Annotated in this window: 59 protein-coding genes (1 of these 59 cut by a window edge); 30 read left to right on the top strand and 29 right to left on the bottom strand. The window is 67.6% G+C overall.

The genetic code is table 11. The features are described from left to right. The 5 genes from era to MFF22_RS06350 all read right to left on the bottom strand — a co-directional run. Nucleotides 1-117, bottom strand: the beginning of a protein-coding gene (gene era / locus MFF22_RS06330) for a GTPase Era (protein ID WP_238248132.1). It extends 864 nt beyond the left edge of the window; the window shows 117 of its 981 coding nt (coding positions 1-117); it begins with the start codon at nt 115-117; its stop codon lies off the left edge, out of view. Beyond that, the gene (gene rnc / locus MFF22_RS06335; protein ID WP_238248133.1) at nt 114-881 is read right to left on the bottom strand and encodes a ribonuclease III; all 768 of its coding nucleotides are present in this window, start codon (nt 879-881) and stop codon (nt 114-116) included. Before rnc ends, era begins: the two co-directional genes overlap by 4 nt. Further along, nucleotides 878-1,663 (bottom strand): signal peptidase I, encoded by a 786-nt coding sequence (gene lepB / locus MFF22_RS06340; protein ID WP_238248134.1) that lies wholly within the window; start codon nt 1,661-1,663, stop codon nt 878-880. Before lepB ends, rnc begins: the two co-directional genes overlap by 4 nt. Before the next feature lie 166 nt (nt 1,664-1,829). Further along, nucleotides 1,830-2,228, bottom strand: coding sequence for a holo-ACP synthase (acpS, locus tag MFF22_RS06345; protein ID WP_238248135.1), 399 nt, complete (start codon nt 2,226-2,228; stop codon nt 1,830-1,832). After that, nucleotides 2,225-2,974, bottom strand: coding sequence for a pyridoxine 5'-phosphate synthase (locus tag MFF22_RS06350; protein WP_238248136.1), 750 nt, complete (start codon nt 2,972-2,974; stop codon nt 2,225-2,227). The genes acpS and MFF22_RS06350 overlap by 4 nt, the downstream gene beginning before the upstream one ends. A gap of 378 nt (nt 2,975-3,352) precedes the next feature. Here MFF22_RS06350 and rpsF point away from each other — a divergent pair, with 378 nt between their 5' ends. From rpsF to MFF22_RS06400, 10 genes are all read left to right on the top strand, one after another. Continuing rightward, complete coding sequence (gene rpsF / locus MFF22_RS06355; protein ID WP_238248137.1) at nt 3,353-3,757, top strand: 30S ribosomal protein S6; 405 nt, start codon at nt 3,353-3,355, stop codon at nt 3,755-3,757. A 2-nt stretch (nt 3,758-3,759) separates the two neighbouring features. Continuing rightward, complete coding sequence (gene rpsR / locus MFF22_RS06360; RefSeq protein ID WP_066921788.1) at nt 3,760-4,011, top strand: 30S ribosomal protein S18; 252 nt, start codon at nt 3,760-3,762, stop codon at nt 4,009-4,011. A gap of 129 nt (nt 4,012-4,140) precedes the next feature. Then, nucleotides 4,141-5,130 (top strand): DUF2232 domain-containing protein, encoded by a 990-nt coding sequence (locus MFF22_RS06365; RefSeq protein ID WP_238248138.1) that lies wholly within the window; start codon nt 4,141-4,143, stop codon nt 5,128-5,130. Between the two features lie 47 nt (nt 5,131-5,177). Beyond that, entirely contained in the window at nt 5,178-5,750 is a 573-nt protein-coding gene (rplI, locus tag MFF22_RS06370) for a 50S ribosomal protein L9 (protein ID WP_238248139.1), read from the top strand. 249 nt (nt 5,751-5,999) lie between these two features. Then, on the top strand, nt 6,000-7,487 hold the full coding sequence (locus tag MFF22_RS06375) for a replicative DNA helicase (protein WP_238248140.1): 1,488 nt from the start codon (nt 6,000-6,002) through the stop codon (nt 7,485-7,487). 283 nt (nt 7,488-7,770) lie between these two features. Beyond that, a complete protein-coding gene (locus MFF22_RS06380) occupies nt 7,771-8,220 on the top strand; it encodes a cupin domain-containing protein (protein ID WP_238248141.1) in 450 nt (149 codons plus the stop codon). 10 nt (nt 8,221-8,230) lie between these two features. Further along, nucleotides 8,231-9,133: an SMP-30/gluconolactonase/LRE family protein gene (locus MFF22_RS06385; RefSeq protein ID WP_238248142.1), complete on the top strand. Its 903-nt coding sequence runs from the start codon at nt 8,231-8,233 to the stop codon at nt 9,131-9,133. Then, a complete protein-coding gene (locus MFF22_RS06390; protein WP_238248143.1) occupies nt 9,130-10,032 on the top strand; it encodes a VOC family protein in 903 nt (300 codons plus the stop codon). The genes MFF22_RS06385 and MFF22_RS06390 overlap by 4 nt, the downstream gene beginning before the upstream one ends. Before the next feature lie 104 nt (nt 10,033-10,136). Then, nucleotides 10,137-11,042, top strand: coding sequence for a prolipoprotein diacylglyceryl transferase (gene lgt, locus MFF22_RS06395; protein ID WP_370877536.1), 906 nt, complete (start codon nt 10,137-10,139; stop codon nt 11,040-11,042). After that, on the top strand, nt 11,039-12,115 hold the full coding sequence (locus tag MFF22_RS06400; RefSeq protein WP_238248144.1) for a class I SAM-dependent methyltransferase: 1,077 nt from the start codon (nt 11,039-11,041) through the stop codon (nt 12,113-12,115). The genes lgt and MFF22_RS06400 overlap by 4 nt, the downstream gene beginning before the upstream one ends. A gap of 48 nt (nt 12,116-12,163) precedes the next feature. Here MFF22_RS06400 and MFF22_RS06405 read toward each other — a convergent pair whose 3' ends face one another. Further along, nucleotides 12,164-12,352, bottom strand: a complete 189-nt coding sequence (locus MFF22_RS06405; protein WP_238248145.1) for a hypothetical protein — start codon at nt 12,350-12,352, stop codon at nt 12,164-12,166. A 135-nt stretch (nt 12,353-12,487) separates the two neighbouring features. Between MFF22_RS06405 and pgeF the strand changes: the two genes are divergently transcribed. The 3 genes from pgeF to MFF22_RS06420 all read left to right on the top strand — a co-directional run bounded on the left by pgeF (nt 12,488) and on the right by MFF22_RS06420 (nt 15,405). Further along, the gene (gene pgeF / locus MFF22_RS06410; RefSeq protein ID WP_238248146.1) at nt 12,488-13,270 is read left to right on the top strand and encodes a peptidoglycan editing factor PgeF; all 783 of its coding nucleotides are present in this window, start codon (nt 12,488-12,490) and stop codon (nt 13,268-13,270) included. Nucleotides 13,271-13,517: 247 nt separating this feature from the next. Further along, the gene (locus tag MFF22_RS06415; protein WP_238248147.1) at nt 13,518-14,420 is read left to right on the top strand and encodes an outer membrane protein; all 903 of its coding nucleotides are present in this window, start codon (nt 13,518-13,520) and stop codon (nt 14,418-14,420) included. Nucleotides 14,421-14,619: 199 nt separating this feature from the next. Further along, a complete protein-coding gene (locus tag MFF22_RS06420; RefSeq protein WP_238248148.1) occupies nt 14,620-15,405 on the top strand; it encodes a DUF2076 domain-containing protein in 786 nt (261 codons plus the stop codon). 92 nt (nt 15,406-15,497) lie between these two features. Here the strand turns inward: MFF22_RS06420 and MFF22_RS06425 are convergent, their stop codons facing one another. Further along, the gene (locus tag MFF22_RS06425; protein WP_238248149.1) at nt 15,498-16,283 is read right to left on the bottom strand and encodes a L,D-transpeptidase; all 786 of its coding nucleotides are present in this window, start codon (nt 16,281-16,283) and stop codon (nt 15,498-15,500) included. 295 nt (nt 16,284-16,578) lie between these two features. Between MFF22_RS06425 and MFF22_RS06430 the strand changes: the two genes are divergently transcribed. The 5 genes from MFF22_RS06430 (at nt 16,579) to MFF22_RS06450 (ending at nt 21,338) form a co-directional block, all read left to right on the top strand. Then, nucleotides 16,579-17,283: a protein phosphatase CheZ gene (locus MFF22_RS06430; protein ID WP_238248150.1), complete on the top strand. Its 705-nt coding sequence runs from the start codon at nt 16,579-16,581 to the stop codon at nt 17,281-17,283. A 48-nt stretch (nt 17,284-17,331) separates the two neighbouring features. Further along, the gene (uvrC, locus tag MFF22_RS06435; protein ID WP_238248151.1) at nt 17,332-19,389 is read left to right on the top strand and encodes an excinuclease ABC subunit UvrC; all 2,058 of its coding nucleotides are present in this window, start codon (nt 17,332-17,334) and stop codon (nt 19,387-19,389) included. Nucleotides 19,390-19,453: 64 nt separating this feature from the next. Then, on the top strand, nt 19,454-20,053 hold the full coding sequence (gene pgsA, locus MFF22_RS06440) for a CDP-diacylglycerol--glycerol-3-phosphate 3-phosphatidyltransferase (protein ID WP_238248152.1): 600 nt from the start codon (nt 19,454-19,456) through the stop codon (nt 20,051-20,053). Between the two features lie 63 nt (nt 20,054-20,116). Continuing rightward, entirely contained in the window at nt 20,117-20,368 is a 252-nt protein-coding gene (locus MFF22_RS06445) for a MoaD/ThiS family protein (RefSeq protein ID WP_238248153.1), read from the top strand. A gap of 259 nt (nt 20,369-20,627) precedes the next feature. Continuing rightward, nucleotides 20,628-21,338: a ribonuclease activity regulator RraA gene (locus tag MFF22_RS06450; RefSeq protein WP_238248154.1), complete on the top strand. Its 711-nt coding sequence runs from the start codon at nt 20,628-20,630 to the stop codon at nt 21,336-21,338. Between the two features lie 84 nt (nt 21,339-21,422). Here MFF22_RS06450 and senB read toward each other — a convergent pair whose 3' ends face one another. Next, nucleotides 21,423-22,373 (bottom strand): selenoneine biosynthesis selenosugar synthase SenB, encoded by a 951-nt coding sequence (senB, locus tag MFF22_RS06455; RefSeq protein ID WP_238248155.1) that lies wholly within the window; start codon nt 22,371-22,373, stop codon nt 21,423-21,425. A gap of 82 nt (nt 22,374-22,455) precedes the next feature. Between senB and senA the strand changes: the two genes are divergently transcribed. After that, the gene (gene senA, locus MFF22_RS06460; protein ID WP_238248156.1) at nt 22,456-23,772 is read left to right on the top strand and encodes a selenoneine synthase SenA; all 1,317 of its coding nucleotides are present in this window, start codon (nt 22,456-22,458) and stop codon (nt 23,770-23,772) included. 33 nt (nt 23,773-23,805) lie between these two features. Here the strand turns inward: senA and MFF22_RS06465 are convergent, their stop codons facing one another. The 3 genes from MFF22_RS06465 to MFF22_RS06475 all read right to left on the bottom strand — a co-directional run bounded on the left by MFF22_RS06465 (nt 23,806) and on the right by MFF22_RS06475 (nt 27,839). Continuing rightward, entirely contained in the window at nt 23,806-25,005 is a 1,200-nt protein-coding gene (locus MFF22_RS06465; protein ID WP_238248157.1) for a flagellin N-terminal helical domain-containing protein, read from the bottom strand. Nucleotides 25,006-25,226: 221 nt separating this feature from the next. Beyond that, nucleotides 25,227-26,423: a flagellin N-terminal helical domain-containing protein gene (locus tag MFF22_RS06470; RefSeq protein ID WP_238248158.1), complete on the bottom strand. Its 1,197-nt coding sequence runs from the start codon at nt 26,421-26,423 to the stop codon at nt 25,227-25,229. A 219-nt stretch (nt 26,424-26,642) separates the two neighbouring features. Then, a complete protein-coding gene (locus MFF22_RS06475) occupies nt 26,643-27,839 on the bottom strand; it encodes a flagellin N-terminal helical domain-containing protein (protein WP_238248159.1) in 1,197 nt (398 codons plus the stop codon). Nucleotides 27,840-28,107: 268 nt separating this feature from the next. On the opposite strand from MFF22_RS06475, the gene MFF22_RS06480 reads away from it, so the two are divergent. After that, nucleotides 28,108-28,521 (top strand): flagellar biosynthesis repressor FlbT, encoded by a 414-nt coding sequence (locus tag MFF22_RS06480; protein WP_238248160.1) that lies wholly within the window; start codon nt 28,108-28,110, stop codon nt 28,519-28,521. Between the two features lie 561 nt (nt 28,522-29,082). On the opposite strand, the gene flaF is transcribed toward MFF22_RS06480, so the two are convergent. The 4 genes from flaF to MFF22_RS06495 all read right to left on the bottom strand — a co-directional run bounded on the left by flaF (nt 29,083) and on the right by MFF22_RS06495 (nt 31,292). Continuing rightward, nucleotides 29,083-29,445 (bottom strand): flagellar biosynthesis regulator FlaF, encoded by a 363-nt coding sequence (flaF, locus tag MFF22_RS06485; RefSeq protein WP_283206156.1) that lies wholly within the window; start codon nt 29,443-29,445, stop codon nt 29,083-29,085. A gap of 647 nt (nt 29,446-30,092) precedes the next feature. Next, entirely contained in the window at nt 30,093-30,221 is a 129-nt protein-coding gene (locus MFF22_RS24660) for a hypothetical protein (protein ID WP_283206157.1), read from the bottom strand. Nucleotides 30,222-30,330: 109 nt separating this feature from the next. Continuing rightward, a complete protein-coding gene (locus MFF22_RS06490; RefSeq protein WP_238248162.1) occupies nt 30,331-30,612 on the bottom strand; it encodes a hypothetical protein in 282 nt (93 codons plus the stop codon). Between the two features lie 167 nt (nt 30,613-30,779). Further along, nucleotides 30,780-31,292, bottom strand: coding sequence for a metallophosphoesterase family protein (locus tag MFF22_RS06495; RefSeq protein ID WP_238248163.1), 513 nt, complete (start codon nt 31,290-31,292; stop codon nt 30,780-30,782). 116 nt (nt 31,293-31,408) lie between these two features. Here MFF22_RS06495 and selD point away from each other — a divergent pair, with 116 nt between their 5' ends. The 4 genes from selD to MFF22_RS06515 all read left to right on the top strand — a co-directional run bounded on the left by selD (nt 31,409) and on the right by MFF22_RS06515 (nt 37,372). Continuing rightward, entirely contained in the window at nt 31,409-32,455 is a 1,047-nt protein-coding gene (gene selD / locus MFF22_RS06500) for a selenide, water dikinase SelD (protein WP_238248164.1), read from the top strand. Nucleotides 32,456-32,811: 356 nt separating this feature from the next. Next, nucleotides 32,812-34,593, top strand: a complete 1,782-nt coding sequence (locus MFF22_RS06505; protein ID WP_238248165.1) for a glycosyltransferase — start codon at nt 32,812-32,814, stop codon at nt 34,591-34,593. Next, the gene (locus MFF22_RS06510; RefSeq protein WP_238248166.1) at nt 34,593-35,678 is read left to right on the top strand and encodes a glycosyltransferase; all 1,086 of its coding nucleotides are present in this window, start codon (nt 34,593-34,595) and stop codon (nt 35,676-35,678) included. The genes MFF22_RS06505 and MFF22_RS06510 overlap by 1 nt, the downstream gene beginning before the upstream one ends. A 215-nt stretch (nt 35,679-35,893) precedes the next feature. Continuing rightward, the gene (locus MFF22_RS06515) at nt 35,894-37,372 is read left to right on the top strand and encodes a GumC family protein (RefSeq protein ID WP_238248167.1); all 1,479 of its coding nucleotides are present in this window, start codon (nt 35,894-35,896) and stop codon (nt 37,370-37,372) included. A 281-nt stretch (nt 37,373-37,653) separates the two neighbouring features. On the opposite strand, the gene MFF22_RS06520 is transcribed toward MFF22_RS06515, so the two are convergent. The 5 genes from MFF22_RS06520 to MFF22_RS06540 all read right to left on the bottom strand — a co-directional run bounded on the left by MFF22_RS06520 (nt 37,654) and on the right by MFF22_RS06540 (nt 41,515). After that, nucleotides 37,654-38,223: an NUDIX domain-containing protein gene (locus tag MFF22_RS06520; protein WP_238248168.1), complete on the bottom strand. Its 570-nt coding sequence runs from the start codon at nt 38,221-38,223 to the stop codon at nt 37,654-37,656. Between the two features lie 42 nt (nt 38,224-38,265). Then, nucleotides 38,266-38,517 (bottom strand): sulfurtransferase TusA family protein, encoded by a 252-nt coding sequence (locus MFF22_RS06525; protein ID WP_238248169.1) that lies wholly within the window; start codon nt 38,515-38,517, stop codon nt 38,266-38,268. Nucleotides 38,518-38,598: 81 nt separating this feature from the next. Continuing rightward, the gene (locus MFF22_RS06530) at nt 38,599-39,009 is read right to left on the bottom strand and encodes a hypothetical protein (protein ID WP_238248170.1); all 411 of its coding nucleotides are present in this window, start codon (nt 39,007-39,009) and stop codon (nt 38,599-38,601) included. 104 nt (nt 39,010-39,113) lie between these two features. Next, the gene (locus MFF22_RS06535; RefSeq protein WP_238248171.1) at nt 39,114-40,481 is read right to left on the bottom strand and encodes a glutamate--cysteine ligase; all 1,368 of its coding nucleotides are present in this window, start codon (nt 40,479-40,481) and stop codon (nt 39,114-39,116) included. A 281-nt stretch (nt 40,482-40,762) separates the two neighbouring features. Beyond that, nucleotides 40,763-41,515, bottom strand: a complete 753-nt coding sequence (locus MFF22_RS06540) for a 16S rRNA (uracil(1498)-N(3))-methyltransferase (protein ID WP_238248172.1) — start codon at nt 41,513-41,515, stop codon at nt 40,763-40,765. Between the two features lie 219 nt (nt 41,516-41,734). Here MFF22_RS06540 and MFF22_RS06545 point away from each other — a divergent pair, with 219 nt between their 5' ends. Next, nucleotides 41,735-42,265, top strand: coding sequence for a hypothetical protein (locus tag MFF22_RS06545; RefSeq protein WP_238248173.1), 531 nt, complete (start codon nt 41,735-41,737; stop codon nt 42,263-42,265). Nucleotides 42,266-42,294: 29 nt separating this feature from the next. Then, nucleotides 42,295-43,227 (top strand): 4-hydroxybenzoate octaprenyltransferase, encoded by a 933-nt coding sequence (gene ubiA, locus MFF22_RS06550; RefSeq protein ID WP_238248174.1) that lies wholly within the window; start codon nt 42,295-42,297, stop codon nt 43,225-43,227. A 16-nt stretch (nt 43,228-43,243) separates the two neighbouring features. On the opposite strand, the gene MFF22_RS06555 is transcribed toward ubiA, so the two are convergent. Next, nucleotides 43,244-43,720 carry a DUF6101 family protein gene (locus MFF22_RS06555; protein WP_238248175.1) on the bottom strand — a complete coding sequence of 159 codons (477 nt, stop codon included), beginning with the start codon at nt 43,718-43,720 and terminating at the stop codon, nt 43,244-43,246. A gap of 418 nt (nt 43,721-44,138) precedes the next feature. Here MFF22_RS06555 and MFF22_RS06560 point away from each other — a divergent pair, with 418 nt between their 5' ends. After that, nucleotides 44,139-44,954: a 3'(2'),5'-bisphosphate nucleotidase CysQ gene (locus tag MFF22_RS06560; protein ID WP_238248176.1), complete on the top strand. Its 816-nt coding sequence runs from the start codon at nt 44,139-44,141 to the stop codon at nt 44,952-44,954. A gap of 112 nt (nt 44,955-45,066) precedes the next feature. Here MFF22_RS06560 and MFF22_RS06565 read toward each other — a convergent pair whose 3' ends face one another. Both MFF22_RS06565 and MFF22_RS06570 read right to left on the bottom strand, forming a co-directional pair. After that, complete coding sequence (locus MFF22_RS06565) at nt 45,067-45,297, bottom strand: AsnC family transcriptional regulator (protein WP_238248177.1); 231 nt, start codon at nt 45,295-45,297, stop codon at nt 45,067-45,069. 151 nt (nt 45,298-45,448) lie between these two features. Then, nucleotides 45,449-45,658: a cold-shock protein gene (locus MFF22_RS06570; RefSeq protein WP_238248178.1), complete on the bottom strand. Its 210-nt coding sequence runs from the start codon at nt 45,656-45,658 to the stop codon at nt 45,449-45,451. A 360-nt stretch (nt 45,659-46,018) separates the two neighbouring features. Here MFF22_RS06570 and MFF22_RS06575 point away from each other — a divergent pair, with 360 nt between their 5' ends. Beyond that, on the top strand, nt 46,019-46,405 hold the full coding sequence (locus MFF22_RS06575; RefSeq protein WP_306424666.1) for a hypothetical protein: 387 nt from the start codon (nt 46,019-46,021) through the stop codon (nt 46,403-46,405). A gap of 15 nt (nt 46,406-46,420) precedes the next feature. Here MFF22_RS06575 and MFF22_RS06580 read toward each other — a convergent pair whose 3' ends face one another. Continuing rightward, complete coding sequence (locus MFF22_RS06580) at nt 46,421-46,624, bottom strand: hypothetical protein (protein ID WP_238248179.1); 204 nt, start codon at nt 46,622-46,624, stop codon at nt 46,421-46,423. A 161-nt stretch (nt 46,625-46,785) separates the two neighbouring features. Between MFF22_RS06580 and MFF22_RS06585 the strand changes: the two genes are divergently transcribed. Continuing rightward, on the top strand, nt 46,786-47,364 hold the full coding sequence (locus MFF22_RS06585) for a type 1 glutamine amidotransferase domain-containing protein (RefSeq protein ID WP_238248180.1): 579 nt from the start codon (nt 46,786-46,788) through the stop codon (nt 47,362-47,364). 9 nt (nt 47,365-47,373) lie between these two features. On the opposite strand, the gene MFF22_RS06590 is transcribed toward MFF22_RS06585, so the two are convergent. Both MFF22_RS06590 and MFF22_RS06595 read right to left on the bottom strand, forming a co-directional pair. Then, the gene (locus MFF22_RS06590; RefSeq protein WP_238248181.1) at nt 47,374-48,993 is read right to left on the bottom strand and encodes a calcineurin-like phosphoesterase C-terminal domain-containing protein; all 1,620 of its coding nucleotides are present in this window, start codon (nt 48,991-48,993) and stop codon (nt 47,374-47,376) included. 126 nt (nt 48,994-49,119) lie between these two features. Beyond that, nucleotides 49,120-50,445, bottom strand: a complete 1,326-nt coding sequence (locus MFF22_RS06595) for a L,D-transpeptidase family protein (RefSeq protein WP_370877535.1) — start codon at nt 50,443-50,445, stop codon at nt 49,120-49,122. Nucleotides 50,446-50,882: 437 nt separating this feature from the next. On the opposite strand from MFF22_RS06595, the gene rcdA reads away from it, so the two are divergent. Then, nucleotides 50,883-51,416 (top strand): protease adaptor protein RcdA, encoded by a 534-nt coding sequence (gene rcdA / locus MFF22_RS06600; RefSeq protein ID WP_238248182.1) that lies wholly within the window; start codon nt 50,883-50,885, stop codon nt 51,414-51,416. A 10-nt stretch (nt 51,417-51,426) separates the two neighbouring features. On the opposite strand, the gene MFF22_RS06605 is transcribed toward rcdA, so the two are convergent. The 3 genes from MFF22_RS06605 to MFF22_RS06615 are packed head-to-tail and all read right to left on the bottom strand — an operon-like array spanning nt 51,427 to nt 54,186. Continuing rightward, nucleotides 51,427-52,680: a cytochrome P450 gene (locus MFF22_RS06605; protein WP_238248183.1), complete on the bottom strand. Its 1,254-nt coding sequence runs from the start codon at nt 52,678-52,680 to the stop codon at nt 51,427-51,429. A 26-nt stretch (nt 52,681-52,706) separates the two neighbouring features. Then, entirely contained in the window at nt 52,707-53,987 is a 1,281-nt protein-coding gene (locus MFF22_RS06610; RefSeq protein WP_238248184.1) for an NAD(P)/FAD-dependent oxidoreductase, read from the bottom strand. Between the two features lies 1 nt (nt 53,988). Then, nucleotides 53,989-54,186 (bottom strand): ferredoxin, encoded by a 198-nt coding sequence (locus MFF22_RS06615; RefSeq protein WP_238248185.1) that lies wholly within the window; start codon nt 54,184-54,186, stop codon nt 53,989-53,991. Nucleotides 54,187-54,262 lie beyond the last annotated feature (76 nt).

Genomic DNA, 54,262 nt, shown 5'->3' on the forward strand with positions numbered 1-54,262 from the left:
GATCAGGGCGACGAAGCCCGCGCGGGCATCGGTCGGGGTCCCCGGAAGCGGGGATGGTGCCGGGGCGGGGGAGGCCAGCGCGGGGGCGTCGTCCTCGGGGAGGTCCTGTTCGGTCATGGGGTCTCCGCGGCGGCCTGCCCCGCCGCCGTAATGCCTTCCCGGGCGATGAGCGCGCCGGCGGCGGCCTGCTCGGCCACCCGCTTCGAGGTGCCCTCACCATAGCCCGGTTCGAGACCCTCCACCTGCACCGCCATGCGGAAATGGGGGGCGTGATCGGGGCCGGTGCGTTCCACGACGGCGTAGATCGGGATCGGCAGGCTGCGGCTCATGGCCCATTCCTGCAGCGTCGATTTCGCGTCGCGTCCGCGGGGTGCCGTCCCAGGTTCGGCCGGGCGGAAATGCGCCTCGACGATGGCCTGGGCGGCGGCGAATCCGGCGTCGAGGTAGACCGCCCCGAGAATCGCCTCGCACACGTCGGCGAGGATGGTCTGGTTGCGTCGTCCTCCGCCGATCACCTCGCCCTGTCCGAGGATGAGGTGCGAGCCGACACCCCAGGTGCCGGCCACGGCCGCGCAGGTCTCCCGCCGGACCAGACCGGCCAATTGGCGGGACAGGTCGCCTTCGTCCGCATCGGGAAGGGCGGCGTAGAGGCCATCCGCCACCGCCAACCCCAGCACCCGGTCCCCGAGGAACTCGAGGCGCTGATAGCTGCCGTTACGGCCGGTGGCTTTGCTGGTGTGGGTCAAAGCCCGGGTCAGGAGGTCCTTGTTCGCAAAGACATGCCCGATGCTGTCCTCAAGCTCCGCAAGGGGCGGGCGCGGCTTGTGCGCCCGCCTCGCCCGGGCGGAAATGCGCGCTGGCGATGTGGCGTCCGTGCTCAATGGATCGTCGAGAACAGGCGGGTCCAGCGCACATGGGCGGGCCAGTTCCAGACCTGCCACGCGGGCGTACCCTCGTCGATGGAGAAGAAGATCATTTCGGCGCGCCCGACGAAGTTCGCGAACGGCACGTAGCCGACATTGGCGAGATCCCGCGAATCGGTGGAGTTGTCGCGGTTATCGCCCATCATGAAGAAGTGGCCTGCCGGCACGGTATAAAGCTCCGTCCGGTCCCAGAAGCCGTTATCCCCGTCCCGCTCGATGACGTTGTGCACGACGCCGTTGGGCAGCGTCTCCAGATATTGCGGCACCTTCGTCGGCTGCCCGTAGGCATCGGTGGTCTCGTAGTCGGCGATGCGCTCGCGCTTCACCGGCTGACCGTTGATATTCAGCACGCCGTCGATCATCTGGATCTTGTCGCCGGGCAGGCCGATCACGCGCTTGATGTAATCGGTTGAGTTGTCCTTCGGCAGCTTAAAGACCGCGATATCGCCACGCTTCGGTTGGGCCGCCCAAACCCGGCCATTGGCCTCGATCGGGATGTACTCCGAGAGGGGCAGCGAGAACTTGGAGTAGCCGTAGGAGTATTTCGAGACGAACAGGTAATCGCCGATCAAAAGGGTCGGCACCAACGAGCCCGAGGGGATGTTGAACGGCTGGAACAGCAGCGTCCGCACCACCAGGGCGATGAGGAGCGCCTGGATGCCGACCTTCAGGGTCTCGCGGATGCTCGCCCAGGCGCCGGTTTCCGCCGGCTTGGCGAGCGATTTGCCCTCGTGATTCACGCGCACGTTCCTAATGATCGACCGTTTCGGCCGCACGCCGCCATGCGGCGCATGACCCGTACGGCCCCGTGCGCAACCCTTTCGCGTGGATTGCGCCGCCTTCGTGTCCGCCGGGTGCGGCGATCTAAACCATGCCGCAGCCCCCCGCAACGCGCGAAGACCCTTCCTAATCCCTAATGGCCTCGATGACTACGAAGGCTTGTGCCAGGGGTGGGTCGTCCGTCAGCGAGACGTGGACCCGGGCCGTATGCCCCGCGGGGAGAAGCGCCGCGAGCCGCCGCGCCGCGCCCCCCGTGAGCCGGAGCGTCGGCTGCCCGGAAGGAAGGTTTACCACTTCCATGTCCCGCCAGAACACCCCGTCGCTCAGGCCGGTACCCAACGCCTTGGCACAGGCCTCCTTGGCGGCGAAGCGGCGAGCATAGCCTTCAGCCCGCGCCGCCCGTCGCTCGCAGCGGGCGCGCTCGCCGTCGGTGTAGACCCGATGGGTGAACCGCTCCCCGTGGCGGGACAGCGTCTTCTCGATCCGGCGGATATCGCAGAGGTCGGAGCCGATCCCCAGGATCATCGCGCCCGCCCCCGCTCCATGGCCGCGCGCATGTCACGGACAGCCTGGGGGAGGCCGACGAAGATCGCATCGGCGATGAGGGCATGGCCGATATTGAGCTCCCGGATCTGCGGGATTGCAGCCACCGGCCCCACGCTCTCCGTGGTGAGCCCGTGGCCGGCATGGATCTCGAGGCCGAGCCCCGCGCCGTGGTCGGCGGCCCGGCGGATGCGGGCGAGCTCACGCTCGATCTCGGCTGGGTCGCCGGCGACGGCGGCCTCGCAGTAGCTGCCGGTATGGAGTTCGACGACCGGCGCTCCGAGGGCCTTGGCCGCCTCCATCACCGCCGGCTCCGGCTCCACGAAAAGGGAGACACGGATTCCGGCTTCCGCCAGGGCACGGATCCGCGGGGCGAGGTGCGCGCGGCCCCCGATGATGTCGAGGCCGCCCTCGGTGGTGCGCTCCTCGCGCTTCTCAGGCACGAGGCAGGCCGCATGCGGCCGGGTCGCGATGGCGATCGCCACCATCTCGTCGGTCGCCGCCATCTCAAAATTGAGAGGCACCGTGAGGGCCGCCTCGAGCGCCGCCATGTCGGCGTCGCGGATGTGCCGGCGGTCCTCCCGGAGGTGGGCGGTGATTCCGTCGGCCCCGGCCTCGACGGCGAGGAGGGCCGCACGGACCGGATCGGGATAGGTGCCGCCGCGGGCGTTGCGGACGGTGGCCACGTGATCGACGTTGACGCCGAGGCGTAGCTGCGGAGCGGTCATGGCATGCGCTTCTCTGGCAGGCGCCCGGTCGGTGGACCGGAACGCCCTCGCCCCTACCTGTCGGCTCGGAGCCAGGACGGCAAGTCCCGGTGGCCGAGTTGCGCCGACTTCATCGCGAAGGGTTGCGGCGCGGGCCGAAACGGATTATGCGCGCCCTTCGCGTTCGCTCCGGCCGGGGGCTGAACGGACGGTGCCGCTCGCGGCATAGGGGCAAGTCATCGCTGACTTCTGCCTCGTCGTCCCGTGTCTCCGCCTTCGATCAACCGCTCGGGCCTGACATACGGCTCGAAGGGCTTGGCGCCGAGCCGACCGCGAGATGAACCGGCCCGACATATCCGCGCGAGCGGACGGGCCTCCTTTGACGACGAAAGGCCCGGAATGCCTCTCTATGAGCACGTGCTCCTGGCACGCCAGGACGTGACGTCCCAGCAGGTCGAGACGATGATCGACACCTACAAGGGCGTCATCGAGCAGAACGGTGGGCGTCTCGAGAAGATCGAGATGTGGGGCGTGAAGTCCCTCGCCTACCGCATCAAGAAGAACCGGAAGGCGCATTTCGCGCTCCTCAACATCGACGCGCCGCCCGCGGCGATCGCCGAGATGGAGCGTCAGATGCAGATCTCGGAAGACATCCTGCGTTTCATGACGGTGCGGGTCGAGGAACTCGACTCCGAGCCGTCCGCGATGATGCAGAAGCGTGACCGCGACGACCGCAAGGATCGTGAGCGCGGCCGGCGTCGGGATGACGACGGCTTCGGCGGCGGCTTCGGCGGGGAGAACTGATTATGGCTTTCGGTGCTGGTGGCGGCGGTGGCCGCCGTCCCTTCTTCCGCCGTCGGAAGACCTGCCCCTTCTCCGGCGCCAATGCGCCGAAGATCGACTACAAGGACGTGAAGCTGCTCTCCCGCTACGTGTCGGAGCGCGGCAAGATCGTCCCGTCCCGCATCACCGCGGTGTCGGCCAAGAAGCAGCGCGAGCTCGCCCAGGCGATCAAGCGTTCCCGCTTCCTCGGCCTGCTCCCCTACGTGATCAAGTAGTCAGACGAACACCGCCGGCCCAGCAGCGATGCCGGGCCGGTTCCCTGAGAGCGGCGACCCCGCTCGATCGTTGGGGCAGACGAACGCGCCCCTAACCCCTCCCTCGCGGGCGGGGGGACAGCGGAACCCATGACCCACAACCTCCTCATCGGCGTTGGCGCCGGCCTTGTATCGGCCCTGCTCTTCGGCGTGCTGCTGAAGGGTTCCGCCCTCGCCATCACCCTGTATTTGCTCGCCCCGCTGCCGATCCTGATCGTCGGCCTGGGCTGGAGCCACCGGGCGGCCCTGGCTGCCGCCGCGACCGGCTGCCTCGTGCTGATGGCGGTGATCCAACCCTTCATGGGCCTCGCCTTCGCCGCCTACATCGCCCTGCCCGCATGGTGGCTCGCCTACCTAACGGTGCTTGGCCGGGAGACCGCTTCGGGCCTGGAATGGTACCCGACCGGCAGGCTCCTCGGCTGGATCGCGGCGACCGCCGCCCTAGCCTTCATCGCCATCGCCGTCCTGGCCAACCCCAACTACACGGCCTACGAGGTGCAGCTGCAGAAGCTGTCGCACGGCCTCGTTGATTCCCGCAGCCCGGCACCTGGGCCCTCGCCGGACGCCGGCCCCGCAGGGGCTGACAAGTCCACACCGGACAAGGACCAGTCCGACGGCGACGTCTCCCGCGACGAACTCGCCACCGCCTTCGCGGCGATCGTCCCGGCGCTCGCCGCCCACGGCCTGGCCATGCTCCTGACCTTCTACCTCTGGGCCGCCGCCCGGATCGTGGGGATCTCCGGCCGCCTCTTGCGGCCCTGGCCGGATCTACCCTCCACCAAAATGCCCAAGGCCTGCCTCGGCGTCCTCGCAGCCGCCGCGATCCTCAGCTTTGCCCCGGGCTTTGCCGGCGTCCTCGGCGTCGCCCTCGTCGGTGCGTTCACCGCCGTCTTCGCGCTCCAGGGCCTCGCCGCGTTCCACGACCGCTCGCGGGGCCGCCCCGGCCGGGGGCTGATGCTGTTCGCGATGTACGTCGTCCTGTTCGTGACCCAGGGCGTCGCCCTGATCGCCCTCACCATTTTCGGCCTCGCCGACACCGCCCTCGACCGCCGCCGGCCCAAAGGCCCCGCGGCGCCGTGACCCCAAGGGGCCGTATGGCCCCGCCCTTTGACTAAAGGAGATTGACCATGGAAGTGATCCTGCTCGAACGCGTCGCCAAGCTCGGCCAGATGGGCGAGACTGTGAACGTGCGCCCCGGCTTCGCTCGCAACTTCCTCCTCGCCCGCGGCAAGGCCCTGCGCGCGACCGAGTCCAACAAGAAGCACTTCGAGGCCCAGCGCGCCCAGCTCGAGACCCGCAACCTCGAGCGCAAGAAGGACGCCGAGGCCGTCGCCGAGAAGCTGAACGGCCAGAGCTTCATGCTCATCCGCCAGTCCGGCGAGACCGGCGTGCTCTACGGTTCCGTCTCGACCCGCGACCTTGCCGAGATCGTGACGAAGGAAGGCTTCTCCGTCGACCGCGGCCAGATCGTTCTGAACCAGCCGATTAAGACCCTTGGCCTGTTCACCGTGCCGGTGACACTGCACCCCGAGGTTGAGGTTCAGATCACCGTCAACGTCGCCCGCAGCCCGGAAGAGGCCGAGCGTCAGGCCCGTGGCGAGGCCGTCATTGAGCGCGACGCGTTCAATCTCGACGACCTGGGCCTGGAGGTCGGCGCGGCCCTGGCCGATGCCGGCGAGGGTGCCGACGACCGCGGCTGATCGCCTCTCCCTTCGCCGGAGCGGTCAGTTGGTGAAAGCGGTGATAACGGGGATACCCGGCCAGACCGCTTGACTTGTTCCGCGTTTGTTCCAGCATGGATGCCCGCCTGCTTTCGAGTCGGCGGGCATTCGCGCATTTCGAGGAATGCCCGGTTGCGCAGCCTCCGGCTAAGCTTCGGTCAACCAAACGGGGCGATGGTTGGGATGTGAGATGCGCCGCTCGGGCGCTGGACGGGAGTCGCTCCGCCGATGGCATTGCCCAACGCGATCACGGCCAAGCTCGAAGCGGTGAAGGCGGAGTACCGCGTCGCACCGCACAACATCGATGCGGAGCAGGCGTTGCTGGGCGCCATCCTGGTCAACAACGACGCCTATTACCGCGTGTCGGACTTCCTCCTTTCCGAGCACTTCATGGAGGATGCCCACCAGCAGATCTTCACCGTCGCCTCTTCGCTGATCAAATCGGGCAAGCTGGCGACGCCGATCACCATGAAGACCTACCTGGGCGATGCCGATTTCGGCGGCCAGACGGTGATCCAGTACCTCGCCCGATTGGCGGCGGACGCGACTACGGTCATCAACGCGGCCGAGTACGGTCGGACTATCTATGACCTCGCCATCCGCCGCCGGTTGATCGCCATCGGCGAGGAACTGGTGAACGGCGCCTACGAGGCGCCCGTCGAGCAGGCCCCCCGGGACCAGATCGAGGAGACGGAGCGGCGCCTCTACGAATTGGCCGAGGCCGGCAAGTACGACGGCGGCTTCCAGAAGTTCTCCGACGCGCTCACCGCCGCGGTCGACATGGCCGCCAAGGCCTACCAGCGGGACGGTAAGCTCTCCGGCATCGCCACAGGGCTCAGCGACCTCGACGCGAAGATGGGCGGCCTGCAATCGTCCGATCTGATCATCCTCGCCGGCCGCCCGGCCATGGGCAAGACGTCGCTCGTCACCAACATCGCCTTCAACATCGCCAAGGCGTACCGGGGCGAGAAGCATCAGGACGGCACGATCCGCACGGTGAACGGCGGCATCGTCGGGTTCTTCTCCCTGGAAATGTCGGCCGAGCAGCTCGCCACCCGCATTATCGCCGAGCAATCGGGCGTGGCGTCCTACAAGATCCGCCGCGGCGATATCCGCCCCGAGGATTTCTACAAGATCACCGATGCGGCCCGGGAGATGCAGACCATTCCATTCTACATCGACCAGACCGGCGGCATTTCCATCGCCCAGCTCTCGGCCCGCGCCCGGCGGCTGAAGCGGCAGAAGGGCCTCGACGTCCTGATCATCGACTATTTGCAGCTGCTCTCGGGCTCGGGAAAGCGCAGCGACAACCGCGTGCAGGAGATGACCGAGATCACCACCGGCCTGAAGGCGCTCGCCAAGGAGCTGGCCGTGCCGGTGATCGCCCTGTCACAGCTCTCCCGTCAGGTGGAGAACCGCGACGACAAGCGGCCTCAGCTCTCGGATCTGCGTGAATCGGGCTCGATCGAGCAGGACGCCGACGTGGTGATGTTCGTGTTCCGCGAGGAATATTACGTCGGCAACAAGAAGCCCCGGGAGGGTACGGAAGAGTTCTTTGCGTGGGAAGCCGAGATGCAGCGGGTCCACGGCAAGGCGGAGGTCATCATCGGCAAGCAGCGCCACGGTCCGACCGGCACCGTGGAACTGCAGTTCGACGCCAACATCACCCGGTTCTCGAACCTCGCCCAGGACGACCGCCTGCCCGACAGGATGTGAACATTCGTCCCGTCCGTCATTGCGAGCGGAGCGAAGCAATCGAGAGCATCGCCACGTCCGGAACTATCCCGCTTCCGTGGATTGCTTCGCTGCGCTCGCAATGACGGTGTCCCCCATGACTGAGCGCATGAGCCGCCGCCAAGCCCTCGCTCTTGCGGCAGGGCTTGCGTCAGGGGGTGTGGCCCTTCCCCTCACGCATTCCTCGGCAGCGACGGCAGGCGGCAACCCGCAGCCGCGAACCACGTTGCCCGGGGGTCCCCACGAGGCGCCCCAAGGAACGACGATGAGCAAGCCGACCCCTCCGACGATGTCCTACTGGCACGTCTACACCGACAAGGAAGGGGTGAGCCGGCAAGTGAAGTGCGCGTTGTCCGCGTTCAAGTTCGAGGGCGTCGACCCTCACACCGCGCCGCAGTGGAACGACAAGCAGGAGAAGTCGCAGGCCGGCGTCACCTTCACGGTCCTGCCCGTCGGGTGGGTTGGGGAGTGGCACGAGAATCCCCGTCCGCAATGGATCGCCATCCTGTCCGGCCGCTGGTTCGTCGAGACGATGGACGGCACCCGCGTCGAGATGGGCCCCGGTGAACTGATGATGGGCGAGGACCAGAGCACCAAGGAGCGCGACGGCAAGAAGGGCCATCTCTCCGGCACCGTCGGCGACGAGCCCTGTACGATGATCGTCACCGGGCTCGATGTGACGCCTACGATCGACCAGCCCGGCCGCTTCAAGTGAGTGCGTCGTCATGGAGCGGTATGAACTGACGCAGGATCGCTTCAAGCGGTACGTCCTGCCGAACGCCGAGTTGGAGAAGCTCGCCGAGGGTTTCCGCTGGACCGAGGGTCCGGTTTGGTTCGGGGACCGCGACGAGCTCCTGTTCTCCGACCTGCCCAACAACCGGGTGATGCGCTGGAGCGAAAGCGGCGGCCTCAGCGTGTTCCGCCGCGACAGCGATTTCGAGAACGGCCACACGCGGGATCGCGAAGGTCGGCTCTTGTCGTGCTCGCACAGGGGCCGGCGCATCCATCGCACGGAACTCGACGGAAGCATCACGTCGCTGGTCGAGCGCTATCAGGGCCGGCGCCTGAATTCCCCCAACGACATCGTCGTGAAGTCCGACGGCACGATCTGGTTCAGCGATCCACATTACGGCATCCAGACCGACTACGAAGGTGGCAAGCAGGAGCCAGAACTCCCCGCTAGCGTGTACCGGTTCGATCCCCGCAGTGGCGTGCTGACCGTCGTCGCCGATGACTTCCAGGGCCCCAACGGCCTTTGCTTCTCCCCGGACGAGCGTCTCCTCTACATCGTGGAAACCGGCCTTCAGTTCGCGAAAGACCCGGTGCAGCACATCCGGGTCTTCGACGTGCAGGATGACGGGCGGCTGACCGGCGGGCGGGTGTTCTGCACCATCTCCCCCGGCAATGCCGACGGCATACGCTGCGACGAGGATGGTAATCTCTGGTCGAGCGCAGGCGATGGCGTGCACTGCATCGATCCTGGCGGGGAGCTGATGGGAAAGATCCTGGTGCCCTCGACGGTGGCGAACTTCACCTTCGGCGGGCGGAACCGCAGCCGGCTCTTCCTGTGTGCCTCGCACTCGGTCTACGCCATCTTCACGAACACCCGCGGAGCGAGCCGGCCGTGACCGGCGTCCTGGCGATCCTCCGCTTCGACCGCACGGTCGCCGACCTCGTACGGACCGAGGCCTTCTACCGGGATGCCCTTGGCTTCGTGCGACAGGCGCCGCCGGAGCCCCTGCCCCCGGCGGAGGCGCAGGCGCTCGGCCTGTCCGGGTTTGACGGCCGGCGCCTTCGGATGGCGCTCGGTCATCAGCAGGTGTCATTCCTGGCGCTAGACCCTCCGGGCGCCCCCTACCCCACCGATTCGGATGCCACCGATCCCGTGTTCCAGCACCTCGCCATTCCCGTGCGCGACATGGCGAAGGCCTTTGCCCAGCTTTCGGCGCATCATCACGCGCCGATCAGCCAGGGCGGCCCGCAGGTTCTGCCGCTGTCGTCGGGGGGTGTGGCGGCCTACAAGTTCCGCGACCCGGACGGGCATCCCCTCGAGCTGATCCATTTCCCCGGCGGCGAGCCCGCTGAGCGCTGGGCCGGGGCGCCGGGCCTGTTCCTCGGCATCGACCATTCGGCCATCACCGTGACGGATCTCGACGCGGCCATCGGCTTCCTCGGCGGCGCGCTCGGTCTCACCGTCTCGGAGCGGGGCCTGAACCGGGGCCCGGAGCAGGCGCGGCTCGATGGGCTGGCGGATCCCGTGGTCGACGTCATTGCCATGACGCCGCCCGATCCGGCTCCGCACGTGGAGTTGCTCCATTACCGGGAGCCGCAGCGGACGCAGAGCACGCGAGCGTTCGGCCCGGCCGATTGCGCGAGTACGCGCTTCGTCTTTGCGGTGGAGGATCCGGCGGCCCTCGCGGAAACGATTGCGCTGAGCGGATTCTCGGTGCGGATCACAGCCGATGAGACGGCCTGCTACGCCAGCGGCCCGGACGGTCACGGCTTCGTTTTCCTGCGGCAGGGCTGACTGCTCCCCCCTCCCCTTCGTCGCCGCGTTAGCGACGACGTGTGGAAGGCTCGGGCTTGACGCCGGGGGCCGGTGGCGCCACTCCCCCCGCGGAGACCCTGCCGATGCCGATCCTCGCCCTGCCCTTCCCGGCGATCGATCCCGTCGCCATCGCGATCGGGCCGATCACCATCAAGTGGTACGCCTTGGCGTACATCGCCGGCTTGATCGGCGGGTGGTATTACGCCCGCCGGCTCGTCATGGCCGACCGCCTCTGGGGCGTCGTGAAGCGCCCGGTGCCGACCGATATCGATGACCTCGTGGTCTGGGTGGCGCTCGGCGTCGTCCTCGGCGGACGCATCGGCTACGTGCTGTTTTACAATCTGCCGATGTACATCGCCGATCCGATCGAGATCCTGGCGATCCGCAACGGCGGCATGTCGTTCCACGGCGGGTTCCTCGGGGCCATCCTCGCCTTCCTGCTCTTCGCCCGTTCGAGGGGGCTGAACGGCTATACGCTCCTCGATATCGGGGCGGTGGTGGTGCCCATCGGCCTGTTCTTCGGCCGGATCGCGAATTTCGTGAATGGCGAGCTGTGGGGCCGGGTCGCACCAGACTTCCCCTACGCGATCGTCTTCCCGACCGGCGGCCCCGTTCCGCGACACCCGAGCCAACTCTACGAGGCGGCGACGGAGGGGCTGCTGCTCTTCATCGTCATGGCGATCGCGGCCCGGCGCTTCGGGTTCCGCAAGCCCGGTCTTCTCGGCGGCATCTTCGTCCTGGGCTATGCCATCGCCCGGACGACCTGCGAGTTCTTCCGGGAGCCGGATGCGCAGCTCGGCTTCCTCTTCGGTGATGGGCTCGGCCCGATGGGTGGTGGCGTGACCATGGGCATGCTGCTCTGCGTCCCCATGGCGCTGGTGGGTCTGACCTACATCGTTCTCGCCGCTACCGGCCGGACCCGACCGAAGCGAACCGCCGCCGCGGCCGACCCGACGCAGGAGGCGCAGGCGGCGCGCGCCAAGGCGTGACGCCCCTGGGGCGGGAGATCGCGGCGATCATCCGCGAGACAGGTCCCATCGGGATCGACCGTTACATGGCCCTCTGCCTGGGCCACCCGGCCCACGGCTACTACCGCACACGTGACCCCCTCGGCGCCCGGGGCGATTTTACCACCGCCCCCGAGATCACACAGATGTTCGGGGAGTTGATCGGCGCCTGGGCGGCCTGGGTCCATCGGGCGATGGGAGCGCCGGAGCCCTTGCTCCTCGTCGAGCTCGGCCCGGGCCGTGGCACCCTGATGGGGGATGCGCTGCGCGCGCTGGCCGCCGCCGCGCCCGGTCTGCGCGTCGCTCCCCACCTCGTGGAGACCAGTGGGGTGCTGCGTCAAGTGCAGGAGCGGAGACTCGCCGGGACCGCCGCGACATGGCACCCCGGCCTCGAAAGTGTCCCGGACGGGCCAGCAATCATCATCGCCAACGAGTTTTTCGACTGCCTGCCGGTACGCCAGTTCGTCCGGGCGGGCGATGGCTGGCACGAGCGTCTGGTCGGCATCGGCGCCGACGGCGCCCTGGCCTTCGGCCTCGCCCCTGAGCCGACCCCGGGAATCGCGGCCGAAGCCGCCGACGGTGCGGTGGTCTCGGTGCCGGGTGTCGCGCTCGATACTGTGAGGGCGATCGCCCGGCGTGTCCGCGACCAGGGCGGCGTCCTTTTGGCGATCGATTATGGGCATGTCGAGCCCGGTTTCGGCGATACGCTCCAGGCCCTAGCAGGGCACGCCTTCGCCGATCCCCTGGCCGCCCCCGGGGAGGCCGACTTGACCTGCCACGTGGATTTCGCGGCGCTGGCGCTTGCGGGCCGCGAAGCGGGTGCCGCCATCCACGGACCGGTGAGCCAGGGCGACTTCCTAACCGCCCTGGGGCTGCGGGAGCGCGCGGCGCGCCTGAGGCTCCGCGCGGACGATGCCCAAGCCGCCTCCATCGACGCCGCCGTGACCCGGCTGACGGATGACCGCCCCGAAGGGATGGGGCGCCTTTTCAAGGTGATGGTGCTGTCCGCGCCGGCCCTCGACGGACTTCCCGGCCTGCCGCCGGCCATAGTGTGACACGCGGTCGAGGCCCCCGCGATCCGGAGACCGCGGGGGCGCAAAAGGTCAGCCTTCGAAGGAGCCGAAACCGCTCGTGATCGGCGTTGCCGGCTTCGTCTGTCCTTCGGAATCCTTGTCCCGGATCCCGGCGTCGGGAGCGGGGTGGCCGTCCCACGGCACGGGGGGCGTCAAGGCGCCCGGGATCTTCGGCGGTGCGGGATCCCTCGGCCGCTCGTCTTCGTCCGTCTTCCGCATGGCGGTCCTCCTCGGAAGTGGCTCCGGCCGCAGCCGGCGGCGCCGCACGAATGCGGCACCGCAACATGAGTATCACATCGCCAGGGCCTGCGCCTTAGGATATCGGGGCGACCGGACCCGAAGGAGATCGAGGACATGACCGTAGGCCAGTTCATCGAGGCGCCGGAATTGTCCTCCCACGGCGGGATTCGCCACGCCTTCTTCACCCGAAAGGGGGGCGTCTCCGAGGGCCTCTACGCATCGTTGAACGGCGGCCTCGGCTCCAGCGACCGACAGGACCACGTCGCCGAGAACCGCCGTCGGATGTGCGAGGCCCTCGGCTTGGAGGGGGATCGCCTCGTCAGCCTGTATCAGGTGCATTCCGCCGATGTCGTCACCGTCGAGGCGCCGTTCCCCCAGGGCGAGCGCCCGAAGGCCGACGCGATGGTGACCGCGGTGCCCGGGGTCGCGCTCGGGATCGCGACCGCCGATTGCGGGCCCATTCTTTTCGCCGATCCCGACAACGGCGTGATTGGCGCGGCTCATGCCGGATGGAAGGGGGCCCTCACCGGCGTCATCGGCGCGACGGTGGCGGCGATGGAACGCCTCGGGGCGAAGCGCCGATCCGTCGTCGCGGTGCTGGGCCCGACGATCAGCCAACCGAACTATGAGGTCGGCCCCGATTTCGTGGCTCGGTTCAGTGCCGAGGCGCCCGGGATGGAGCGTTTCCTCGGTCCGGGGCAACGGCCAGGACACCGGCAGTTCGATCTGCCGGGCTACATCTTGGCCAGACTGGCGGAGGCGGAGGTTGGAGAGGCCGCGGCGCTCAACGCGTGCACATATGCCGACGAGGAGCGCTTCTACAGCTTCCGGCGCACGACCCACCGGAATGAGCCCGATTACGGCCGGCTGATCTCGGCGATTACCCTCCTGCGTTGACCGGCCCGCATCACCCACAGGGGTAGGTGCGACAACTTGTCCGGGACAATGCCGCAAAAAAAGCGTGGCAGCAATCGAACCTTGACCATTCGGGCGCGTTTAGAGCGTCAAGGAACCGGGGAAAAGGTGAGCCGCCGTAAGGGGCCGCGGAAGCGGTTGGTGGCATCGCAGAGCGCAAAGCAACCTCGGAACCGCTGGATCAACCAGTTCGGAACGGCCAAGCCGATCCGTCAGTGAGGACCGTAAGATGACTGCTTTCCTTCGCGCCACGACCGCCCTCGTCGGGCTGGCCGGCATGACCGTGGCCGCCTCGGCCGCCGACCTTCCGCGCCGCGCTGCGCCGCCGCCGGTGTTCACGCCGGTGCCGGTCTTCACCTGGACGGGCTTCTACGCCGGTTTCAACGCCGGTTACGGCTTCGACGCCTCGTCGACCCGCGCCCCGACCGTCGTCGGCGTCTCCCCCGCCACCGGCATCTTCGCCGCCGGCAACGTGCCGACCACCGGCGTGCTCGCCTTCTCCAACCGCAACAACAACGAAGGCTTCGTTGGCGGCGGTCAGATCGGCTACAACTACCAGTTCACCCCGGGTTCGGGCGTGGTCGTCGGTATCGAAGCTGACGCCCAGTACGTCGACTTCGGCGCCCAGCGGAACCGCTTTGCCTTCGCCGCTCCGGCCGGCTCGTCGATCGTCCCCGGCACCCTCGTCTACAACCCGAACGGCCTGTCAGGCCTCGACTACTTCGGCACCGTGCGCGGCCGCCTCGGCTACGCCTTCGACCGCACCCTCGTCTACGCCACGGGCGGCTTCGCCTACGGCTCGGGCGGCGGCCGTCAGTTCGGCACCGGCGTGTCCTCGAACGACTTCCAGACCGGCTACGCTGTCGGCGGCGGCGTCGAGTACGCTCTCCCGACCGAGTCCTTCCTGAACTTCTTCCACTCCTCGGCCGTCACGCTGAAGGTCGAAGGCCTGTACGTGAACCTCGACCGCAGCCGCAACGCGGCCGGCGCCTTCGCCACCAACGCTGGCGGCGCCACCTACGCCACCACCTCCCCGGGCGTGGTCCTGGTCTCCGGCCCGGCCAACACCCGCGCCTCGACCGAGTTCGCCGTCGTCCGCGCCGGCGTGAACTACAAGTTCGGCTCGTATTAAGCCGGACATCGCCGCGGCTCACGCCGCGGCACCTTCTCTACGGAAAGCCCGGCCCCACGGCCGGGCTTTTTGCGTTCCGGGTCGGGGCTGCGCATGAAGATTTTGCAATGCGCCCCTGACAAAGCGTCACCGCGATCCCATGTCCTGGCCTAGCCGCGCGGTCCCCGCCCGGCCGTGCGTTCGATCTCAGGAGGTCCCGATGAACAGCGAGGAACGCGATATCATCTCCGGTATCTTCCAGCGTCTGGAACAGGCACAGAGCCAGTCCCGCGACGCCGATGCCGAGCGGTTCATCGCCGATAAGATCCGCGCGCAGCCTTACGCCCCCTACGCGATGGCGCAGCTGATCTACGTGCAGGAAGAGGCGATCAAGAGCCTTAACCAGCAGCTCGAAGAGGCCAAGCGGCATGCCGCGCAGTCCTCCCAGGGCTCGGGCGGCGGCGGCTTCCTGTCGAGCATCTTCGGTGGCGGCGGCTCCCGTCCGCAGGAGCCCCAGCAGGGCTATCCCCAGCAGCAGCCGCAGCAGCGTCCGGCCGGGTCTCCTTGGGGCAACCAGCAGCCGGGCTATGCTCCGCAGCAGCCGGGATACCCGCCTCAGCAGGGCGGCTATCCGCAGCAGGGTTACCCGCAGCAGGGTGGGCCCTGGGCGGGACAGCAGCAGGCCCCGAGCCGAGGTGGCGGCTTCCTCGCCAACGCGCTTCCCATGGCGGCAGGCGCGGCGGGCGGAATGCTGCTCGGCAGTGCCCTGTCGAATGCCTTCGCCGGCGGCCATTCCTCCCTCGGCAGCGCGGCAGCGGCGGGGCTCGGCGGTGGTGGCGAGACAGTGGTGAACAACTACTACGGAGACGGTGACGCGGGCGGTAACCAGGATCTCGGCTCGGCCCTCGGCGGCGGGGATGGCGGCTTCCAGGATGCCGGCTGGAGCGACCAGGGCGGCGATTTCGGCGGCGACCTGGGCGGCGGCGACGACAGCGACTGGACCTGAACCGGCGCACGCGAAACCCTGGAACGGAAGAAGGCCCGGCTGCCCATGCAGCCGGGCCTTTTTTGTGTGAGCCCGATCAGATTGATGCCGCGTCAGAGGACCTCGACCCGCGTGCCCACGGGGACGCGCTCGTAGAGGTCGATCACGTCCTCGTTCATCATGCGGATGCATCCGGACGACACGTTCCGGCCGATCGTCCCCGGCTCGTTGGTACCGTGAATCCGATAGAGCGACGACCCAAGGTAGAGGGCCCGGGCGCCGAGGGGATTGGCCGGTCCGCCGGCCATGTGCCGGGGCAGATCGGGCCGCCGCGCGAGCATCTCCGCCGGGGGAATCCAATCGGGCCATTCGGCCTTGCGGCTCACCGTCTTCAGGCCGCTCCAGGCGAAGCCCGGCCGCCCGACGCCGATCCCGTAGCGGATTGCCCTGTGGCCGGGCTGGACAAGGTAGAGGTGCTTGGCATTGGTGTCGACGAGGATGGTGCCTGGGCGCTGCGGCCCCGCGAAATCCACTTCCTGCCGGAGGAACTGCGGATCCATCGCTTGGCTGACCCGGTAATCCGGCTCCTGCGGATAGGACCGTGAGGCGGGCTCGATGGGCTCCACCGGCGCGGCGTAGGGGAGCGTTGAGGCTTCGCCGTAGGGTGGCACCCGGTCTCCCGCGGTGATGGCCGCCTGCCGCTGCACCGCCCGGTTCGCCTGGGGCCAGGACCGGTTCGCGCCGTCGGATCGTCCCGTCACCAGATATTCGATCAGGCCTCCGCCATAACCGCCGGTCGGCGTGGCCTCGGCATACCGGACCTGCTGTGCCGAAGCCGGCCCGCACCACAATGCTGCGAGCACGATGCCCGCAGCCGTCACGACCCTTCCACTCCTCATCGCAGCCACTCCGCGGCGGACGTCATGTCCCGTAGAGGGGACCATCCGCCCCGAACCGTCGAATCGGGTGAAAGCTTATGGTGAATCGAAATCGATCAGTGACCAATTCACGGCAGGCCGTTCGCAGCATGAATCAACCGTGAATGGAGGTGTGGTCGGCCAATACGCGCTTTGACCGGGGCAAAAGCCAGAAGTTCGAGGCGGGGGAGACCTTTCGCGCGGTACGGTCACGGTCCGCTAATGGTTTTCGGTCCAAGCTGTGCCAATCGAGCAAGCGCAGGCCGTCAGCCCACCGATGAAGACCAAACGCTACCGTATCGAGCAGAGCCTGGGCCTTGACACGCCGGCTGCCATCGAAGTTCCCGCTGTCGGACGCAGCGACGAAATCCTATCAGCCATTGGCGAACTGCGCCGGATCATGCAGTCGAGCGCCAGCGAAACCGTGGAGGCCTGCCGTCGAGAACTCGGCGAGGCTTTCGCGATGCGCAGCGACCTCGACTCGATGAAGGAGGCGATCGTCCGGACGAAATCCGATCTGGCCGCCCTTCACCGGTCGGACGCCACAGGCAAGGGCATGCGGCGGGCCGCCGACGAACTGGACGCCGTGGTCGAATCGACGGAGCGGGCCACCTCGACGCTCCTCAGCGTGGTGGAGGACGTGGAGAGCCGGGCATCGATGCTGCGCTCGATGCACCTGACCGCCGATGCCCATCCGCATATCGACGCCATCCTCGAGCAGGTCATTCGCGCCTACGAGGCCTGCAACTTCCAGGATCTGACCGGCCAGCGGATCAACAAAATCGTCCAGGTGATGAAGTTCATCGAGGAGCATCTGGACCGGGTGATCTCCGCGTGGTCCGCCCTCGACAGCTTCCGCGACCTGTTGGCCGAGGGTCCGGCGCCGGTCGTCGATGACGAGAACGGCCTGCTGAACGGGCCGAAGCTCCCCGACGATCCGGGCCACGTCGATCAGTCGGACATCGACGCCCTGTTCGATTGAGGGCGACGCCGCGGTGCGCCCGGGCGCGAAAGCGCCTACATCTGGGGTATGAGCCGCAGAGCCCTCAACGACCTGCCCCCCGATACGTTCGACGACGGCCGTGCCGCCGAGGTCGAGGACGCGGATGAGCCGGACGTCTCGCTCACCGCCGAGCTGGGCGCCGAGATCGACTTTGATTTCGAGCCCGGCGCGGTGCAGGCGGGCACCGAGATCATCCGACGGTTCTGGTCGACCCTGCCTCAGACCCCCGGCGTCTACCGGATGTTCGATGCCAAGGGCGACGTGCTCTACGTCGGCAAGGCCAAGAACCTGAAGGCCCGGGTCGCGTCCTATGCCCGTGGTCAGGCCCATTCGAACCGCATCGCGCGGATGATCTCGCAGACGGCGGCGATGGAGTTCGTCACCACCGCCACCGAGACGGAGGCGCTGCTCCTCGAGGCCAACCTGATCAAGCAGTTGAAGCCGCGCTTCAACGTGCTGATGCGGGACGACAAGTCGTTCCCTTACATCCTGGTCACCGAAGACGGCCCGGCCCCGCAGATCGTGAAGCATCGTGGCGCCCGGCGGCGGAAGGGGAGCTATTACGGCCCCTTCGCCAGCGTGTGGGCGGTGAACCGTACGGTAAACGCCCTTCAGCGCGCCTTCCTGCTGCGCACCTGCAGCGACAGTTATTATGAGAACCGCAGCCGGCCCTGCCTGCTCTACCAGATCAAGCGCTGTTCCGGTCCCTGCACGGGCGAGATCGCGGCGGAGGATTACGCCGGGCTCGCCGACGCAGCGCGGGCCTTCCTGGCCGGCAAGTCGAACGCCGTGAAGGACCGGATGCGCACCGAGATGCAGGAAGCGTCCGAGGCAATGGAGTTTGAGCGGGCGGCTCGCTACCGCGACCGGATCGCCGCCCTCTCGGCGATCCAGGGGGTGCAGGGCGTCAACACGCAGGGCGTGGAAGAGGCCGACGTGTTCGCCCTCGACGAGCAGGCCGGGCAGTTCTGCATCGAGGTCTTTTTCTTCCGCAACTTCCAGAACTGGGGCAACCGGGCCTACTTCCCGAAGGCCGACCGGTCGATGAGCGCGGACGAGGTGCTCGGTTCGTTCATCGGGCAGTTCTACGACGACAAGCCGGCCCCCCGGGTCGTCCTGACCAGCCATCCGATCGAGGACGCCGAACTCGTCGCCGCCGCCCTGTCGAGCCGGGTCGACTACCGCGTGGAAATCCATCGCCCGGCACGGGGCGAGCGCCGGAACCTCGTGGATTATGCCCAGCGGAACGCGAAGGAGGCCCTGGCCCGCCGCCTTGCCGACACGGCGTCGCAGGGCAAGCTCCTGACCGCCCTCGGGCAGGCGCTCGGGCTCGACCGGACGCCCCGTCGGGTCGAAGTCTACGACAATTCGCACATCATGGGGACGAACGCCGTCGGCGGGATGATCGTCGCCGGGCCCACGGGCTTCATGAAGACATACTACCGCACCTTCAACATCAAGTCGGAGGAGCTGAGCCCCGGCGACGATTTCGGAATGATGCGCGAGGTGCTTCAGCGCCGCTTCAAGCGCCTGCTCAAGGAGGCCCCCCGCAACGCGGCCGAGGCCGCGGCGGCGGAGGATTCGGCGCCCGAACCCCTGCCCGAAGGCGAGGCCGACGGGGACGCCTTTCCCGCATGGCCGGACCTCGTTCTGATCGACGGCGGCAAGGGGCAGCTCGAAGCAGCCCGCACGGCCCTGGCGTCCATTGGCGTGGAGGACGTGTGCCTCGTGGGAATCGCCAAGGGCCGCGACCGGGATGCGGGGCGCGAGACGTTCTTCATCCCCGGCAAGCCGCCCTTCAAGCTGCCGCCCCGGGACCCGACGCTTTATTTCGTCCAGCGCCTGCGCGATGAGGCGCACCGTTTCGCCATCGGCACCCACCGGGCCAAGCGCAAGCGCGAGATGACCAAGAACCCGCTTGACGAGATCGCCGGCGTCGGCCCTTCTCGCAAACGGGCGTTGCTCCACCATTTCGGGACGGTGAAGGCGATCGAACGCGCGGCCTACGAGGATCTGGCCCGGGCTCCGGGCGTCAACGCGGCGACGGCCCGGGCCGTCTACGACTTCTTTCATGCCGGCGCCTGAACCCGGGCGCGAGAGTGGAGCCGAGCCGTTGACGGGATTGCCGCGCTCTGATTTCACGCCACCGATGAACGCCGTCCTCCCCCGGCGCCGTTCACCGGCATGGAACCTCGCGAACTGCCTCACCTACGGGCGGCTCGTCGCCGTGCCGGTGATGGTCGCCCTCCTGTTCTGGCCCGATTCGATCACCGCCCGCTCGGTGGCGTTCGTGATCTTCGTCGCCGCGGCGGTGACAGACTACCTCGACGGCTACGTGGCACGGACCTACCAGCAGAGTTCCGCCCTCGGGCGCATGCTGGACCCGATCGCCGACAAGCTCCTCGTCTCCGCCTGCCTGCTGATGCTCGCGGCGGACCACACCATCGCCGGCACCTCGATCTGGGCCGCCATCGTGATCCTCTGCCGGGAAGTGCTCGTCTCGGGCCTGCGGGAATACCTCGCCGAATTGAAAGTCGGGCTGCCGGTGAGCCGCATCGCCAAATGGAAGACGACGGTGCAGCTCATCGCCCTGGGCTTCCTCGTCGCCGGCCCGGCGGGAGAAATCGTTCTGCCGGGGACAGAGGTCATCGGCATCGCCCTGCTGTGGCTCGCAGCCGCCCTCACGCTGTGGACCGGGTACGACTATATGCGGGCGGGTATCCACCACGTCATCAACGATCCCCGCTGAGACAGTCGACGCTGCGAAGGCCGGTCCGACGCGATGGACGGCCAAGGCGGCCACGGGAACAGCATGAAGCTCGTCTATTTCGCCTGGGTGCGTGAACGGATCGGCCGGGCCGAAGAAGTGCTCGATCCCCCGCCGGAAGTGGTGACTGTGGCCGACCTTGCGGGCTGGCTCGCCGGCCGGGGCGAGGAATACGCCTATGCCTTCGAGAACCCGTCCATCGTCCGCGCCGCCATCGACCGCGTCCATGCCAAACCCGAGGCGCCCATCGCCGGTGCCGGTGAAATCGCTTTCTTTCCGCCGATGACCGGCGGTTAACGGATTTCTCGCCCGCCGCGGGCCGTCGTTCCACGATACCGGGGACATTGTGCATTGCCCTCGCCGCGATCGGCAGCGCTCAGACAATCCCAAACCGCCGACGTCCATCTCATCATCGTGTGGAGTACGGGCGGCGGACAGAATGACCGGATTGATCACGCTCGCCATCCCGACCGACCGGACCGGTCTTGCTGCTGCGGCATATTACTTTAGGAAAACTCCTCTCCATCGCCCAACGTCCTCCAGGAAGGGGTCGCGGATGTCGATTGACACGCGGATCGTCGAGACACTCTCCGGCGTCACCACCGCCACGATCACGACGATCCTGCTGAAGAAGGGCCTCCGCAACGTCTGGATGCGCGGAACCAAGCCCCTCCGGCCCGACCAGCCGCGGCTGGTCGGCCGTGCGTTCACCCTGCGGTTCGTGCCGGCCCGGGAGGATCTCGCCACGCCCGAATCGTGGTCGTCGCCGACCTCGACCCGCGCCGCCATCGAGGCGATGCCCGAAGGCTGTATCGCCGTGGTCGATGCGATGGGCGTGACCGATGCGGGGATCTTCGGCGACATCCTCTGCGCGCGCATGGCGAAGAAGGGCATCGGCGGCCTCGTGACGGATGGCGTGGTGCGTGACCTCGCGGGCGTGCTCGGCACCGGTCTGCCGGTCTGGTGCCAGGGCGCGGCGGCCCCCCCCTCTGTGGCGGGGCTCACCTTCGTGGCGTGGCAACAGCCCATCGCCTGCGGCGGTGTCGCCGTGTTCCCCGACGACGTGATCGTCGCCGATGGGGACGGCGCGGTCCTCATCCCCGCGGCCCTGATCGACGCGGTGCTCGAACTGGCGCCCGAGCAGGAGCGATTCGAGGGGTGGATCTGGGACGAGGTTGGCAAGGGCGCCGCCCTGCCCGGGCTTTATCCGCCGAGTGCCGAGAACAAGGCGCGGTACGAGGCCAGCAAGGGCAAAAGCCACGCCTGACCGCTCCGGTGGAGCAAACCGACTGGATGCTCGCCCTCCACTCGCTTCCTGGCCGTGTTCGACCGAATGGCGGCGCGAGCAGCCTCAGACGAGTTCTGCGACCAGTTCCCCGAGCTTGGCCTTTTCCCGCTCAGGCTGGAACAGCGGCGCCCGCGCGGCGCAGGCTGCGGCAAGGTCCGCGAGGAAGGTCGGATCGTCTTCCGCCCTCGCCAGCAGGGTTTCCAGGGCAGCCGTATCACTGACGGGGAAGTAGCCTGGATAGCCCTCGCCGAGGAGCCCGACAGAGCCGTCGATGCGGGAGGCGAGGACTGGAAGTCCGGACACCACCGCCTCCGAGATGACGTTCGCGCCCCCCTCCATATGCGACGACAACACCATCAGCCGGGCACGGGCCATGAAGCGCCGCACCCGCGCGGGGGGCATATCGCCGAGCCAGACATAACGGGGATTATCCCGCATCTCGGCAAGGGCGGCGTCTGCCCAGGCCGGATCGTGGGCCGCGCCGAGATGGATTACGCGGATCGCGGACGAGGCCGGCAACCGGCGGGCGGCCAGGGCAGCACGAAAGGGATCCTTTTCGGTGCGCAGGTGCCCGACCACGAGCACCTCGAAGGCGTCGGCGACGGGCGCCTCCCGCCTGGCACGGCCCCAGGCGGATTGGTGGATGATCCGAAGCTTGGACCGGAACCGTTCCGGGAGGGACTGGGCGACACGGTCGTGGAGCCCGATGAGGCGATCCGCCAGGGCCAGGGACTGTAAGGTCGCGGAAGGTTCGGTCTCAAGGAAATGGTAGAGGTCCGTCCCGGTGAGCGCGACGACGATGGGCCGTTCCGGATGATCCGATCGGAACCGGGCCACCGTCTCGGCGCTGCGCCACGCATGCAGGGCGATCAGCGCATCCGCTTCGGTCTCAGCCGGCGGATTGATCGCGACGTCGTGGCCCAGTTCCGTCAGGAAACGGGCCCAGCGGGTCGCGGTGGCACGGTTTCCGGTACGACGGGTCGCGGCCGTCGGTGTCGCGATGGTGATGCGCATATCAGGCCGAGTGGATTGCCGGGAATGCGCGAAGGCGCAACCTGTGTTGGCAATTGGTGCCGTCACGAAAGTGGAAATAGGAATGGCAAACCCGGCTTCACCTCAGACCGTGACCTCCGCCGACCTCGTGGCGGGGCTGCGGGCTGTCCGGGCCCGAACGCTCGAACTCGTCGAAGGCCTCGACCACGCGGACCTGATGGGGCCGCGTTTGGCCATTGTGAACCCGCTCCTGTGGGAGATCGGGCACCTCGCATGGTTCCACGAGCACTTCGTCCTGCGCGGCCTCGACGGCCGGGAGCCGCTGATGGCGGCGGCCGATTCGCTCTATGATTCGGCCGCCGTGGCCCATGCCACCCGTTGGGACCTGCCCCTGCCGTCGCTGGCCGACACATTGGCCTACATGGACCGCGTGCAAGCAGCCCTCGCCGCGCGGCTGGACCGGCGGGACCCCGAACCGCATGAAGCTTACCTCTATCGGCTGATCGCCTTCCATGAGGACATGCACGGGGAGGCCTTCACCTATACCCGACAGACCCTCGGGCAGCCCCGCCCCACCTTCGCCGCCGCCTTCGGGGGCGATGCCGAGGCCGGGCCCTGGCCGGGGGACGTGGAGGTGGGCGGCGGCATCCTCATGCTCGGCTCCGAGCCGGAGGCCGACCGGTTCGTCTTCGATAACGAGAAATGGGCGCATCCGGTCGAGATCGCGCCTTTCCGCATCGCCCGCTCCCCGGTCACAAACGCGGACTACGAGGCGTTCGTAGATGACAATGGCTACGGCAACCCACACCACTGGGACGCGGAAGGCCTCGCTTGGCGCGATGGCGCGGGAGCCACCCGCCCGGTCCATTGGCGAAGGGGCGCGGACGGCTGGGAGAGCCGAACCTTCGACCGGTACGAGCCCCTGCGACCGCACCGGCCGGTGATCCATGTCAATTGGCATGAGGCGCGGGCATGGTGCCGCTGGGCCGGACGCCGCCTGCCGACGGAAGCGGAATGGGAGGCCGCGGCCGTCGCTGAACGCGCGCCGGACGAGAGCCTCGGCAGCATAAAGCGCACCTATCCCTGGGGCGACGCCATGCCGGACGCAGCCGTCGCGAATCTCGGCGGCGGCGGTCACGGCACCGTGGATGTCGCCGCCTATGCCGGAGGGGATAGCCCCTGGGGCTGCCGCCAGATGATCGGCAATGTGTGGGAATGGACGGAGAGCACGTTTCTCCCCTTCCCCGGTTTCGCACCCGATGCGTACCGGGAGTATTCCGAGCCATCCTTCGGCTCGCGGAAAGTCCTGAGGGGCGGCGCCTGGGCCACGAGCGGCAGGTTTGTCACGGGCATGTACCGAAACTTCTTCGGGCCGGAGCGGCGCGATGTCTTCGCCGGTTTCCGGACCGTCGCCCTTTAAGGGGGGCCCGGTAAGGCCCCCCTCGTCACTGTCTTAGCGCAGGAGCTGGAGGATGCCCTGCTGGGCCGTGTTGGCCAGGGACAGGGCGGAAATGCCCAGCGACTGGCGGGTCGAGAGGGCCTGCGAGTTCGCGGCTTCCTCGTTGAGGTCGGCGTTGGTCAGGTTGGCCGAGCCCGTGTCGAGGACGTTGATCAGGTTCTTGGTGAAGTCCTGACGGTTCTGCACGACCGAGAGGTTCGAGCCGAAGGTCGAGGAATCCGATCGCAGCTGGTTCGCCGCCGTCGTGAGGCTGTTCAGCGTGGCGTTGATGTCCTTGTTGAGCAGGAAGTTGCCCTGACCCAGGGCACCGCCGCTGGAGGCAGAGGTGTTGGTGATCGACTTCAGGCCCAGGCCGTTCGACGTCTCGTCGAGGGCAGTGACCGTGAGGTTCGAGTTGCCCTTGGCATTGAAGTTGATGGTCAGGTTGTTGTTGGTGCCCTTGCCGCCGATCAGGTTGACGCCGTTGTAGCTCGAGTCACTGGCGAGCTGGTCGATCTGGGTCAGCAGGCTGTTGTACTGGGACGCCAGAGAGGCACGGGCCGACACGCCGGAGACGGTGAGGTCGGCGCTCTGCGGAGCCGAGGTCGTGCCGCCGTACGTCGTACCCAAGCCGGAGCCGGGGATAAAGCCGAGGTTCATCTGGTCGGAGCTCGCGGCGAATTCGACATCCGAGCTGGCGTTGATGACGAGCTTGGTGCCGGTCGTGTCCTTCGAGAAGCTGCCCGGGCCGACGGCAGTGTTAAGGGCCGAGATCGCCTGATCGATAGTGGCGTTGGCCGGGATCGTCGCCGTGGTCGAGCTGCCGTTCACGAAGAGGTTGATCGTCGTGGCGGCGGAGGTGCTCGGCGCGGAGAAGGCAACCGTGGCGGTGCCGGTGGTGGTGATCTGGGTCGAAAGCGCTTGGTTGGCGACCGACTTAGCCGAATCGACCAGCTTCTGGATGGAGGTGATGCCCTTGTTGGCGGCCTGGATCGTCTGGATGCCGTTGGAGATCCCGTCGAGCAGGCTCGACAGATCGCCCGAGCGCTGATCCAGCGACTGGGACGTGAAGAACGTCACCGGGTTATCGAGAGCCGAGGAGACCTTCTTACCGGTCGCAAGGCGGTTCTGGGTGGTGGCCATTAGCGAGGCCGTATCCTGCAGGGAGAGCAGGTTCTGGCGGGTGGCTGAGGTGAGGGTGACACCGGACGACATGGTTTTCTCTCCGTTCTGAGGAACCGTGAGCTTTCTGCTCAATGTTCGGATAGGACCACTGTCGCCTTCGGGTCAATCTCAAATCAAAGAATGCACAAATTTCTTATTACAGACTACATCCTCCGATTGTATTCCCAATCATATCAGTCATTTCAAATAGAAATGGCCGGATCACTGAGCCGGCCATTTAAATTCAGGGGATTTATTGTTGCTGAACGGGATCAGCGAAGGAGCTGAAGGATACCCTGCTGGGCCGTGTTGGCCAGGGACAAGGCCGAGATGCCGAGCGACTGGCGGGTCGAGAGGGCCTGCGAGTTCGCGGCTTCCTCGTTGAGGTCGGCGTTAGTCAGGTTGGCCGAGCCCGTGTCGAGGACGTTGACGAGGTTCTTGGTGAAGTCCTGACGGTTCTGCACGACCGAGAGGTTCGAGCCGAAGGTCGAGGAATCCGACCGCAGCTGGTTCGAGGCCGTCGTCAGGCTGTTCAGTGTCGAGTTGATGTCCTTGTTGAGCAGGAAGTTGCCCTGGCCGACGATACCGCCGCTGGAGGCGGAGGTGCTGGTGATCGCCTTCAGGCCAAGGCCGTTCGACGTCTCATCCAGGGATTGGACGATCAGGCTCGAATTGCCCTTGGGATTGAAGTTGATCGTCAGGTTGTTGTTGGTGCCCTTGCCGGCGATCAGGTTGACGCCGTTGTAGCTCGCATCGGTCGCCAGCTGGTCGATCTGGGTCAGCAGGCTGTTGAACTGCGACGCCAGGGACGAGCGGGCCGACACACCGGAGACAGTAAGGTCGGCGCTCTGCGCCGCCGAGGTCGTTGCGCCGTAGGTCGTGCCGGCGCCCGAACCGTTGGCGAAGCCGAGGTTGGTCTGGTCGGCGGCGGTGGCGAATTCAACGTCGGAGCTGGCGTTGATGATGATCTTGGTGCCGGTCGTGTCCTTCGAGAAGCTGCCGGCGCCGACCGCCGTGTTCAGGGCCGTGATCGCTTGATCGATCGTGGCGCTGGTCGGGATCGTCGCTGCGGTCGAAGCCCCATTCACGAACAGGTTGATCGTCGTGGCGGCGGTTGTGCTCGCGGCGAAGGCCGTCGAAGCGGTGCCGGTGGTGGTGATCTGAGTCGAGAGTGCTTGGTTAGCGACGGACTTGGCCTGATCCACCAGCTTCTGAATGGAGGTGATGCCCTGGTTGGCGGCCTGGATCGTCTGGATGCCGTTGGAAATGCCGTCGAGCAAGCTCGACAGGTCCCCCGAGCGCTGGTCCAGCGACTGGGACGTGAAGAACGTCACCGGGTTGTCGAGGGCCGAGGAGACCTTCTTACCGGTCGAGAGGCGGCCCTGCGTGGTCGCCTGGAGGGCGGCGGTGTCCTGCAACGAGAGCAGGTTCTGCCGCGTAGCTGAGGTGAGGGTGATGTCGGACGACATGAACAGGACTCCGATCGGCGAAAACGCGAGCTATCCACTCGTTATCCCAATCAGATCACATTCATGCTTTATAGTTAGTTAATAGACGTTTGGCACATCGGTACTAACTGAACGTTGCTTCTGCAGCGCTTTGAACTCGATAATAATTCCGCCCAAACGAAAGCGGCCGGCGCGAGGCGCCGGCCGCTTGCTTTGGCGTGTCCGGTTCCGGCGCTAGGATCAGCGCAGGAGCTGGAGGATGCCCTGCTGGGCCGTGTTGGCCAGAGACAGGGCCGAGATGCCGAGGGACTGGCGGGTCGAGAGGGCCTGCGAGTTCGCGGCTTCCTCGTTGAGGTCGGCGTTGGTCAGGTTGGCCGAGCCCGTGTCGAGGACGTTGATCAGGTTCTTGGTGAAGTCCTGACGGTTCTGCACGACCGAGAGGTTCGAGCCGAAGGTCGAGGAGTCCGAGCGGAGCGTGTTGGACGCCGTCGTCAGGGTGCCCAACGTGGCGTTGATATCCTTGTTGAGCAGGAAGTTACCCTGACCCACGACACCGCCGCTGGAGGCGGAGGTGCTGGTGATCGCCTTCAGGCCCAGGCCATTCGAGGTCTCGTCGGTCGCCTTGACCGTGAGGTTCGAGTTGCCCTTGGCGTTGAAGTTGATGGTCAGGTTGTTGTTGGTGCCCTTGCCGCCGATGAGGTTGACACCGTTGTAGCTGGCGTCACCGGCGAGCTGATCGATCTGGACCAGCAGGCTGTTGAACTGCGTCGCCAGGGACGAGCGGGCCGACACACCGGAGACCGAGAGGTCCGCACTCTGCGCCGCCGAGGTGGTGGCGCCGTAGGTCGTGCCCGTACCGGACCCGGCGGCGAAGCCGAGGTTGGTCTGGTCGGCCGTGGCAACGAATTCGACATCCGAGCTGGCGTTGAGGACAAGCTTGGTGCCGGTCGTGTCCTTCGAGAAGCTGCCGGCGCCGACGGCAGTGTTGAGGGCCGAGATCGCCTGATCGATCGTGGCGTTGGACGGGATCGTCGCCGTGGTCGAGCTGCCGTTCACGAAGAGGTTGATCGTCGTGGCGGCGGTGCTGCTGGCAGCGAAGGCCGTCGAGGCGGTGCCGGTGGTGGTGATCTGGGTCGAGAGCGCCTGGTTAGCGACGGACTTGGCCTGATCCACCAGCTTCTGGATGGAGGTGATGCCCTGGTTGGCCGCCTGGATCGTCTGGATACCGTTGGAGATACCGTCGAGCAGGCTCGACAGGTCGCCCGAACGCTGATTCAGCGACTGAGACGTGAAGAACGTCACCGGGTTATCGAGGGCCGAAGAGACCTTCTTACCGGTCGCGAGGCGGTTCTGGGTGGTGGCCGTCAGCGAGGCCGTATCCTGCAGGGAGAGCAGGTTCTGGCGGGTGGCTGAGGTGAGGGTAACGCCGGAGGACATCGTCGTATTTCCATTCTGGTCAGTGCACCTCCGTTTTGGAGGCGAATGGAAATTCGGCCACGCCGCCTTTCGACAGTCTTAAAACGACACCTCAGTTTTCCTGCGATCGTCTATTGAGAATAAACGCGGTTAATCAATCGCCTACACTGCTTACCATGGTCGAAGGGGATGCGCTTTGCACGGCGTTTTCCTGGTGCCTTGTACGGAGGGTTAGCGTCCCGTTAACGTCGGCGGGCGTAGCTGGCGAATCCTGCAAGGAGGCTCCATCATGCCGTTGAAAATCGAGCTGAAGCCTGACGAGCGGCTCATTATCGGCAACGCCGCCATCCGCAACGGCCCGCGCCGGGCAAGCTTCGTGATCGAGACCAATACGAAGTTCCTGCGGGAGACCGATATCATTACGGCCTCCGAGGCGGATACGCCGTGCAAGCAGCTCTACTTCGCCCTGACGGTGATGTACTTAGCGGACGATCCGACCCTGGCCGAGAACAGCTTCGTCGAGCAGGCCAACGCGCTGATGGAGGCGGCGCCGAGCATGCGGCCCTACATTGCCGCGATCTACGACCAGATCCAGGCTGGCGACCTCTACCGCGCCCTCAAGCGCGGGAAGGACCTTCTCGCCTACGAAGAGAAGCTGCGTAGCCTCCTCGACACGGCGGGAGAGCCGGCAACCGCACCGTAACACCGGCCGCTGCGGCGCCGGGACGGAGGGGAATGCACGCGACCGGCACGATCATCGTCGCCGGGTTCGCCTGCTCGTTCGGACACACAACAGATCTTTGCCGAGACGCGAAGCACCGAAGTCGCTTGCAGTCCCGGCAATGGCCCTCAAGCGCACTTTCGGGAAGCGCCGGGTCGCCTCCTGCCCTCCGGCACCGCCTCTCCGTCTTTGCGAGCGAAGCGAAGCAATCCAGGGCTGTGGGACCTCTCAGGATGTGGCGGATCCCTGGGTTGCTTCGCTACGCTCGCAATGACCGAGGAGGAGGTGATCCAAGGATTACGGAAAATGCTTTAGAGCTGCACCCGAACGAGTTGGTTTAGCAAGGCTTCTCCAGATCCTCCCCTCATCCTGAGGTGCGGCGACAGCCGCCTCGAAGGAGGGCTCCAGGGATCGCGCGGCGGGCTGGAGCCCTCCTTCGAGGCCCGCTGACGCGGGCACCTCAGGATGAGGTGTTAGGCTGGGGGCCGCCTCAACGTGTTCGGTCGCTGCTCCGGCGTTGCGGGCGAAGTCCGATACGCTCGCTCAGCGGCCGGAAAGGCCTGCGGCGAGGTTGAGGTTGATATTGATGATCGCCGTCAGCTTCTCGGGCGCCGGCTCGGCCATCGTCTCGATGCTGCGACGGAACACGAAGGTTGCGAGGTTGACCATGCTCTGCTTCATCTCGGGCGGGAGCGGACTATCCTGTTCAGTCGATGCGGTCGCCAGGATTGTCCAAAGCTTCTGATTGAAGTTCAGCGCCGGGACCAGTTCCGCGGTCTGGTTCGCCCAGTCGTCGCGCACGATCTGAAGCCGCTGGGCTGCCTTCGTCAGGACTGCCGCCTCGGCCTCCCTGGGCGTCATGACGCTCCGAGAGGTCCTCGCGTAGGCATTCAAAGCATAGCTCATCGCAGTCCCCGGCTAACGTGATCTGGCGTTCATGCGGACGGACGGCTTTCTCGCAGCAGATCGGTTAAGACTGCGTTCTTTGGTCAGAGAATGTACAGTCAGAGTTATTGCGCCGTGCTGTCAAACGCCGGATCGCCGGGGGAAAACCAGCCGGCCTGCGCGACGGCGCAGCAAATCACAATCTTGGGCCAATCTGCTGCGACAGGAATCCAACCTTCGGTCCACTTCACCCAACGGCAAGGTTCGTGCTCGAATCTGCTTCGAGGACCGATTCGGTGCTGTCGATCCGATCCTGCCATCTTGCAGCCGCCATAACGGCCGAGAAGGCGAAGAGCCCGCAGAACGGGACCCGACGGGTCGCAAGGCGAATGTGGAACTTCTTACTGGGCGTCGCTTCGGGCGCCCTGATCGCGGGAATCCTGACGATCACGGCGGCCCGCCAGCCTGAATTCCAGACGAGGATGGGTCTCGTCCCAGCGGCGTTGCCGCTAACGCCGGCCTCAGCCCGCGCGGTGGAACCACAGTGCCGGCAGGACCCCGCCACGACGAGCTCCGCGGCGAAGGTCCAGGACATGCTATTCAACAAGCAACGGTTCTGGTCCGTCGCCCCCTGACGCCGGATCGTCGATCCGGCGCGTCCAACCACGTCAGAGGGTGACGAGGAGCAGGACCAGGGCCGAAGCGGCCACCATGGAACTTACGAAGCCGCAGAGGGCGGCCACGAAGGACGGGCCGTTCGCGGTGGCGGCATCGGCACGGCTCGAAACGTCGGACATGGTCGAACAAGCTCCCTGGCGGTTCTAAGCCGCCTGCCTCGTCTGGATGTGGGATAAAGTGTCGGGCCGCGGTGCGCAGGCACACGGCCTTGCGCGCCGCACCGCATCATCAATCGCAGCGGTTAATCTTCTTTGCGATCCGCAGCCGTCTCAGTTCACCGCGGAGGTCGATGGCGACGACACCTTCGCCGCAATCGTCGAAGGCATCGCGGGCGTCGTTGTAGCGGTCCCCGATCTCGTCGAGGGTGTCACAGACCCGATCGTGATCGCCGAGCCGCATGTCCTGACGGACCTGAAAGCGGAGGGCCTCGGCCTCGTCCACCTTCTTGCGCGCCTCGAGGCAGGCCGGGATCGCCGAAGCGGACGTGGCGGCGACCGAACCGGCGATCATGCCAAGCACGCAGGCGGCAAAACGTGGTCTGAAGTTGCGCATGGTATCGACTGTTAATGATTGTAAACGTTTCAACTCGAAAACGAATGCTTAACGAGATCTAGCCAGCGTTCGCCTTCTGCCGGGCTCAACTGCGAAGCTGCGGGAACGGTTCCTCGCTCTTCGTGTCAGGAACGCCGAGACCGGCGGCGGGATGAGAGGATCGCCGGCAGGGTGACCGGGGCGAACCCCATCGGATCAACGCCCACATCGTACTGCCTCGGCATGGGCGCGAGCTTCCCGTGGGAGTGTCCGTGGAGGTTGAGCGCCCCCCGGCCGATCCCGTTCCACGTCCTGAACGCGTAGTGGCAGAGGACCACGGGCCGATCCTCCACCGTGATCTCCGCATAGGCGCTCACGGACGTCCAGCCCGGCGCAGCAAGGGTCGCGGGCCCGTCGTTGTTGCCGGTGATGAGATGCTTCTCGCCGTTGAGCCGGGACAGGATCTCCACGATTTTGGCCGGCGACGGCCCCAGGGCGAAGTCGCCCAGGTGCCATACCACGTCCTGCGGGGCGACCGCCGCATTCCAGGCCGCGATGAGACCTTCATCATGGGCGTCGAGATCGGGAAAAGGCCGATGGTCGAACCGCAGCGCCCGGGGGTCGCCGAAATGGGTGTCGGCGGTGAAATGCACGGTCAACCCTACCTCCGGCGATGCGGCGCCCAGTTCCGGCACCGCGATTTGCGCCGGAACGGTATTCCTCACAACGTGGGCGCACTACCTTCGCACCACGCATCCCCGACCGAGGACGAACCATGAGCGACAGCCCCCGCCTGACAAGCCTGGCCCATGGCGGCGGCTGCGGCTGCAAGCTGGATCCGGAGATCCTGCGAAAGCTGCTCGCCGACCAGCCCGCCGCCGGCCGGTTCGAACGGCTGCTCGTGGGCAACGAGACCGCCGACGACGCCGCCGTCTGGGAGCAGGAGGATGGGACCTGCATCATCGCGACGACGGATTTCTTCACGCCCATGGTCGACGACCCGGAGGATTTCGGCCGGATCGCCGCCACGAACGCCATCTCGGATGTTTACGCCATGGGCGGACGGCCCATCTTCGCCCTGGCCATCCTCGGCATGCCGGTGGGCAAGATCGCCCCGGAGGTGGTCGCCCGCATCCTACGCGGGGGCGCCGAGAAATGCGGCGAGGCGGGCATCCCCGTCGCCGGAGGCCACTCCATCGACACACCCGAGCCGATCTATGGACTGGCGGTGATCGGCACCTGCCGCCGCGAAGCTGTCCGGCGCAATGCCGACGCCGTGGCTGGAGATGCGCTAATCCTCACGAAGCCGGTGGGTGTCGGCGTCTACTCGGCCGCGATCAAGCGCGAGGCGCTGGACGAGGCCGGTTACCGGGATTTCGTCGCCACCACGACGCTCCTGAACCGGGTTGGCACCGACCTCGCCACGGATCCGGCCGTCCACGCCATCACCGACGTGACCGGGTTCGGGATCCTGGGCCACGGGCTCGAACTCGCCCGCGGCGCCGGCTTGACGCTAGTGCTGGATGTGGGCGCCCTGCCGCTCCTTCCCCTCGCCGAAGGCCTCGCCCGGGAGGGGTACGTGACCGGCGCCTCCCACCGGAACTGGACCGCCTTCGGTTCCCATGTGGACCTTCCGGCAGAAATGCCGGACTGGCGCAGGCATCTGCTGACGGACCCGCAGACATCCGGTGGCCTGCTGGTATCCTGTGCCGGCGAAGCCGCCCACGGCATCCTCGACCGCATCCGGGCCGCTGGGTATCCGGCCGCCAGAATCATCGGCCGTATGGAGGAAGGCGCCCCGCGCATCCGGGTCGAGGGTTGAGCCGCCCCGTGACGCCCTGCGGAAGGGCGGCGACGCGGACAGGATATCTTCACGAGTCGCGACTATGAATTATTGAAGCGTGCGCTTTACTGAGATCGTCCGGCATGCCGCTGTCACGATCGGGCGCAGTGCGGATCGGCGTCGGAGTTGCATTGGTCAGCGAATGCAAAGACGGCGCAAGCGAGTGGCATTCCGGCTTGTTGGGACCCATCACCCCTTCGCGCCCGGCCTGCGGCATCTTGGGCTGGCCCTTCGGCAGCGATCCTGTCGGCCCCCGCCGGCCGGACCGGCTGCCGGACGGGCGGGCGTGGCCGCGGATCTGCGTACTGACACCAGCGGGCGAACCCTCCCCGGAGGTGGCGTCATCGATCGCGCGGCAGGGCTATCCCGAGCTTCGGAGTGCGGCCGCGGCCGTCCCTCTCCTCACAGATCTCTTCGACGCGGGTGACGACGAGGCTTTCATCATCCTCGGCAACGGGGAGATGCTCGCGCCCGGAGCGCTCGCGGCGCTGGTCCTCGAAGCGTCGCTGACCGGTGCCGATGCGGTGGCGGGGCTTCGCGTCTCGTACACCGATCGCGTTCACGGGCTCGACGTGCCTTCCCTCGCCGGTGCGGTGGATGGGATCGGCGGTGAGGTGCTCTGGTCGCGGGCTTCCCTAGCCGATGGCCTTCAACGCGGGCTGGATTTTGCGGCCATCTGGTCCAGGCTTCCGATGGGCAAGAAGGGGAGGATCGGACGTCCGGTCTTGCTCCGGCACTCAGACGCCTCCCCGCCCCCCTCGGCCCTGACGATCGCGTCCGTGACCGGGACAGGTACCGTGGGCGGGGCCGGCGTCGCCCATCGGCGTCTCTCGGAGGCGCTCGCTTTGGCGCACCACAGGGTACACGAGGTGGTGCTCTCGGACCGCCCGGCGGAAGCCGAATGGACCGATGCGTTTCCCGCCGCAGAGTCGCACATCGCGGCCCTCGCCCCGGATTTCGTGCTGGTCGGCAACGTCCATGGGGCGACCCGCAGCCTCGACGCCGTGGGGCGCCTCGCGGCGATGGCGCCGACCGCCCTTGTCCTGCACGACCTCTTTGCCCTCACCGGGCGCTGCTGCCATCCCCGCGACTGTACCCGCGCCGAGACCGGCTGCGACGCGGCCTGCCCGACCCCCGACGAGTACCCGACCCTCGCGCCCCGAAGGATCGCCGGGATGCATGCGCGCAAGCGCGCCGTCCTCGCCGCCCCTTCCGGCCCGATGCTCCTCGCCAATTCCGAATGGACCCGGCAGCGCAGCGAAGCCCTGGCGCCGCCCACCGCGGCGACGCATCCGGTGAGCCTCGCTTTCCCGACGGGCATTTTCCGGCCCGGAGACCGCGCCAGTCTGCGTCGGCAGCTCGGCCTGCCGGAGACGGACGTGCTCATCCTGGTCTCGTCGGTGATCGTGGACGGGCCGGACAAGGGCTTCAGCGACCTTCGGGAAGCCCTGCATGCCGTCGCGGGGCCGGGGGTCGCGGTCGTCGCCATCGGCCGGCTCGACGATCCGGCCAAGTTCGGGCTCGACCGACTCTATGCCCCAGGTCTGATCGGCAGCGAGGAAGACCTCGCCGCTTGGTATGGCGCCTGCGATCTGCATGTGACGGCCAGCCGGCACGAGACCCTCGGTCAGACCCCCATCGAAGCGGGCCTTTGCGGCGTCCCCACCCTCGCCTACCGGACGTCCGGCCTGATGACGTCGGTGATCGATGGGGTCTCGGGCCGCCTCGTGGCGGTCGCGCCCGGCGCCCTGGCGCAGGCGCTCGCGGAGCTCGTCGCTGATTCCACCGCTCGGGCGGCGCTGGGCGCGTTCGCGCGCATCGCCCTGGAGAACCGTTTCAGCCCTGCCGCCGCCGCCATCTCCCTGGACGCTGTGCTGTGCGCCCGCGGCGTCATCGCCCGGGACCGGGAGAGGCTGAGTTTCGCGCCGGAGATGCTCGGCCATTTCCCCTTCGCCGCGGAGCGGAACCAGGGGGCAAAGGGCACCGTGCAGGCCCCTTCCTCCCCCCTCGTCAGGCGGCTCCGGAGGACGAAACAGGCCGTCCTCGGCCGGCGGATGCCGCTCTTTGTCCGGCGCTGCCTCTATCTGGCCAGCGCGTTGCGCCGGAAGGCGATGTGATGCACCGCCCCCTCACCCGCCGGCAGACGATCTACGTCGACCGGACGCACCTGCGCGGCCGCGTCACCGGCATCGAGCGCGTCACCCTCGACCTGTTCTCGGAGGACAACCTCGCCCCGCACGACGTCCGCCCCGTGGAGAGCCGGTCGCTGCCGGGGATGATCGCCCGCCAGCAGCTTGGGCTGCCGCTGACGGCCCTGCGGGACAGCAATGCGCTCTTCGTCTTCCCAGGTTTTCCGCCCGGCCCGTTCTGCGCGCCGGCTGCCGCCCGCTGCCTCCTCTATATCCACGACACGTTCCTCCTGAGCCGTCCGGAGGATCTGAGCCTGCGCAGCCGGGCCTATCTAAGCCCCGCCTTCGCTTTGGCCATGCGCTGGGGCCGCAACCTGTTCGTGAACAGCCGCACCACCGGCGAAGACCTCCGGCGCTACTGTTCGCCGAAGGCGGGCGTGTTCCTGCTGCGGCCGCCCGTGCACGATGTGTTCGCCCTGTCGGGCCGCACCGGGCCGGGCGCCCTTTCCCCGGGCGCGCCGCTGAGGCTCCTTGCGATCGGCACCGTGGAGCCGCGGAAGAACTACGCGGCCTCCCTCGCCATCGTCGAGGCGTTGAACAGCCTCGGCGTCCCGGCGGAATTGCATCTGGTCGGCCGCGTCGGCTGGGGGCGGCACGCCTTCCTCGACGCCCCGCCCCCGTACCTGCACCTGCACGGGTACCTCGCAGACCGCGACCTCCAGGCCCTCGCCGACAGGTGTCACGCCCTGCTGTCGACCTCCAAGGCGGAAGGCCTCGGGCTTCCCCTGCTCGAGGTCCAGCATGGCGGTCTGCCGGTGATCGCGCCCGACGCACCGGTCTTCCGCGAGGTGCTCGGCTCGTCCGGCCTGTTCATCCATCCCGCCGACCCGGACCGGAGCGCGCGGATGATTGCGGAGCGGGTGGGCTCGGCGGACTTCGCCGGTGCGGCGGAAGACGCGCGGCGGAACGTGCGGCGGTGGAACGCCCTGTCCGCCCGGGACACGCAGCGCCTCCTCGCCCTGCTCGACGGCGATCCCCGCGCCTACGCGGAACGGGATTCCATGATCCCTTGACGCGGCGGGACCGACCTACGCAGTCTTCCCTGCCGGCGGATCGGTCTCCCATCGCCCCGAAAGGGGCCGGTTGAAGGCGCGGCGGGCACGGTACGCAGATTGCGTGATGGGTCTCGAGTAAGTTGTTTTAGTCGCTCGATTGTCCAAGACCGGAACGCTCTGTTCCAGATCAAGACAGAACGAACGACTGGACGAGCAGTCAAGGAGCGAGGCGTATGTTCGACTTCTCGACCCGGATCAGTGGCGACCCGGTGCGTATGGTCCTGCCGGAAATGGGGCCGCGCACGGATGCGCAGACCATCGCCCGGCGTCTTTGGCGCGGATCGGGCTTCATCGCCCTCGGCGGCCTGCTGATGGTCGCCCTCGCCGTTCTCGTGCTCGGGCTGATCCCGCCGACCTATACCTCGAACATCCAGGTCCTCGTCGATCCGACGGATCTGCGCGTCGTCGAGAACGACGTGAACGCCCGTGCTCCGCAGGCCGACAGCGGCGTCTCCATCGCGGAGAGCCAAGTGCGCGTTATCCAGTCGGACAACGTGCTGCGCCGGGTGGTGGAGAAGCTGCATCTCGACCGGGATGAGGAATTCGTGCGGCCGGAGACCAGCAATCCGGTCCTGTACTGGCTGCGCGGTGTCGTCATGGGGATGCTCCCGCCGCATGTCAGCCGCGACCCTGTGAACATCGCCCTCGATACCCTCCAGCGGAACATCATCGTCCGTCGGCCGGAGCGCACCTTCGTGATCGATGTGGCGGTCCAGTCGCGGGACCCGGCCAAGGCGGCCCTGATCGCGAATTCCATCGGCGACGCCTACTTCGCCGAGGAGACCGCGGCCCGCATGGAATCGGCCAAGCGCGCCTCCGATGCCCTTGCCGGGCGCCTCGCCAGCCTGAAGCGCGACGTCGAGGATGCCGAGCAGCAGGTCGTGCGCTACCGGGAAGACCACCGCCTCGTCGCCTCCAGCGGCCGGCTCCTTACGGATCAGCAGCTCGGCGACCTCAACCAGCAACTGGTCGGCTCTTCGATCAAGACGGCAGAATCGAAGTCGCGCCTGGATCAGGCCCGCAAGATGCGCTCGTCCGATCCCAGCACCGCGCTCCCCGAGATGCTGCAATCCCTTGAGATGCAGGCGCTCCGCCAGCAATACGCCACCCTGTCGCGCAACACCGCCGAGCTCGCGACGCGCCTCGGCGAGCGTCATCCGGCGATGGCCGAGCAATACGCCCAGCAGCGGGACCTTCAGCGCCTGATCCAGCGCGAGAAGGAGCGGATCATCGACACGCTTCAAAAGGACTACGACCGTGCCGCCGCCAGCGAGGCTGCGATCCGCTCGAGCCTGGACCGCGTGAAGACTGAAACCACGGCGAGCGACCGGGCCTATGTCGGCCTCCGGGAGCTGGAGCGGACCCTGGAAGCCCGTAAGGGCGTCTACGAAGCCTATCTCCGCCGTGCCCGCGAGGCGAGCGAGCAGGAGCGGGTGAACACGATCAACGTGCGGATCATCTCCGCGGCCACGCCCGCCCTGCAGCGGACCTTCCCGCCCTCGCCCAAGGTGGTGCTGCCGGTGGCGCTCCTCCTCGGCCTCGGCCTCGGTGCGGCGGTCGCCCTCATGCTCGGCGCCGATGCCGACCGCCGCCGCTCCCTGCGGCAGGCTAGCCAGCCGATCGGCCGGAGCTTCCGGGCGGCGGACGCCTGAGTCTTTCGGAAGCTTTTGAACGGCTCCAGCCGTCGTCGCCACCGGGAACGGGCGACGGCGGCTGGGGCATTTTTCGTCGAACGGGTCGGGGGGATCAGCCAATGATCCGTCCCCGCCTGCCAATCCCGTCATTGCGAGCGAAGCGAAGCAACCCAGGGCAGCGAGACCTTTCAGATTGAAGGGTCCCTGGATCGCTTCGCTTTGCTCGCAATGACGTCCGGGGTGTCGGATCTCGGTGAGATTCTAGACGAGAGGGAGCAGGCGCCGCCTCCCAGCTCAGCCTAGCGTGCGAATAGGTCCGGCCGCCGCACCTGGAGTGCGAAGAGCAGCACCAGCGTCTTCATGTCCGCCAGGGCTCCGCGGGTGACCATGGCCGCCAACTCGGCGAGGGGGATCTCGTGGACAGTCACCGCCTCGCTCTCCGCGGCGATGCCGCCGCCGGCCCCGACCCGGTTCGCCTCGGAATAGGATGCGAGGAACAGGTCCATCCGCTCCGTGGACAGTCCCGGCATGGACCATGCGCTCGCCACGGGATCGAGGTGCTCGAGGACCAAGCCGGTCTCCTCACCGACCTCGCGTTTAGCCCCATCCTCGGCCGCCTCGTCCTCCAGAAGGCCGGCGGGCGCCTCGATGATGCTGTCGGGACCGCCGGCATAGAGCAGGGGCGCCCGCAACTGAGACACCAGCGTCGCGACCTTCCGGACGGGATCATAGGGCAGGACGGCAACGGCCCTTCCATGATCCTCCACCTCGCGGCTGATCCGCGTCCCGTCGGATTGAATGACTTCGACAACGAGGAACCGCGCCCACCCATCATGGACGACGCGGACTCCCCCGATCTGTGCTGGCATATCGTAAGACCGTCCCGCAGCTTCGGAGACCATGCCGATCGATTAAAAATGCGGCGGCTTCGCGAAGACGGTGATTGTGAAGCGAAGATCGTCTCCGACCCGCTCGGCCGATTCCATCCGGCCGCCTTCTTCGCGGACGAGGTTGGGGATATCGATTGCCGCCATCGGATCGGTGCAGATCACGACAAGGGTCGTCCCTGCCGGAAGAGCCCGCATCGCCTTTCGGGCGCGCAGAACCGGCAGCGGACATTTCAGCCCGGCGAGGTCGAGAACGGTCGCGGCGGTGCCGTCCAAAACAAAAGCTCCCCGCCCCCGGAGTTTGTCCGGGAACAGGGAGCGTCTTATCCACCCTGGCCCCTGGGGGCCAGACGCGGCTTACCAGCCGTAGCCGCCGTAGGCCGGGTAGCCATATCCGTAAGCCGGATAGCCGTAGCCATACGTGGCGGCCGGAGCGTAGCCGTACCCATAGGCCGGGTAGCCATACCCGTAACCGTAGCCATACCGGGGCGCGGCGCTGGCCGCGATGGCGCCGCCGATCAGACCCAGCGCCGCGCCGGCCGCGAGGGCACCAGCGGCCCGGCCACCGTAGCCGCGGCGGTAGCCGTAGCCACGGCCATATCCGTAGCCATAGCCGCGGTAGCGGACATGATCGATGGCGGTGTTCTCGCCAGCGACCTTGGCGCCGGTCTGCGCCGGCAGCGGCGCCGCCTCGGCCGCCGTGAGCGAACCGGCGACGAGCGCCAGCGACGTGACGGTGCCGACGGCGAAGGTAGCAATGCGGGACATGCCTGACATCCTTCAGTTGAACGTAGTCCGGTCCCAGAACTACGACGGACGGTCAGTCGTTCCACCTCGAAGGGGCCGCTCCCGCGCACCCACGATGCTGAATGTCAGAAAACGCACTCCGCGAAAGCCGGATCGACTGACGATTCCCAGCGCGTTTCGTAAGCGTCGAGGAGATTCTGGGCCTTCGTCCGTCCGGCGGCGACGATCAGTTCGAGGGGCTGGAGGTACCCGGTCTCGTCATGCCCGGATGCGTCCCGCCGGTTGCGCGCCTTCAGCCCGGACCGGGCGATGGCGAGGGCCTCCGCAGCCACCTCGCCGAGGGTCCTGGAGCCCACGGGCGTGGCGAGGCCGAGGCGCGGCGCGGTCGCCCGGGCCGCTTCCCGCTGCGAGGTGGTCCACCCCTTCACGAGATCCAGGGCCGCATCGAGGGCCGTTTCATCGTAGAGGAGCCCGGTCCAGAAAGCGGCTTGAGCCGCGATCATGCCCGCATCCCCCACATCGGCGCCGCGCATTTCCAGGAAGCGCTTCAGGCGTACCTCAGGGAAGGCGGTGGAGGCGTGATTCGCCCAGTCCGACACCGTGGCCCGCTCGCCGGGGAGCTGCGGCAGGCGTCCCTCCATCAGGTCCCGGAAGGAGGCGCCGGAAACGTCGTGATAGATGTCGCCGCGCTTCACGAAATACATCGGCATGTCGAGCAGCCAGTCGGCATAGGCCTCGTAGCCGAAGCCGGTCTCGAACGCGAAAGGCAGCATGCCCGTGCGGTCTGCGTCGGTGTCGCGCCAGATCTCCGAGCGCCGGGAGAGGAACCCGTTGGGGCGTCCGTCGGTGAAGGGTGAGTTGGCGAAGAGGGCCGTCGCCACCGGCTGGAGCGCGAGGGAGGCGCGCATCTTGCGCGCCATGTCGTCCTCGGAGCGGAAATCGAGGTTCACCTGCACGGTGGCGGTGCGCAACATCATGTCGAGGCCGAGGCTGCCGACCTTCGGCATGTACCCGGCCATGATCCGGTATCGGCTCTTGGGCATGACCGGCGTCTCGTCGCGCCGCCATTTCGGACTCATGCCCAGGGTCAGGAAACCGATGCCGAGGGGATCGGCCACCTGCTTGACCGCGTCGAGATGGGCCGACAGCTCGGCGGCGGTGGCGTGGACATCCGGCAGGGCCGCGCCCGACAGTTCGAACTGTCCCCCAGGCTCGATCGAGATGGCGCCGCCTTCGCTGGCCGCGAGGCCGATGACGAAGCCCCGGTCGGTGATCGGCTCCCACCCGGTCTCCCGGCCAAGCCCCTGGAGGAGCGCGCCGATCCCCGCCTCGCCGTCGTAGGGCACGGGGCGGTTGCCGGCCCTGTAGAAGGGGATCTTCTCGTGCTCCGTGCCGATGGCGAAGCGCTCGCGCGGTTTTTCGCCGGCGGCGAACCAGTCGATCAGTTCGGCGCGCGTCGTCAGCGGCGTGGTGTCGTCGGAGTCGCGCGCCATGCGCTGCCTACCCAGGAATTGTGATCCGTTCGGATGGCGGCGCGCCGGTGACCCGGTCGTCCCGCCCGGTGAAATCCCGTCCCGAGAACCGGACTGCGGACGGGCTGCCCACCGACCGCGAACTCATTGCGGGCGGGGAGGCATCCTGTGAGCCACATAGTCGAGAGGCTCCGGCCGGACAACGCGGACGACCCTGCGGCCCAAGCGCAGCTGTGCGGCGTGAAGCCGTGTTCCACCGCCGGAAGACGAGCGATGTGCGCCGGCACACCCCGTTCGGCGCCCTAGCGGCTGTCTCCGAGAACAGCCTGGACGAGAGCCAGGACCGCCACCGCGGCGGTATCCGCCCGGAGGATGCGCGGTCCGAGCGAGAGGGCCACGGTGTTTGGTCTGTCGCGGATGAGGCCACGCTCCTCGTCGGAAAAGCCGCCTTCGGGCCCCACCAGCACCGCGATGGCCGGCGGCCGGCCCGGGTCCGCCGCCGCGGACAGGGCCCGCACGGGATCGGCGATGGGCGCGTCTTCGTCGCAGAACACCAGGAGCCGCTCCGGCTCCAGGGCGGCCAGGGCTTCCGGCAGGCGCAGGGGCGGCGCGAAATCGGGGATCGCCAGGATCCCACATTGCTCGGCCGCCTCGACGGCGTTCGCCTGCAACCGGTCCATGTTGATCCGGTCGCCTTGCGTGTAGCGCGTGATGACCGGGCGGATCACGCCGGCCCCCATCTCCACCGCCTTCTGCGCGACATAGTCGAGGCGGGCGCTCTTCAGGGGTGCGAAGAGGTAATGGAGGTTGGACGGTGGCGTCTGCGGCCGGGTCTGCGCGACGAGATGCAGTTCGCCGTCCTTCCGTCCCGTCGCGCGGACGCGGGCGTGCCACTCGCCATCCCGGCCGTTGAAGACGAGGACGGGATCGTCCTCCCCGCGTCTGAGGACGTTGAGCAGGTAGTTCGCCTGCGCCCGCTCGAGGGGCAGGACAGCGCCGGCGGCGAGGCTCGTCTCCACGAACAGGCGGGGGGCTTTGAAGTCGTAGGCCGGCATGGGCAGGTTGGTTGCGCGCCCCTGCGCGGGAGTCAACGCGGACGACGGCCGGCAGTGTTGCCGTCGGGCGACAGTGACTGGATTTCGCGATCCTCCCCATCGCCTCGCGCCGGGAGCACCCTCTCGCTCGATTGACGCCACATTCCTATGGCGAAGGCGGTGTGAACGATCTCGAAACGCTTCGGCGTGACGAGGCACTGTCTCGAGGGGAGTCCCGGAATGACCTACAGGAGCTTCGTGCTGGGAGCGGCGTCGCTGGCGGCCGGCCTCCTGGTGTCCGGCCAGGCGATGGCGCAGTCGATGACCCAGCCGATGACGGCCGCGCCCTCGGCGACGCAGTCGATGCCGGCGGCGCCGACCGTGGCGAACGATTGCAGCGCCATCCAGAAGACCCTCGCCGAACGGAAGGCGCTGGTGAGCCGGGCCAACGCCGCCTCCACGTCGAAGAACAAGATGACGCCCGCCGAGGCGTGCACCCTGTTCGGCAGGCTCGTGTCCAACGGCAACGAGGGCCTGAAGTGGATCGCCGCCAACAAGGAATGGTGCTTGATCCCCGATTCGTTCTCCGAGGGCTTCAAGGCTGACCACACCAAGGTCACCGGCATCCGGTCGCAGATCTGCGGCGTCGCCGCCAAGGCCTCGAAGATGGAGGCCCAGGCCCGCGCCCAGGCGCAGAACGGCGGCGGTGGCGGCCTCCTCGGCGGCCCGGGCCTGAGCGGCTCGTTCAAGCTGCCGCAGGGCGCGCTCTGAGCCCGCCCCTTCGGGCGGACGGAACCGCCTTGGGAGAACGCCGTCCGGCGGACGCGGTCGCCGGCCATTGGGTCGATCGACATGCTCCCAGGGCGTGGCGTCCCTATCTGCGCTTGGCGCGGATCGACCGTCCGATCGGCTGGTGGCTTCTCCTGCTGCCGTGCTGGTGGTCCGCAGCGCTCGCGGCCATCGCCGCGGATCGGACCTACCCCGACCCCCTCGATTGCATCCTGTTCCTGATCGGCGCCGTGGTCATGCGCGGCGCCGGCTCGACCTACAACGACATCGCCGACCGTGACCTCGACGCGCAGGTCGAACGCACGCGCCATCGCCCCCTCCCCTCCGGGCAGGTGCGGGTGCGACACGCGGTGCTGTTCCTCGTGGCGCAGGCTCTCGTCGGCCTGGCGGTGCTGCTGCAATTCAACGAGACGGCCATCCTCGTGGGGCTGTGCTCGCTGACGCCCGTGGCGGTGTACCCGTTCATGAAGCGGGTGATGTCTCTGCCGCAACTGGTCCTGGGCCTTGCCTTCGCCTGGGGCGCGCTCATGGGATGGGTCGCCGTCTTCGCCCGGCTCGATGCGGCGGCGCTGCTGCTGTACGCGGGGGCGGTCGCCTGGATCGTCGGTTACGACACGATCTACGCCGTTCAGGACATTGAGGACGACGAGATCGCCGGCATCCGTTCCTCGGCCCGGCTGTTCGGGCGGCGGCTGAAGGGGGCGGTGGGCCTGTGCTACGGGCTGGCGGCCGGGTGCGTGGCACTCGCGGCGTGGAAGGCGGGAGCGGGTCCGGTGGGATTCTCTGGCGTCGCGGCCTTCGCCGGGCATCTCACGTGGCAGGTCCTGCGCCTTCAGGAGCGGGACGGGGCGGGAGCCTTGAGACTGTTCCGGTCTAATCGGGATGCGGGGCTGATTCTCTTCGTGGGCCTCACGGCCGATGCGCTGATCAAAGGGCTGTCCTGAACGGCAGACCGCCGTATCAGGACCGGGCGATGATCTCCGCTTCGCCGCGGAAGATCTGCGGCCGGGCCGGAAGACGGCCGGTCTTGCGACGGGCCAGAAAACGCGGGCGACGGGCTCCGAGGCCGGCATGCCGGCGGCGGATCCGGATGCGCCCCAGCATCAAGCGGCCGACCTGCTGCGACACCGGCACCTGGACACCGTCTTCCCGGATGATCATCCGCACAAGCCCGGCCTGCCCGGCGAGGGCGCGCCATGTCGCGACGACATCCTCCTCGGTGAAGGGGCCGAGCCGCTGGAGGACATCCCCTTCGGCATCGACGAGGAGCAGCAGGAAGCGGTCCTCATCGCAGAGATCGGCCTCGTCCTCGGCGTAGCAAAGGGCAACGCCCACGGCGCGGCGGCCTGCGGCAAGGCGGCCGATCACCGGAAGGGGCGACGCCTCGAAGGCGGGCATCGCCAGGGCCGGTGCGTGGCTGTCGGTACGCGTGTCCATCGTATGAGCCTCAACGCCCTCAGGCGATTCCCGCAAGTGGCAGCCCCTTCGGGACCGTCCGTTATGCGCAGCAAAATCGCATCGGTCTCCCTCGATACGCCTTAAGAGCTGTCGTTAAGCGATTCTGGACGGGGATTTCACTGATGGAATGCTCAATGCTTCCTTGAATGCTCAATGTTTTCTTGCCAGCACACTTCAAGATCGATTCATCTTACTGAGTCGTTGGCAAAACGCCGACGGCCGCGACGTTCCGCACGGTGGCGGTTCGGCATGGTTCGGCTTGTGGCGCTGGGCCATGCGGCATAGAACGGAGGTAGGATCGTCCCTCGATCTTCCCCAGATCGCAGTCTTCGGCGTCCGTCGTCCTTGCGGTGACAGGCTCCACTCTGTTGCCCGACGAGTCCGCCACAGGACCACGATGCCCGAACCCCTCACCGAAGCGAGCGTGGCAGAGCTGATGCCCGAACTGCGCGCGGTGATGCGCGAGGCGGCGTCGATCGCGCGGCCGTACTTCAGGCAGGGCCAGCAGACCACGGCACGCGTCTGGTCGAAGGCGGGCGGTTCGCCCGTCACGGAGGCCGACGTCGCCGTCGACACCTTCCTCAAGATCCGGCTCAGCGAGATCGTGCCGCGGGCCGCGTGGTTGTCGGAGGAAACCGCGGACGATCCGGCGCGCCTGGGCCGTGATCTGGTCTGGATCGTGGATCCGATCGACGGCACCCGCGCCTTCCTGTCGGGCCATCCGGATTGGTCCATCGCGGTGGCCCTCCTCGCGAAGGGCGAGCCGGTGATCGGCTTCGTCCACGCCCCGGCGCTCGGCGTCGCCTATGAGGCGATCCGGGGCCAGGGTGCTTTCCGGGACGGGGAACGGATCGCGGTGGATCCGCGGGATGCCCTACGGACATCCCGCATCACGGGGCCGAAACCGATGCTGGACCGGCTGACCCGGGGGGCCGGGCCGGATTCGGACTTCGTCCGCATCGACCGCATCCCGTCCCTGGCCCTGCGCCTCGTTCGGGTGGCCGAAGGTTCGGTGGATGTCGGGATGATCTCGTCGGACGCCCGGGATTGGGATCTCGCGGCCGCCGACTTGGTTTTGCGGGAGGCCGGAGGCGCCGTGTGTTCGCTGACGGGCGAGGCGGCGGTCTATAACCGGGCCGATCCGGTCCACGGCGAGTTGGTCGCCCTCCCCCGCGCCCTGCGCGATCCGGTGATCGCTGCCTGGCAGGCCTGAAGCCTTCTCTCGGGGTCTGGCGTGTCGAGGGGCTTTTGGCACCTCAGTATGGTGACGGGGCAGCGCCCCGTCGGGCAACGGAAGGAGCTGACCCTTCCGGCGGACCCGTCCGTCAGGCCGCGGCCACGGTTTCCCGGAGGGAGACGGCGCCGGGGGCGAGGCCCAGGCGATCGGCGAGATGCCAGTGCAGCTCCCGCGGGGAATGGTAGTTGTAGGAACGGTCGATCAGGTGGCTGACATCGGTCTCAGCCTGTCCGGAGGCAGCGAGGCGGCCGACCCGGAAGGTGGGCGCATCGGTGACCGGGGAGCGGACGCTACGGCGCCGCGTGTATTCGAACTGCATTGAAACTTTCTGCTTTTGTTATCTGGACCGGCGCGTCTCGCGCGCTCGGCGTCGTTTCTCATTATGTGGGATGCGCTGCCCCGGACGCCTTTTGCGTCCGGGGCGGCTGTCGGTCGGAGCCGCCGGGGCGGCTCGTCAGTGTCGCCTGTGATCAGGCAGCCTGAAGATTCGAGGCAGCGTCCTTGCCGCTGCGCTTGTCTTGCAGGACCTCGTAAGCGATCCGCTGACCTTCGACCAGGTTGCGCATTCCGGCGCGCTCGACGGCAGAGATGTGGACGAAAATGTCCTTGCCGCCATCATCAGGCTGGATGAACCCGTAGCCCTTGGTCTCGTTGAACCACTTTACAGTGCCGGTATTCACGTAGTGTACCTCGTTCGTCCATAGGCCGTGCGCGCGGCATCATGGCCGCGGATGGCACGACAGTCTTTCTGGGTGGGCCAGAGCGGCGGGGCGCGAGACACTGAACCTTTCGCGTGAGCGTCGGTCTCGACAGAAGTGCCCCCCGTTGTCTTAGATAGGCCGCCCCTGCGGCAGCAACAAGGCGTTCGCGCTGTCGCAACCGTCTGGTGCATCCGCAGCACCCGTCCGGCCCCTGTGATTTCCCCGGCCGGCAGTGCATATAGGACAAAGGGGACAGCCTCTTACGGCTGGCTCGGGTCTCGCGCCATGAAAGGGCGTGTCTGGTCCGCGCCGGCACATTCATCGGCTTCCGGGCGATATATGGCAGGCATTTCGGTTTCGCTGGACGGTGCAAACATCCAGCTTTCCTTTCAGAAAGACGACCAGGCGACGGCCGTGGTCATGGACGCCCGGGCTGCCCGGGCGCTCATGCGCGCCGTAGGCCAGTTGCTCACCGCGATCGACGAGACCGACGAGGCGCTGGATGCGGAGGGCCTCGGCGAGGACATCGCCATGCTCGACGTCACCTCCGCCGCCATCGAGGTCGGGACCGACGACGAGGGGCAGGCGGTGGTCGCCTTCCAGGCCGGCGCGCTTCCGCCGTTCCAGCTCCGATTGACGGACGAAGAGGCCCGCCACGTCGCGACGAGCCTCTCCGAAATCCTCAATGCCCCGCGGGACGTGCGCGCCTCGCATGGCGGCCACTGACCCGGGGGCGGGTTCTCACATCCGCGTGCCGGGATCCGTCGGAGAGCCGGGGAACACGTCGGGTTCGGAACCCGGGCCGCCGGGCTCACCCACGCCCGGGTCGTTCACGGGATAGGGCGTGCGCGGGCCGGTCGGCCCGATATCCGGCTCCTCGTCCGGGGTGGGCGGGGGCGGCGGAAGGTCGCCGGGTGTCGGGTCGGGCATTCCGGGATTGGCCATCGCTTTACTCCTCACGTGGTCTCCGGGTGGGTGCCAAACGGGTCCGGCTCCCCCTTGTTCCTCCATGCGGCCAACGGGCTCGGCGCGGCGTCCTGTCGTCGGGGGAACGGCGAACGCATTAACCCGTTGGCGGGGCAACTCGACGAACGGGAGACCCCGCCATGACCGACATCAAGCAAGCCAAGATCCTGATCATCGCCACGGACGGTTTCGAGGAGGTCGAACTGACCGTGCCGCAGGCCAAGCTCGCGGAAGCCGGCGCCACCGTCACCGTGGCCGCCCCGAAGTCCCGCAAGAGCGAGCAGACCATCCGCAGCTGGGATAAGACCAACTGGGGCAAGGACGTGAAGGTCGATGCCGATCTGGAGACGATCGACGCGAACGCCTTCGATGCCCTCGTGCTGCCGGGCGGTCAGATCAACCCGGACAAGCTTCGCCTCGAGCCCAAGGCGATCGAGATCATCAAGTCCTTCCTCACCTCCGGCAAGGTGGTCGCCGCCATCTGCCACGGCCCGTGGCTGCTGATCGAAGCCGGCGGCGTGCGCGGTCGCGACGTGACCTCGTTCCCGTCGATCAAGACCGACGTGATCAACGCAGGCGGCAATTGGCACGACAAGGAAGTCGTGACCGATCAGGGCATCATCACGAGCCGCAAGCCCGACGACCTCGACGCCTTCTGCAAGAAGATCATCGAGGAGATCGGCGAGGGGAGCCACGGCCAGCGTCAGGTCGCCGCCTGACGGCGACGGTCACGCAGTCCGGGTCACTTCCAGGACCGTGGCCGACCGGAAGGGACGACCGTACTCGTCTTTCCCTTCCACCGTGATCCGGTGCGCCCCCGGCGGCAGGTCCGCCGGGAGGCGCGCCGTCCAGATATGGGTCGAGGGGATCGCCCCGACCCAGGCCTTCTTCGTATCAGGGTAGCGGGCGAAGAGTTCGGTCACGAAGGGATCGGGCCGGCGGGTGCGGACCATCGCTTCCGGCGCGTTGCCCCCGACGCGGTAGCTCACCGTCGTCCGCGGGCCGCCGTCGAACACGTTCACCACCAGAACCGTATCGACCAGGGCATCCTGCGAGACCGGGGGCCGCAGGGCCTCCATGGGCCGCAACGTCCGGACGACCTCGGGGGCGCCCGCACGGATCTGGCTCTCGAAGGCGATGCGCATGGTCCCGTCCGGCTCGCCCTGGGCGGGCACGAAGCGGGTCGTGTAGTCCGTGCCCCGCACCGAGAGGACGTGGAACCCGTTGGGCGTCCCGTCGCGGCTGTCCGCCGAGGGGATCCCCGTTCGGGTGTCCGGGCCGCTCCACCATGAGCCGGAGACGGCTGTCATCACGTGGTGGTGCAGGTTGTCCGCGAGATAGTGGTGCTCGGTGGTGTGGGTATGCCCGCAGATGGCCAGCACTTTCCGGCCGCGCAACACCTCGATCAGGGCGTCGCGATCGACGGTGTTGTTGTGCGGCCCGCTTGGCGGCGCGTCCGTGTGCAGCGGGATGTGCGTCCCGAGGACAACGAGGGTATCGGCGGGCATTTCGCCCAGCAGGTTGCGCAGGAAGGCGAGGTTCGCCTCGCCGATCCGCCCCTCGTAGGTGCCCGCACCCACCTGCACGGGCGGCCCCAGCCAGACGACGTTGTCCAGCATCACGAACAGGACGCGGCCGTGCTGGAAGGCGAAGGACGGGGCCCCGAAAACGCGCTTCCACGTCTCCCGGCTGTAGCGGGCGTCCGGTGCCTGCATGTTCAGGTCGTGGTTGCCCGGCAGACTGTACCAGGGGATACCGATCCGCCCGACGATGGCGTTGGAGCGTCCGAAAAGGGAGAGGTCGTCGAACAGCACGTCTCCGGTGGTGATGCCGAATGCGGCCGGGATCGTCATGGCCCGGGCCACGGCGGTGTCGCGGACATGGTCGAGTTCGAGCCGGCTCTCCGGCTGCGGATCGGTGAAGAGCAGGACGTCGAACTCGTCTGGTTCGTCCACCCGGGTCAGGGTGAAATCGATGGACGCGGGCAGCGGCCCGGTCGGGTCCACACCCGGATAGCGCAGGCCGAGTTCCTTGGGTGTGCCGCCCGGCTGGTGGATGTAGCTGTGGCGGGGGACGTTGTCCTTGTCCCGCGGCAGGGCGTAGCCCGGCGGCTTGATCACGAAGACCGCGCCGTCGCCCGGCATCGGCAACCGGTAGCGGCCCTGGGCGTCCGTGCGGACGACTTCGCGTCCGTTCGAGACGAGGATGCCGGCGAGCGGCGCGCGGGCGGTGCCGTCCAGCCCGTAGACCGTTCCGGCGGCCTCGCTCGCCTGGGCGGAGGCGTTGCCGGCGGCCAGGGTCAGCGCGGCGGCGCCGGCAAGGGTCTCGCGACGGGTCAGAGGCGGCATCGGCAGCTCCATGTTCAAAGGGCGCAACCAACAGATTTCGGCGACCGCCGCATGACACCGCCCCAAAGCGAAAGGGCCCGCGTTCCGGGTGGAACGCGGGCCCTTTCGGCAGTCATGCAGCGAAGATCAGTTGTTGTCTTCGTCGCCGGGCTCGAAGGTCTGCGGCATGGTCGACTCGGCGCTCGCCACCGGGGTGGGAGCGCTGATCGTCGAGGGGACGTTCACGCCGTCGCGCTTGTAGATGTCGTCGCGGAACTGGACGAGGCCGTCCGGGGTGGCCCAGGCGGTGATGTAGGTCCAGTAGACCGGCACCGGCTGCGACAGGGTGGCATCGACGCGCTTGCCGCTCTCGATCGCCTGCTCGACCTGCTCGCGGCCCCAGCCGGGTGTGTCCTTCAGCAGCCACGTGATGTATTCGCGCACGTTCTGGACACGGACGCAGCCCGAGGAGATGAAGCGGAAGTCATCGCCGAACACGCCCTTGGTATTCGTGTCGTGCATGAACACGCCGTAGGGGTTCGGGATGTTGATGCGGACGATGCCCATCGAGTTGAAGTCGGCGCCCGAATCTTGCCGGTAGGTGTAGCGGGTGCCTTCTTCCGAATTCCAGTTGACCGACTTCGGCGAGATCTCCTGCCCGTTGGACAGGATGCGGATCCGGTTATCGGTGAGGTAGTTCGGATCCTTCTGCATCTTCGGGATCAGGTCCTTCTTCACGATGGAAGCCGGGACCGTCCAGGTCGGGTTGAAATTGATCTGCGTCGCCTTGGTGTTCATGATCGGCGACTGCCGGTCGATCTTGCCGACGCCCGCGGCGTGCAGGGTCACGATGCGGCCGTCTTCCACGGTCTCGACGAGGGCCGCCGGGATGTTGGTGATGACGAAGCGGCGGCCGAGATCGCCCGAATAGGAGCGCAGGCGCAGCACGTTGGTCTCGAGCTGGCGCAGGCGGATCTCGGCGGGCACATTCATGGCCTGCTCGGTGGCCGCGCTCATGGAGCCGGTCTGGCTGAGGCCGTGGCGGGCCTGGAACCGCTTCACGGCAGCCGCGACGTAGGAATCGTACACGCCGGTATTCGCGGCGGCCGGGTCGAGGTCGCCCGTCACAACGAGGCGCTGACGCACGGCGGCGACCGCGGGGCCCTTGGAGCCGATCCGCAGGCGCTCGGCGCCGCTGACCTGACGCCAGCCGCCGCGGGAGACGATCTCCTTGTACTTCTCGGCCATCTGCTCGGTGGCGGCGATGGTCTGGGGCGAGAGGATCGGCACGGTCTCGCGCTGAACCTGCATGGCGGCGGGGGCCGCGTAGTCCTGCGCCCATTCGGCTTGGGCGTAACCGGCCTGATCGCGGGCCGACGCGGCCATGGCGGAGCCGGCCGCGGCGGTGCTCAGGGCAAGGCCGAGCAAGGCCGTGAAACGGGGGGTGTACCGGGAAGGTGCCTGTCTGCGCATCGGTCGCTGGCTCTGGTCCGGAAATCGTGTGGCCCGGGCGGCCTCGGGAAGTGGTCGGCCGCACCGTGGGGTGTCGGCGTTTAACACTCCCTATCGAAGGGGCCGGATTGTGGCGTCGCCGTGCGCCGGCGCACCTCGGGCGACACCTTCCCCGCATTGATGTTTGCACGCCACAGTCGAATCATCCCGACCGCGCGGGGCGTCGCCGTGATCCTCGATCCACAAGAGTCACGGGGCGTGCAGATCGCTCAAACAGCGATCGCTCAAAATTTGCGGAGGATTTCGACGATCGGCGATGCTGGCCGTTTAAGGTTAATAAGAAGTCAACTTCGCAACGCCGCGTCCGGGGCGCTAGGATTGCGCCGCCACCGTGAGATGCACCGGCCATTGGCCCGGCCTGGGACATGACGGAGCCGCCCGGCGGCACAGGAGGCAGGATGAACGGGTACGACGTCACGTTTCGGGACAACCGGGACTGGGTAGAGTTCGGCGCCAGCTACGTGCACTCGGACGCCTTCAAGGCCCTGTTCCGCGATGGCATGGCCCTGGTCGAGGAGACGGCGAGCTATCTCGATGGCGACGGCCGGGACGAGTCTCGGCTCACCTCCCGGGACGCAACCCTGAGCTATGCCGCCGAGAGCATGCGGCTGACGACGCTCCTCATGCAGATCGCGTCATGGCTGCTGGTGCAGCGGGCCGTGGCCGAGGGTGAGATGACGCCGGCGCAGGCGAGCGAGGAGAAGCACCGGGTCAAGCTCGGGGTCACCGAGCCGCCGAAGGCGGAGGCGTTCGCCCTCCTGCCCATGCGTCTCCAACAGTTGATCGTGCGCACCCGGAGGCTGCATTCTCGGATTCTGCACCTCGACTCGTTGATCGCCGAGGACCGGCCGACACCGCGGCCCATCGCCAGTCCGGTGGCGGCCCAGCAGGGCCTCCTTCAATCGGTATTCGGCCAGCGGCGGGAGGGGTAGGGCCCGCGCCCTACGCCATGCCATCGATGGCCACGAGCAGGTGCTCCGGCCCGCGGAGGGCCGCGCCCGGACGGTAGGGCGGTGGGTCCTCGACGAGGCGTGGGTTCTTCAGGCGACGCGCCAGGGCCGTGAGCGCCGCCTCCGCCTCAAACCGGGCCAGGGGCGCGCCGACGCAGTAATGCAGCGAACCGCCGAAGCCGAGATGGCGGGTGCCCTTCCGGTCGGGGTCAAACCGCTCCGGATCGTCGAAGGCGTTGGCGTCGCGGTTTCCGGCGGCCAGGAGCAGCACGAGGTCGGCGCCCTCGGGGATGGTCACGCCTGCGATATCGATGGGGCTGAGGGTGGTGCGCGTCCGGAACTGCACTGGGGGTTCGTAACGCAGCAGCTCTTCGATGACCCGCGGCGCACGGGCCGGGTCGGCGCGGAGCTTCTCGAGTTCATCAGGGTGCCGCAGGAGCGTCAGCAGACCGTTGGTGATCAGGTTCACCGTGGTTTCGTGTCCGGCCACCAGCATCAGGATCGACGTGGCGATCAGGTCGTAGTCGCCCATCTTTACGCCCGTCGGCGTCGCCTCGTTGGCGAGCCCCGAGAGCATGTCGTCCTTCGGGTGCCGGCGCTTATCCTTGATCAGGCTACCCATGTACTCCGCGATGGTGTCGAAGGTCCGGCTGTTCTTGGCACGGGTGTCGTCGTCCGTAAGGCTGTCGGGTTCCAGGGCCGTGGCGAGCTGGGTCGCCCAATCATGGAATTGCGGCTCGTCCTCCCGGGGCACACCGAACAATTCGCAGATGACCGTCACCGGAAGCGGGTAGGCGAGGTCATCGACTGCGTCGAAGCGGCGTGCGTCGCGTTTGGCATCGAGAAGTTCGGCGACGAGGCGGTCGGAGCGTTCGCGCATGCCCTGCACGCGCTCGCGGGTGAACTGGTTCATCACCGCGGCCCGCAGGGCATCGTGGTCCGGGGGATCGCGGAAGATGAAGGGCCGGTGGTGATCGGTGATCCGGTCCTTGATCGGCTTGATGAGGAAGTCGGTGATCGGGTTGCCGGTCCTGGGCCGGTCGGCCGGCGGCAGCGTCTGCGAGCTGACGCGGGGATCGCCGAGGAGGCTCGAAATGGCCCCGTGACTCGCGGCGACCCATGTCCCGTCGGGGGAGCCATCATCCTGCAGCGAGACAGGGTTCTGCCGGAGGCGGGCATAGATCGGATAGGGATTCGCCCGGTTGGCGAAATCCTTGACCTGTTTGAGGAGAGTCGCGTCGGCCATGCCGGTTCGATTCCGTTGTCAGTCGCTCAGGCGAAGCCCGGATCGCGGATCTCGGGCTCGCGAAGGGGGCGGTCGGTCGCCGTGTCGATCGGGGGGAAGGGCGCGCCACTGGCGACCTTGTCGGCATAGGCCGGAAGCCAGCGGGCGCTGTCGACCGCCACGGCGGCGATGCAGCGGCCGGCGCGGCCATAGAGGGCAACGAAGCGCCTGTCTGCCGGGTCGCCCTGGACGATCGCCACCGCGTCGGCTCCGTCCGTGAGTCCGGCCGATTTCACCACCATGTCACCCTGGATGGACCAGAAGTTCGGCAGGGCGGCGTAGGGGACGGGCAAGTCTTCCCCCACGAGCAAGCGGCCCGCATGCTCCGCCTGGGCGACGGCATGGCCCCAATGTTCGAGGGCGACCCGACGGCCGCCGTAGAGGGGGTGCGGAAACCGCGCCACGTCGCCCGCCGCCGCAATGGACCTGTCCGGCTGTCCACTCTCATCGAGGACATGGCCGTGGTCGTCACAATCGACGCCCCCGGAATCGGCCGAAAGTCCGGACCCGGTCATCCATTCCGTATTGCGGACCGCGCCGAGGGCAACCACCACCACATCCGCGGAGAGGACCTCGCCGTCCTTGAGCCGGGCCCCGGTGGCGCGCCCATCCGCATGTTCCAGGTGGGCGACCTCGCTGCCCATGCGCAGATCGACGCCGCGGCCCCGGTGAATCTCGCCGATATAGGCGCCGATCGTATGGCCCAGCGCCCGGGCCAGGGGCGATGGGCTGGAATCGATCAGGCAGACGGGCAGGTCGAGTTCCCGGCACACCGCCGCGACCTCGCAGCCGATAAAGCCCGCGCCGATCACGAGGACGCGCTTCGGCTTCGCGGCCAGGGTGGCGCGAAGGCTCGCCGCATCGTCCCTCGAGCGGATCGAGAAAACGTTGCGGAGCTTTGCCTCGTCGGCATGAATCCAGGGCCGAGCCCGGGTCCCGGTGGCGATGAGCAAGCGGTCATAGGGGAGCGTCTCTCCATTGGAGAGGCGCAGACGCCGCGCTTCGCGGTCCAGGGTCTCGGCACCGATACTTAGGCGCCATGTCACGTCGTCACCGAGGGAGGAGGGAAGCTGGCTGGCATCCGCCGCCACCTGCCCCGTCAGGACGTGCTTCGAGAGGGGCGGACGGTCGTAGGGCCTGTGGGGCTCGTTTCCGACAATGGTCAGGGAGCCACGGAAGCCAGCCGCGCGGATAGCCTCGGCGCCCCGGAGACCCGCAAGCCCGGCCCCGACGACGACAATACGCTCAGGTCGGGCATCGGCCGGCATGTCAGGCTTCCGGATCCTGAACGCGGATCGCCTGGACCGGACAGGCCAAGCGGGCGCGCTCGATCTCGACCCGATCGGCCGCCGCGGGGGACGGGTCGTAGAAGAGGGCCTCCCGTCCGTCGATCCGGAAATACCGCGGCGCCGCGTAGCAACACTGCGCGTAGGCCTGGCACAGGTTCAGATCGACGCTGACCCGCATGGGGCCCGCTTGGGATGAAGTGTCGGAAGGCATCGGCTGGCCAACCACGGAAGGGGGGTGCGGTTCCGCCCGGGGC

The sequence above is a fragment of the Methylobacterium persicinum genome (genome assembly GCF_022179525.1).
Lineage (GTDB): Bacteria > Pseudomonadota > Alphaproteobacteria > Rhizobiales > Beijerinckiaceae > Methylobacterium > Methylobacterium persicinum.

What these genes read in the sequence shown, in the direction of transcription:
- MFF22_RS06475 (WP_238248159.1), bottom strand. Translation starts at nt 27,839, where the DNA reads ATGTCCTCCGGCGTTACCCTCACCTCAGCCACCCGCCAGAACCTGCTC.
- rpsR (WP_066921788.1), top strand. Translation starts at nt 3,760, where the DNA reads ATGGCTTTCGGTGCTGGTGGCGGCGGTGGCCGCCGTCCCTTCTTCCGC.
- MFF22_RS06480 (WP_238248160.1), top strand. Translation starts at nt 28,108, where the DNA reads ATGCCGTTGAAAATCGAGCTGAAGCCTGACGAGCGGCTCATTATCGGC.
- MFF22_RS06545 (WP_238248173.1), top strand. Translation starts at nt 41,735, where the DNA reads ATGACCTACAGGAGCTTCGTGCTGGGAGCGGCGTCGCTGGCGGCCGGC.
- MFF22_RS06375 (WP_238248140.1), top strand. Translation starts at nt 6,000, where the DNA reads ATGGCATTGCCCAACGCGATCACGGCCAAGCTCGAAGCGGTGAAGGCG.
- MFF22_RS06470 (WP_238248158.1), bottom strand. Translation starts at nt 26,423, where the DNA reads ATGTCGTCCGACATCACCCTCACCTCAGCTACGCGGCAGAACCTGCTC.
- MFF22_RS06420 (WP_238248148.1), top strand. Translation starts at nt 14,620, where the DNA reads ATGAACAGCGAGGAACGCGATATCATCTCCGGTATCTTCCAGCGTCTG.
- rplI (WP_238248139.1), top strand. Translation starts at nt 5,178, where the DNA reads ATGGAAGTGATCCTGCTCGAACGCGTCGCCAAGCTCGGCCAGATGGGC.
- senA (WP_238248156.1), top strand. Translation starts at nt 22,456, where the DNA reads ATGGCAAACCCGGCTTCACCTCAGACCGTGACCTCCGCCGACCTCGTG.
- MFF22_RS06445 (WP_238248153.1), top strand. Translation starts at nt 20,117, where the DNA reads ATGAAGCTCGTCTATTTCGCCTGGGTGCGTGAACGGATCGGCCGGGCC.
- MFF22_RS24660 (WP_283206157.1), bottom strand. Translation starts at nt 30,221, where the DNA reads ATGTCCGACGTTTCGAGCCGTGCCGATGCCGCCACCGCGAACGGCCCG.
- MFF22_RS06520 (WP_238248168.1), bottom strand. Translation starts at nt 38,223, where the DNA reads ATGCCAGCACAGATCGGGGGAGTCCGCGTCGTCCATGATGGGTGGGCG.
- flaF (WP_283206156.1), bottom strand. Translation starts at nt 29,445, where the DNA reads ATGAGCTATGCTTTGAATGCCTACGCGAGGACCTCTCGGAGCGTCATG.
- MFF22_RS06535 (WP_238248171.1), bottom strand. Translation starts at nt 40,481, where the DNA reads ATGGCGCGCGACTCCGACGACACCACGCCGCTGACGACGCGCGCCGAA.
- MFF22_RS06590 (WP_238248181.1), bottom strand. Translation starts at nt 48,993, where the DNA reads ATGCCGCCTCTGACCCGTCGCGAGACCCTTGCCGGCGCCGCCGCGCTG.
- rcdA (WP_238248182.1), top strand. Translation starts at nt 50,883, where the DNA reads ATGAACGGGTACGACGTCACGTTTCGGGACAACCGGGACTGGGTAGAG.
- MFF22_RS06540 (WP_238248172.1), bottom strand. Translation starts at nt 41,515, where the DNA reads ATGCCGGCCTACGACTTCAAAGCCCCCCGCCTGTTCGTGGAGACGAGC.
- MFF22_RS06380 (WP_238248141.1), top strand. Translation starts at nt 7,771, where the DNA reads ATGAGCAAGCCGACCCCTCCGACGATGTCCTACTGGCACGTCTACACC.
- MFF22_RS06615 (WP_238248185.1), bottom strand. Translation starts at nt 54,186, where the DNA reads ATGCGGGTCAGCGTCGATCTGAACCTGTGCCAGGCCTACGCGCAGTGT.
- acpS (WP_238248135.1), bottom strand. Translation starts at nt 2,228, where the DNA reads ATGATCCTGGGGATCGGCTCCGACCTCTGCGATATCCGCCGGATCGAG.
- senB (WP_238248155.1), bottom strand. Translation starts at nt 22,373, where the DNA reads ATGCGCATCACCATCGCGACACCGACGGCCGCGACCCGTCGTACCGGA.
- MFF22_RS06490 (WP_238248162.1), bottom strand. Translation starts at nt 30,612, where the DNA reads ATGATCGCCGGTTCGGTCGCCGCCACGTCCGCTTCGGCGATCCCGGCC.
- lgt (WP_370877536.1), top strand. Translation starts at nt 10,137, where the DNA reads ATGCCGATCCTCGCCCTGCCCTTCCCGGCGATCGATCCCGTCGCCATC.
- MFF22_RS06605 (WP_238248183.1), bottom strand. Translation starts at nt 52,680, where the DNA reads ATGGCCGACGCGACTCTCCTCAAACAGGTCAAGGATTTCGCCAACCGG.
- MFF22_RS06580 (WP_238248179.1), bottom strand. Translation starts at nt 46,624, where the DNA reads ATGGCCAATCCCGGAATGCCCGACCCGACACCCGGCGACCTTCCGCCG.
- MFF22_RS06365 (WP_238248138.1), top strand. Translation starts at nt 4,141, where the DNA reads ATGACCCACAACCTCCTCATCGGCGTTGGCGCCGGCCTTGTATCGGCC.
- MFF22_RS06350 (WP_238248136.1), bottom strand. Translation starts at nt 2,974, where the DNA reads ATGACCGCTCCGCAGCTACGCCTCGGCGTCAACGTCGATCACGTGGCC.
- MFF22_RS06405 (WP_238248145.1), bottom strand. Translation starts at nt 12,352, where the DNA reads ATGCGGAAGACGGACGAAGACGAGCGGCCGAGGGATCCCGCACCGCCG.
- MFF22_RS06555 (WP_238248175.1), bottom strand. Translation starts at nt 43,720, where the DNA reads ATGGACACGCGTACCGACAGCCACGCACCGGCCCTGGCGATGCCCGCC.
- uvrC (WP_238248151.1), top strand. Translation starts at nt 17,332, where the DNA reads ATGAGCCGCAGAGCCCTCAACGACCTGCCCCCCGATACGTTCGACGAC.
- MFF22_RS06450 (WP_238248154.1), top strand. Translation starts at nt 20,628, where the DNA reads ATGTCGATTGACACGCGGATCGTCGAGACACTCTCCGGCGTCACCACC.
- MFF22_RS06385 (WP_238248142.1), top strand. Translation starts at nt 8,231, where the DNA reads ATGGAGCGGTATGAACTGACGCAGGATCGCTTCAAGCGGTACGTCCTG.
- MFF22_RS06595 (WP_370877535.1), bottom strand. Translation starts at nt 50,445, where the DNA reads ATGCGCAGACAGGCACCTTCCCGGTACACCCCCCGTTTCACGGCCTTG.
- MFF22_RS06465 (WP_238248157.1), bottom strand. Translation starts at nt 25,005, where the DNA reads ATGTCGTCCGGTGTCACCCTCACCTCAGCCACCCGCCAGAACCTGCTC.
- MFF22_RS06560 (WP_238248176.1), top strand. Translation starts at nt 44,139, where the DNA reads ATGCCCGAACCCCTCACCGAAGCGAGCGTGGCAGAGCTGATGCCCGAA.
- MFF22_RS06530 (WP_238248170.1), bottom strand. Translation starts at nt 39,009, where the DNA reads ATGTCCCGCATTGCTACCTTCGCCGTCGGCACCGTCACGTCGCTGGCG.
- MFF22_RS06565 (WP_238248177.1), bottom strand. Translation starts at nt 45,297, where the DNA reads ATGCAGTTCGAATACACGCGGCGCCGTAGCGTCCGCTCCCCGGTCACC.
- selD (WP_238248164.1), top strand. Translation starts at nt 31,409, where the DNA reads ATGAGCGACAGCCCCCGCCTGACAAGCCTGGCCCATGGCGGCGGCTGC.
- MFF22_RS06510 (WP_238248166.1), top strand. Translation starts at nt 34,593, where the DNA reads ATGCACCGCCCCCTCACCCGCCGGCAGACGATCTACGTCGACCGGACG.
- MFF22_RS06430 (WP_238248150.1), top strand. Translation starts at nt 16,579, where the DNA reads ATGAAGACCAAACGCTACCGTATCGAGCAGAGCCTGGGCCTTGACACG.
- rpsF (WP_238248137.1), top strand. Translation starts at nt 3,353, where the DNA reads ATGCCTCTCTATGAGCACGTGCTCCTGGCACGCCAGGACGTGACGTCC.
- MFF22_RS06575 (WP_306424666.1), top strand. Translation starts at nt 46,019, where the DNA reads ATGGCAGGCATTTCGGTTTCGCTGGACGGTGCAAACATCCAGCTTTCC.
- MFF22_RS06610 (WP_238248184.1), bottom strand. Translation starts at nt 53,987, where the DNA reads ATGCCGGCCGATGCCCGACCTGAGCGTATTGTCGTCGTCGGGGCCGGG.
- MFF22_RS06425 (WP_238248149.1), bottom strand. Translation starts at nt 16,283, where the DNA reads ATGAGGAGTGGAAGGGTCGTGACGGCTGCGGGCATCGTGCTCGCAGCA.
- pgsA (WP_238248152.1), top strand. Translation starts at nt 19,454, where the DNA reads ATGAACGCCGTCCTCCCCCGGCGCCGTTCACCGGCATGGAACCTCGCG.
- pgeF (WP_238248146.1), top strand. Translation starts at nt 12,488, where the DNA reads ATGACCGTAGGCCAGTTCATCGAGGCGCCGGAATTGTCCTCCCACGGC.
- MFF22_RS06585 (WP_238248180.1), top strand. Translation starts at nt 46,786, where the DNA reads ATGACCGACATCAAGCAAGCCAAGATCCTGATCATCGCCACGGACGGT.
- MFF22_RS06415 (WP_238248147.1), top strand. Translation starts at nt 13,518, where the DNA reads ATGACTGCTTTCCTTCGCGCCACGACCGCCCTCGTCGGGCTGGCCGGC.
- MFF22_RS06515 (WP_238248167.1), top strand. Translation starts at nt 35,894, where the DNA reads ATGTTCGACTTCTCGACCCGGATCAGTGGCGACCCGGTGCGTATGGTC.